The organism is Lysinibacillus sp. NPDC096418, assembly GCF_044762775.1.
GTDB lineage: Bacteria > Bacillota > Bacilli > Bacillales_A > Planococcaceae > Lysinibacillus.
In genome coordinates this window covers 1-57,671 of the sequence record NZ_JBIWEY010000023.1, presented here as the reverse complement: position 1 = coordinate 57,671, position 57,671 = coordinate 1, and the positions used below count along the sequence as shown (strand labels likewise).

General features: G+C 36.2%; 60 protein-coding genes (1 of these 60 running past the window's edge). 29 read left to right on the top strand and 31 right to left on the bottom strand.

The features are described 5' to 3' along the window. Both ACIQZG_RS16205 and ACIQZG_RS16200 read left to right on the top strand, forming a co-directional pair. A protein-coding gene (locus tag ACIQZG_RS16205) for an aryl-sulfate sulfotransferase (protein ID WP_402756524.1) crosses the window boundary here: on the top strand, positions 1-472 show its final stretch. The gene continues 1,010 nt to the left of window position 1, outside the view; only the last 472 of its 1,482 coding nucleotides appear in the window; its start codon lies off the left edge, out of view; the stop codon is at positions 470-472. 20 nt (positions 473-492) lie between these two features. Continuing rightward, complete coding sequence (locus ACIQZG_RS16200; RefSeq protein ID WP_402756523.1) at positions 493-615, top strand: hypothetical protein; 123 nt, start codon at positions 493-495, stop codon at positions 613-615. 238 nt (positions 616-853) lie between these two features. On the opposite strand, the gene ACIQZG_RS16195 is transcribed toward ACIQZG_RS16200, so the two are convergent. Together ACIQZG_RS16195 and ACIQZG_RS16190 are read right to left on the bottom strand one after the other, a co-directional pair. After that, positions 854-1,378 (bottom strand): GNAT family N-acetyltransferase, encoded by a 525-nt coding sequence (locus tag ACIQZG_RS16195; protein WP_402756522.1) that lies wholly within the window; start codon positions 1,376-1,378, stop codon positions 854-856. A gap of 345 nt (positions 1,379-1,723) precedes the next feature. After that, a complete protein-coding gene (locus tag ACIQZG_RS16190; RefSeq protein ID WP_402756521.1) occupies positions 1,724-2,272 on the bottom strand; it encodes a GNAT family N-acetyltransferase in 549 nt (182 codons plus the stop codon). A 487-nt stretch (positions 2,273-2,759) separates the two neighbouring features. Here ACIQZG_RS16190 and ACIQZG_RS16185 point away from each other — a divergent pair, with 487 nt between their 5' ends. The 5 genes from ACIQZG_RS16185 to ACIQZG_RS16165 all read left to right on the top strand — a co-directional run bounded on the left by ACIQZG_RS16185 (position 2,760) and on the right by ACIQZG_RS16165 (position 7,089). Then, on the top strand, positions 2,760-2,954 hold the full coding sequence (locus ACIQZG_RS16185) for a helix-turn-helix transcriptional regulator (protein WP_402756520.1): 195 nt from the start codon (positions 2,760-2,762) through the stop codon (positions 2,952-2,954). A 1-nt stretch (position 2,955) separates the two neighbouring features. Continuing rightward, the gene (locus ACIQZG_RS16180; protein ID WP_402756519.1) at positions 2,956-3,429 is read left to right on the top strand and encodes a hypothetical protein; all 474 of its coding nucleotides are present in this window, start codon (positions 2,956-2,958) and stop codon (positions 3,427-3,429) included. Between the two features lie 471 nt (positions 3,430-3,900). After that, on the top strand, positions 3,901-4,746 hold the full coding sequence (locus ACIQZG_RS16175; protein ID WP_402756518.1) for an HIRAN domain-containing protein: 846 nt from the start codon (positions 3,901-3,903) through the stop codon (positions 4,744-4,746). A gap of 838 nt (positions 4,747-5,584) precedes the next feature. Further along, complete coding sequence (locus ACIQZG_RS16170; RefSeq protein WP_402756517.1) at positions 5,585-6,094, top strand: sigma-70 family RNA polymerase sigma factor; 510 nt, start codon at positions 5,585-5,587, stop codon at positions 6,092-6,094. A gap of 2 nt (positions 6,095-6,096) precedes the next feature. After that, positions 6,097-7,089 carry a DUF4179 domain-containing protein gene (locus ACIQZG_RS16165; protein WP_402756516.1) on the top strand — a complete coding sequence of 331 codons (993 nt, stop codon included), beginning with the start codon at positions 6,097-6,099 and terminating at the stop codon, positions 7,087-7,089. Positions 7,090-7,202: 113 nt separating this feature from the next. Here ACIQZG_RS16165 and ACIQZG_RS16160 read toward each other — a convergent pair whose 3' ends face one another. The 3 genes from ACIQZG_RS16160 to ACIQZG_RS16150 all read right to left on the bottom strand — a co-directional run bounded on the left by ACIQZG_RS16160 (position 7,203) and on the right by ACIQZG_RS16150 (position 10,572). Continuing rightward, positions 7,203-8,117: a DNA primase gene (locus ACIQZG_RS16160; RefSeq protein WP_402756515.1), complete on the bottom strand. Its 915-nt coding sequence runs from the start codon at positions 8,115-8,117 to the stop codon at positions 7,203-7,205. 199 nt (positions 8,118-8,316) lie between these two features. Beyond that, positions 8,317-9,597 (bottom strand): RNA-binding domain-containing protein, encoded by a 1,281-nt coding sequence (locus tag ACIQZG_RS16155; RefSeq protein WP_402756514.1) that lies wholly within the window; start codon positions 9,595-9,597, stop codon positions 8,317-8,319. 459 nt (positions 9,598-10,056) lie between these two features. Next, positions 10,057-10,572 (bottom strand): gamma carbonic anhydrase family protein, encoded by a 516-nt coding sequence (locus tag ACIQZG_RS16150; protein WP_402756513.1) that lies wholly within the window; start codon positions 10,570-10,572, stop codon positions 10,057-10,059. A gap of 75 nt (positions 10,573-10,647) precedes the next feature. Between ACIQZG_RS16150 and ACIQZG_RS16145 the strand changes: the two genes are divergently transcribed. Both ACIQZG_RS16145 and ACIQZG_RS16140 read left to right on the top strand, forming a co-directional pair. Continuing rightward, positions 10,648-11,607 (top strand): NAD(P)H-dependent flavin oxidoreductase, encoded by a 960-nt coding sequence (locus ACIQZG_RS16145; RefSeq protein WP_402756512.1) that lies wholly within the window; start codon positions 10,648-10,650, stop codon positions 11,605-11,607. 14 nt (positions 11,608-11,621) lie between these two features. After that, the gene (locus ACIQZG_RS16140; protein WP_402756511.1) at positions 11,622-12,026 is read left to right on the top strand and encodes a PaaI family thioesterase; all 405 of its coding nucleotides are present in this window, start codon (positions 11,622-11,624) and stop codon (positions 12,024-12,026) included. Between the two features lie 46 nt (positions 12,027-12,072). Here the strand turns inward: ACIQZG_RS16140 and paaX are convergent, their stop codons facing one another. From paaX to ACIQZG_RS16065, 15 genes are all read right to left on the bottom strand, one after another. Further along, complete coding sequence (gene paaX, locus ACIQZG_RS16135; RefSeq protein ID WP_402756510.1) at positions 12,073-12,900, bottom strand: phenylacetic acid degradation operon negative regulatory protein PaaX; 828 nt, start codon at positions 12,898-12,900, stop codon at positions 12,073-12,075. A gap of 21 nt (positions 12,901-12,921) precedes the next feature. Then, positions 12,922-13,698 carry an enoyl-CoA hydratase-related protein gene (locus ACIQZG_RS16130; RefSeq protein WP_402756509.1) on the bottom strand — a complete coding sequence of 259 codons (777 nt, stop codon included), beginning with the start codon at positions 13,696-13,698 and terminating at the stop codon, positions 12,922-12,924. A gap of 66 nt (positions 13,699-13,764) precedes the next feature. After that, positions 13,765-14,970 carry an acetyl-CoA C-acyltransferase gene (locus tag ACIQZG_RS16125; protein WP_402756508.1) on the bottom strand — a complete coding sequence of 402 codons (1,206 nt, stop codon included), beginning with the start codon at positions 14,968-14,970 and terminating at the stop codon, positions 13,765-13,767. Further along, positions 14,967-15,836: a 3-hydroxyacyl-CoA dehydrogenase gene (locus ACIQZG_RS16120; RefSeq protein ID WP_402756507.1), complete on the bottom strand. Its 870-nt coding sequence runs from the start codon at positions 15,834-15,836 to the stop codon at positions 14,967-14,969. The genes ACIQZG_RS16125 and ACIQZG_RS16120 overlap by 4 nt, the downstream gene beginning before the upstream one ends. A 75-nt stretch (positions 15,837-15,911) precedes the next feature. Further along, positions 15,912-17,420, bottom strand: a complete 1,509-nt coding sequence (locus ACIQZG_RS16115) for an aldehyde dehydrogenase family protein (RefSeq protein WP_402756506.1) — start codon at positions 17,418-17,420, stop codon at positions 15,912-15,914. Positions 17,421-17,436: 16 nt separating this feature from the next. Further along, on the bottom strand, positions 17,437-18,210 hold the full coding sequence (locus ACIQZG_RS16110; protein ID WP_402756505.1) for an enoyl-CoA hydratase-related protein: 774 nt from the start codon (positions 18,208-18,210) through the stop codon (positions 17,437-17,439). Positions 18,211-18,212: 2 nt separating this feature from the next. After that, positions 18,213-18,989, bottom strand: a complete 777-nt coding sequence (locus ACIQZG_RS16105) for an enoyl-CoA hydratase/isomerase family protein (protein WP_402756504.1) — start codon at positions 18,987-18,989, stop codon at positions 18,213-18,215. Continuing rightward, the gene (locus tag ACIQZG_RS16100) at positions 18,989-19,291 is read right to left on the bottom strand and encodes an EthD family reductase (RefSeq protein WP_402756503.1); all 303 of its coding nucleotides are present in this window, start codon (positions 19,289-19,291) and stop codon (positions 18,989-18,991) included. The genes ACIQZG_RS16105 and ACIQZG_RS16100 overlap by 1 nt, the downstream gene beginning before the upstream one ends. Positions 19,292-19,311: 20 nt before the next feature. Beyond that, positions 19,312-19,809 carry a 1,2-phenylacetyl-CoA epoxidase subunit PaaD gene (gene paaD, locus ACIQZG_RS16095; RefSeq protein WP_402756502.1) on the bottom strand — a complete coding sequence of 166 codons (498 nt, stop codon included), beginning with the start codon at positions 19,807-19,809 and terminating at the stop codon, positions 19,312-19,314. A 25-nt stretch (positions 19,810-19,834) separates the two neighbouring features. After that, positions 19,835-20,635 carry a 1,2-phenylacetyl-CoA epoxidase subunit PaaC gene (gene paaC, locus ACIQZG_RS16090; protein WP_402756501.1) on the bottom strand — a complete coding sequence of 267 codons (801 nt, stop codon included), beginning with the start codon at positions 20,633-20,635 and terminating at the stop codon, positions 19,835-19,837. Continuing rightward, the gene (paaB, locus tag ACIQZG_RS16085) at positions 20,628-20,981 is read right to left on the bottom strand and encodes a 1,2-phenylacetyl-CoA epoxidase subunit PaaB (protein ID WP_402756500.1); all 354 of its coding nucleotides are present in this window, start codon (positions 20,979-20,981) and stop codon (positions 20,628-20,630) included. Before paaB ends, paaC begins: the two co-directional genes overlap by 8 nt. Before the next feature lie 24 nt (positions 20,982-21,005). Beyond that, positions 21,006-21,959 (bottom strand): 1,2-phenylacetyl-CoA epoxidase subunit PaaA, encoded by a 954-nt coding sequence (paaA, locus tag ACIQZG_RS16080; protein WP_402756499.1) that lies wholly within the window; start codon positions 21,957-21,959, stop codon positions 21,006-21,008. A 71-nt stretch (positions 21,960-22,030) separates the two neighbouring features. After that, a complete protein-coding gene (locus ACIQZG_RS16075) occupies positions 22,031-22,270 on the bottom strand; it encodes a ferredoxin (protein WP_402756498.1) in 240 nt (79 codons plus the stop codon). Positions 22,271-22,302: 32 nt separating this feature from the next. Continuing rightward, entirely contained in the window at positions 22,303-23,319 is a 1,017-nt protein-coding gene (locus tag ACIQZG_RS16070) for an NAD(P)/FAD-dependent oxidoreductase (protein WP_402756497.1), read from the bottom strand. Beyond that, a complete protein-coding gene (locus ACIQZG_RS16065) occupies positions 23,316-24,647 on the bottom strand; it encodes a phenylacetate--CoA ligase family protein (RefSeq protein ID WP_402756496.1) in 1,332 nt (443 codons plus the stop codon). Before ACIQZG_RS16065 ends, ACIQZG_RS16070 begins: the two co-directional genes overlap by 4 nt. A 470-nt stretch (positions 24,648-25,117) precedes the next feature. On the opposite strand from ACIQZG_RS16065, the gene ACIQZG_RS16060 reads away from it, so the two are divergent. Continuing rightward, positions 25,118-25,558 carry a PaaI family thioesterase gene (locus tag ACIQZG_RS16060; RefSeq protein WP_402756495.1) on the top strand — a complete coding sequence of 147 codons (441 nt, stop codon included), beginning with the start codon at positions 25,118-25,120 and terminating at the stop codon, positions 25,556-25,558. Between the two features lie 194 nt (positions 25,559-25,752). Here the strand turns inward: ACIQZG_RS16060 and ACIQZG_RS16055 are convergent, their stop codons facing one another. From ACIQZG_RS16055 to ACIQZG_RS16035, 5 genes are all read right to left on the bottom strand, one after another. After that, the gene (locus ACIQZG_RS16055) at positions 25,753-26,499 is read right to left on the bottom strand and encodes an ABC transporter ATP-binding protein (RefSeq protein ID WP_402756494.1); all 747 of its coding nucleotides are present in this window, start codon (positions 26,497-26,499) and stop codon (positions 25,753-25,755) included. Next, entirely contained in the window at positions 26,492-27,286 is a 795-nt protein-coding gene (locus tag ACIQZG_RS16050; protein WP_402756493.1) for an ABC transporter ATP-binding protein, read from the bottom strand. Before ACIQZG_RS16050 ends, ACIQZG_RS16055 begins: the two co-directional genes overlap by 8 nt. Next, positions 27,279-28,331, bottom strand: coding sequence for a branched-chain amino acid ABC transporter permease (locus ACIQZG_RS16045; RefSeq protein ID WP_402756492.1), 1,053 nt, complete (start codon positions 28,329-28,331; stop codon positions 27,279-27,281). Before ACIQZG_RS16045 ends, ACIQZG_RS16050 begins: the two co-directional genes overlap by 8 nt. A gap of 14 nt (positions 28,332-28,345) precedes the next feature. Next, positions 28,346-29,227 (bottom strand): branched-chain amino acid ABC transporter permease, encoded by an 882-nt coding sequence (locus tag ACIQZG_RS16040; protein ID WP_402756491.1) that lies wholly within the window; start codon positions 29,225-29,227, stop codon positions 28,346-28,348. 99 nt (positions 29,228-29,326) lie between these two features. Further along, positions 29,327-30,547 (bottom strand): ABC transporter substrate-binding protein, encoded by a 1,221-nt coding sequence (locus ACIQZG_RS16035; protein ID WP_402756490.1) that lies wholly within the window; start codon positions 30,545-30,547, stop codon positions 29,327-29,329. Positions 30,548-31,080: 533 nt separating this feature from the next. Here ACIQZG_RS16035 and ACIQZG_RS16030 point away from each other — a divergent pair. Then, positions 31,081-31,947: a LysR family transcriptional regulator gene (locus ACIQZG_RS16030; RefSeq protein ID WP_402756489.1), complete on the top strand. Its 867-nt coding sequence runs from the start codon at positions 31,081-31,083 to the stop codon at positions 31,945-31,947. A gap of 222 nt (positions 31,948-32,169) precedes the next feature. On the opposite strand, the gene ACIQZG_RS16025 is transcribed toward ACIQZG_RS16030, so the two are convergent. The 4 genes from ACIQZG_RS16025 to ACIQZG_RS16010 form a co-directional block, all read right to left on the bottom strand. After that, entirely contained in the window at positions 32,170-32,571 is a 402-nt protein-coding gene (locus ACIQZG_RS16025; RefSeq protein WP_402756488.1) for a hypothetical protein, read from the bottom strand. After that, positions 32,564-33,370, bottom strand: a complete 807-nt coding sequence (locus tag ACIQZG_RS16020) for a HipA domain-containing protein (protein WP_402756487.1) — start codon at positions 33,368-33,370, stop codon at positions 32,564-32,566. The genes ACIQZG_RS16025 and ACIQZG_RS16020 overlap by 8 nt, the downstream gene beginning before the upstream one ends. 82 nt (positions 33,371-33,452) lie before the next feature. Continuing rightward, a complete protein-coding gene (locus ACIQZG_RS16015) occupies positions 33,453-34,196 on the bottom strand; it encodes a Fic family protein (protein ID WP_402756486.1) in 744 nt (247 codons plus the stop codon). A gap of 77 nt (positions 34,197-34,273) precedes the next feature. Further along, on the bottom strand, positions 34,274-34,522 hold the full coding sequence (locus tag ACIQZG_RS16010) for an AbrB/MazE/SpoVT family DNA-binding domain-containing protein (RefSeq protein ID WP_402756485.1): 249 nt from the start codon (positions 34,520-34,522) through the stop codon (positions 34,274-34,276). A gap of 252 nt (positions 34,523-34,774) precedes the next feature. Between ACIQZG_RS16010 and ACIQZG_RS16005 the strand changes: the two genes are divergently transcribed. The 4 genes from ACIQZG_RS16005 to ACIQZG_RS15990 all read left to right on the top strand — a co-directional run bounded on the left by ACIQZG_RS16005 (position 34,775) and on the right by ACIQZG_RS15990 (position 38,065). Then, positions 34,775-35,680 (top strand): tyrosine-type recombinase/integrase, encoded by a 906-nt coding sequence (locus ACIQZG_RS16005; RefSeq protein ID WP_402756484.1) that lies wholly within the window; start codon positions 34,775-34,777, stop codon positions 35,678-35,680. Between the two features lie 249 nt (positions 35,681-35,929). Beyond that, a complete protein-coding gene (locus ACIQZG_RS16000) occupies positions 35,930-36,052 on the top strand; it encodes a hypothetical protein (RefSeq protein ID WP_402756483.1) in 123 nt (40 codons plus the stop codon). An 878-nt stretch (positions 36,053-36,930) separates the two neighbouring features. Further along, positions 36,931-37,422 (top strand): RNA polymerase sigma factor, encoded by a 492-nt coding sequence (locus ACIQZG_RS15995; RefSeq protein ID WP_402756482.1) that lies wholly within the window; start codon positions 36,931-36,933, stop codon positions 37,420-37,422. Beyond that, on the top strand, positions 37,409-38,065 hold the full coding sequence (locus tag ACIQZG_RS15990; protein WP_402756481.1) for a zf-HC2 domain-containing protein: 657 nt from the start codon (positions 37,409-37,411) through the stop codon (positions 38,063-38,065). The genes ACIQZG_RS15995 and ACIQZG_RS15990 overlap by 14 nt, the downstream gene beginning before the upstream one ends. Positions 38,066-38,692: 627 nt before the next feature. On the opposite strand, the gene ACIQZG_RS15985 is transcribed toward ACIQZG_RS15990, so the two are convergent. Then, positions 38,693-40,405 carry a helix-turn-helix domain-containing protein gene (locus ACIQZG_RS15985; protein ID WP_402756480.1) on the bottom strand — a complete coding sequence of 571 codons (1,713 nt, stop codon included), beginning with the start codon at positions 40,403-40,405 and terminating at the stop codon, positions 38,693-38,695. A gap of 850 nt (positions 40,406-41,255) precedes the next feature. Here ACIQZG_RS15985 and ACIQZG_RS15980 point away from each other — a divergent pair. The 12 genes from ACIQZG_RS15980 to ACIQZG_RS15925 all read left to right on the top strand — a co-directional run bounded on the left by ACIQZG_RS15980 (position 41,256) and on the right by ACIQZG_RS15925 (position 55,548). Then, positions 41,256-42,809, top strand: a complete 1,554-nt coding sequence (locus ACIQZG_RS15980; protein ID WP_402756479.1) for a primase C-terminal domain-containing protein — start codon at positions 41,256-41,258, stop codon at positions 42,807-42,809. Positions 42,810-43,979: 1,170 nt separating this feature from the next. After that, positions 43,980-44,123: a hypothetical protein gene (locus ACIQZG_RS15975; protein ID WP_402756478.1), complete on the top strand. Its 144-nt coding sequence runs from the start codon at positions 43,980-43,982 to the stop codon at positions 44,121-44,123. 87 nt (positions 44,124-44,210) lie between these two features. Continuing rightward, positions 44,211-44,855, top strand: coding sequence for a CPBP family intramembrane glutamic endopeptidase (locus ACIQZG_RS15970; RefSeq protein ID WP_402756477.1), 645 nt, complete (start codon positions 44,211-44,213; stop codon positions 44,853-44,855). A gap of 377 nt (positions 44,856-45,232) precedes the next feature. Then, positions 45,233-46,066: a hypothetical protein gene (locus ACIQZG_RS15965; protein ID WP_402756476.1), complete on the top strand. Its 834-nt coding sequence runs from the start codon at positions 45,233-45,235 to the stop codon at positions 46,064-46,066. Further along, entirely contained in the window at positions 46,059-46,772 is a 714-nt protein-coding gene (locus ACIQZG_RS15960; protein WP_402756475.1) for a nucleotidyltransferase domain-containing protein, read from the top strand. Before ACIQZG_RS15965 ends, ACIQZG_RS15960 begins: the two co-directional genes overlap by 8 nt. Continuing rightward, a complete protein-coding gene (locus ACIQZG_RS15955; protein WP_402756474.1) occupies positions 46,741-47,739 on the top strand; it encodes a phosphoenolpyruvate carboxykinase (ATP) in 999 nt (332 codons plus the stop codon). Before ACIQZG_RS15960 ends, ACIQZG_RS15955 begins: the two co-directional genes overlap by 32 nt. Before the next feature lie 14 nt (positions 47,740-47,753). After that, positions 47,754-48,914, top strand: coding sequence for a M16 family metallopeptidase (locus ACIQZG_RS15950; protein ID WP_402756473.1), 1,161 nt, complete (start codon positions 47,754-47,756; stop codon positions 48,912-48,914). Continuing rightward, on the top strand, positions 48,898-49,944 hold the full coding sequence (locus ACIQZG_RS15945) for a hypothetical protein (RefSeq protein ID WP_402756472.1): 1,047 nt from the start codon (positions 48,898-48,900) through the stop codon (positions 49,942-49,944). Before ACIQZG_RS15950 ends, ACIQZG_RS15945 begins: the two co-directional genes overlap by 17 nt. A gap of 335 nt (positions 49,945-50,279) precedes the next feature. Continuing rightward, positions 50,280-51,107 (top strand): ParA family protein, encoded by an 828-nt coding sequence (locus ACIQZG_RS15940; protein WP_402756471.1) that lies wholly within the window; start codon positions 50,280-50,282, stop codon positions 51,105-51,107. A gap of 3 nt (positions 51,108-51,110) precedes the next feature. After that, positions 51,111-51,500: a DUF5388 domain-containing protein gene (locus tag ACIQZG_RS15935; protein ID WP_402756470.1), complete on the top strand. Its 390-nt coding sequence runs from the start codon at positions 51,111-51,113 to the stop codon at positions 51,498-51,500. Positions 51,501-51,711: 211 nt separating this feature from the next. Beyond that, positions 51,712-53,238 carry a hypothetical protein gene (locus ACIQZG_RS15930; RefSeq protein WP_402756469.1) on the top strand — a complete coding sequence of 509 codons (1,527 nt, stop codon included), beginning with the start codon at positions 51,712-51,714 and terminating at the stop codon, positions 53,236-53,238. A 642-nt stretch (positions 53,239-53,880) separates the two neighbouring features. Then, complete coding sequence (locus ACIQZG_RS15925) at positions 53,881-55,548, top strand: primase C-terminal domain-containing protein (protein WP_402756468.1); 1,668 nt, start codon at positions 53,881-53,883, stop codon at positions 55,546-55,548. 285 nt (positions 55,549-55,833) lie between these two features. Here ACIQZG_RS15925 and ACIQZG_RS15920 read toward each other — a convergent pair whose 3' ends face one another. Next, on the bottom strand, positions 55,834-56,388 hold the full coding sequence (locus ACIQZG_RS15920; RefSeq protein WP_402756467.1) for a hypothetical protein: 555 nt from the start codon (positions 56,386-56,388) through the stop codon (positions 55,834-55,836). Positions 56,389-56,569: 181 nt separating this feature from the next. Here ACIQZG_RS15920 and ACIQZG_RS15915 point away from each other — a divergent pair, with 181 nt between their 5' ends. Together ACIQZG_RS15915 and ACIQZG_RS15910 are read left to right on the top strand one after the other, a co-directional pair. Next, a complete protein-coding gene (locus ACIQZG_RS15915) occupies positions 56,570-57,067 on the top strand; it encodes a DUF6241 domain-containing protein (RefSeq protein ID WP_402756466.1) in 498 nt (165 codons plus the stop codon). A 430-nt stretch (positions 57,068-57,497) separates the two neighbouring features. Next, positions 57,498-57,671, top strand: a 174-nt coding sequence (locus tag ACIQZG_RS15910; protein WP_402756548.1) for a helix-turn-helix transcriptional regulator, incomplete at its 3' end; no start/stop codon positions are given.

The window sequence follows — 57,671 nt, the reverse complement described above, 5'->3', positions numbered from 1 at the left end:
ATGGCAATATACACCCGATGAGGCAGGTCATAACTTATTTACAGACGGCTCAAAGTTTTATAGTCCCTATATTAGTTCTGCGCAACGTCTGCCGAATGGTAATACATTAATTACACAAGGTTCTGATGGTCGTATTTTTGAAGTGACAGCCGAGCATGAAGTTGTGTGGGAATTTATCAATCCGTACTTCAATCAAATTTCTCCGCGTCACGCCACAAACATGGTATACCGGGCTTATCGCGTACCATATGAGTGGGTGCCACAAGTAGGCCCACAACAAGAAGTATCGATTGAAAAAGTGGATGTCACAAAATTCCGAGTACCGGGTGCTTTTGTCGCGGAAGGAACAGGAAAGGTGACAATAATTGATGGAGTAGACCCACAAAAAAAATTAGTAACAGGTACGGCACTTGATAAGAATGCGGAAGAAGGACCTGTTAACTTCTGCGTTGTGTCCCACGATGATAAATAATTAATTAGGGGGCATCAAAGTTGGTGAAAATACTATTATTAGGAACGGCTTCGCCAATTCTAGAGCCAGAAAAAAAGGAATTTACAACGCTAAAAAATATACATGATTTTATGCAAACTAGACAGCAAGCCCTAATCGTATAAATGTTGATGTATCAAGTGTTTGCGCCCCCTGCATAAAAAGCTGTATAAATAATGTTCATAGGAAAAAGCCACGAAACTGAACTGCACCCCAATTGTTAAACACAATCTAACAAATTGGAGGTGCAGTTCAAACGTTGATATCACAACATTTCGTGGCTTTTTGATGTATGTCCAAACTTTAATTTGGGAACATTATTTTGTATTGAAATGAATAATATTTTTAGTGAAATACAAGTTGTTATTTTACTTTTGAAAAAATGTTAACATCGTAAGCTACATTATTTTGATACATATATTTCTTTAAAATACCCTCTTTTTCAAATCCATTTTTCAATAATAATTGATTAGAAGCACTATTTTCTAGGAATACCACAGCACCAATTCTTGTTAATTCTAATTCATTAAAGCCATATTCAACTATCCTATTTAAAGCTTCTGAAGTGTACCCTGCTCTCCAAAAGTCGGGATGAATTTCATAGCCAATTTCGGCACGTTTATGCGCAGGTGACCATAAGTTAAACCCTATTGTTCCTATTAAACCTTTTGTGTCTTTTCTTTCGATTGCCCAACGAATCCCTCTTCTTTGGGAAAAGTTTGAAGAAAATGAGTGAATCAAATTTTTAGCTTCTTCTATGCTTTTAAACGTATTCATTCCATAATACTTTGTTACGCGTTCATTTGAAAAGTAAGAATAAATATCTTGGGCATCTTGCTGTAAAATTTCTCTTAAAACTAATCTATCTGTTGTTAGTATTGGAAACATTTTATTAACACCCCACTTAGCAAGTATAAAAATCAATAATGCATATGTAATTTTTTTACACAAAACAATAGTACCAAAAATTAAATATAGTTACCAAAGCGTCCTTTGGTAAACTTTCATTGAGATTCAATTTATATGTTACCGCCATTCAGAACAAGTGGATCGAACAGTCTTCTTTAAAATTATTTTTCGCAGCGTCTCAGAGTGTTATTTTCTATAAAAAACAGCGACAAACGCCGATTTAACTGTGTTTGTCGCTGTTTGAAATGTTACCAAGCTTGCGTTTGGGAACGTTATTCAATTTATGTATGTATACGTTATAAATCCTAGTTGCACTAAAGCACCCTAGTGATATTCTGCATGATTCATGTCAAATTCTTGTCTTGTCATTCCATAGCAAATACCATCATAATAAGCACCTTTAGTAAAAATGATTTTTCTTAGTTGCCCCTCTTTCATAAAACCTAACTTTTCATGTAAGCGCATGGATGGTTCATTGAAAGAATAAACGGTTGTATTTACTTTTTGATAAGCACGCTCTGAAAAGAAGAAGCGAAGAACCATAAGAATCATTTCTTTTGCGTATCCTTTACCTCTGTACGGCTCAAATACAGCTAAATAATAATCAAAGATACCATTTTTTAAATCACAATCAAATGTTTCAATCATACCAACAATATTATTATCTCTATCTACTGCAACAAAACGGAATACATCATCTTCTTCAGATAATTGTTCTTCTACCCATTCTGTCATTTTATCAGCTGAGCGAGGAAAATGAATCGAATCCATATTTCGTAGAATTTCATCATCTAATAATTCGAATATTATGATATCTTTAGGTTGAATAGCTCGTAGTGTAAGATTTTTTCCTGTCCAATAAGTAACTGCCATTATAACATTCCTTCCGTTATTTTCTAGATAAGTAAAGGTAGCAAGTTTAAAATCCCCCTTTTCTTAATAGCATCTTTATACTATTCTATCAGTTTAATAATAACTCCTTCTTAAATTGAACTGTGCCGTTAGTTAAATTTCGAAAACGCCCCCGAAGCATTCTTTGGTAACATTTCATTGGGAGTCTATTTATATGTTACAGCCATTCAGAACAAGTGGATCGAACAGTCCTCTTTAAAATAATTTCTCACAGCGTCTCAGAGCGTTATTTTCTAATATAAACAGCGACAAATACTGATTTAACAGTACTTGTCGCTGTTTGAAATGTTACCAAGCTTTGATTTGGGGATTTTTTGTTTTCAGTATACATTCGTAATTAGGTCGTTACCTCTTTCTCAAAAATTTTATAAGTTTATTGCAAATTTATAAAACAGAATGTAATATATAGTTAACATTTGCAATGTATATATTGCATCGGAGGCGTAATATGAAAAATAACGTGAAATTTGTGCGTATGAAAAAAGGGGTGACACAGGAGCAACTCGCTAAAAAAGTCGGGGTCACAAGACAAACAATTGGTTTAATTGAAAAAGGCGATTATAATCCAACATTAAGTCTGTGTATAGCAATTGCAAAAGAACTAGGGCAAACATTAGATGGTTTATTTTGGGAGGTTGAATAAAATGAAAACTTGGTTAAAAATTCTCTTACCTGATGACGAATATAAAGAGCGTCAAATGTTGATTTTTTTAGCAGAAGCTGCTGTTGTACAAGTTGTGCTTGTTTTAGCTTTAATGATGATTAGTCAATTATTTTTCCCGATGACATCTAAATTAATGCTAGTTATTTGCGTATTCAGTATCATTCTTTATGTAGGGGTACGTTACATTTTTTCTGGTATTGAGTACACAGAGATTAGTACAGAAAAAGAATATAAAAAAGAAGTAAAGTTGTTACGAAAAAAAAGTATAGGTTTTGTTGTAATTTATTTTGTTTTATCCATCTTTTTTTATTTAATCGGAAGTGTCTCGTTTTTTGATAGTAGAGAAAGTCAGTTAGATTTTTTTATATTTTTAGCAATAGCGGGCGTATTTTTATTTGGAATTCAATATATATCATTGCGTAAATCATATATGAAAAATAAAGACTTAATTTAGAGAGCTTCTGTTGAAGAGAAAGCTAAATTTAACACACAAAATATTATTAGTAGTATTCTGTACTTCTGGATATATTCAAACAATACCTGATAGTTAAATTATTTAATTATAGTTCCCAAACCATCGTATGAGGATATTTTTTTGCTACGGTTGTAAATCCGCATAAATCTGACGGGCCCTGTAATAGAAGGAATACTGTGAGAGATAGGAAAGCTCGCCATGATGAATTTCATGATGGCGAGCTTCTTTACGAATGGGGTTACGATAGTTTTGGGTTAGTAGGTTAAGTGTTTAGGAGCTATGTAGTTATGTATAAAGGTCTTGTTATCAATTTCACCATTATAGTTTATTTTTAGAAAAAAACGAGGGTTTTCAACGGTAAGCTATGATATATTTTTATTAAAATAAGAGATTTTGGGATTGGGATTTATTTTCTTTATTTCAATTTCTACTAAGGAATGGAGCGTTACCATGTTTTTTTTAAAATCCAAGAAGGTAATGGAAGAAAATGAGAGACTTAGTAAGCAGTTATGTGAAGTACAGCAGACAAATAAGCGTCTAGCAAAGCAATTGAATGACCTGTCTTTGAAGGAAGATGAATATAAAAACAGTTATGAAAAGCTAAAATCGGAAAATGAAGTGCTAAGAAAACGGGTTGAACAAGATCAAACTCTAGAGCTGTCCTTGAAATTAAAAGAAATAACTGCTCAAATTGCATCCCTCCAAAAAGAGAATAAAAATCTTCAAGAACTACTTGTTCAAAAAAATGAGCAAACATCCTTGAAGAGTGATAGTAAGACGAAGCTAGTGTCACAGGGAACATTTACATATACATATAAGGCAGCAGGAGTCACAAAGGATAACCGACAAAATCTAGTTCGTGCGCTTCAAAAAGGCGCAAAAATCCGTATAGTACGTGAAAAAAACAACCCACATGATCCATACGCTGTTGCATTAATGAATCAATATGGCTCTAAGGTAGGCTATATTCCCAAAAGTGAATCTGAAAAAATTGCAACTATATTAGATAGTGGTGTAAAGCTATTTGGTTATGTTGCACAAGTACATGGTGGACAAAAAAGCGCACCTTATCATGGATTCTCGGTGGATGTTACCAATAAGTGGAGGAGTGATGCCGTTGTATCCCATGGGAATGCAACCCCTTATCCAGTGGGAGATACATCTGGTATCTTAATGGAGAGTATGAAAAGGGACTTGGAGGCGGAGGTATATGATTTTCATGATGATTATCATGAAATAGAGCCTGATGTAGAATATGGACTCCGCTATGATCCAGATGAAGATGAATGGAAGTAATGTAGTATGGTAGATACAGCTACATTATTTAAATAACCAGTTTCCACGATAATCTTTATAGAAGAATGGGCTTGGTGCTATCCAGTTAGCATCAAGTCCTTTTTATGTAGTTCGAGCTCCGTTAAATCCTTCGTGTACTTCATCGGTTACTTTGAATCCTAGTGTACGATCTGCTATTATTATCACTCCTTATTAGTTAACTTAAAAACCCTTCTTGTAATTTGAATATTTCATAAATTATATAGAAAAAACGCTTTCTCTCAACTGGAAGCGTTTTGTGATTCAGGATATGAGATGATTTACTCGACCAATCGCTCGTGGTAATTGTGAAGTTCTTACTTTTGTTTTTCAGGGAAGTGTTCTTCTATATAGGTAGCGATATACTGTTTCTTCTCAATTTCGATTTGAGTAGAACGGAAAAGTTTTCCGAAGAGTTGCCATCCTTTTGTTGCTGCGTATTGCGTTAGGGCTTTGTTTTCAAGGCGTTTAGGACGCTTTTAATGCACCAACCTTAGCACTGATTTTCAGGGAACAACTTCTGTCTTAATGTTCAAGGTGAATATTCGCATAAATTTTTTATGCAATATCGAAACATGTACTTGATTTAAAAACGAAGTAAGCGCATGGAACGGAAAACGACGAGGAAGCCCACGGTTTGTCTCCGCAGAAAGAGTCCGCCTGTAGTGGAATGTGCTATCAAGTACAGATTTTGGTGAAGTGCCTTTATTTTTTTGAATAAAAAATCAAAACGGTATGATAGGTTTTAAGATATGCAACGAATATAACAGTGAACGGAATTTTCGCGAAATAACGTTTAGTACGAAATATGAGGTGTACGATGGATGACAAAATAATACAAGCGATAAAGCAGCAGCAAGAGCAAGGTATAACGATGCTACTCGAACAATATGGCGGGCTACTACAAGCGATTGTTCGTAAATATATCGCTGGCAGACCTCAAGAGATTGAAGAATGTATGGCGGATATCGTCGTGTCCATTTGGTACCACATTGACGATTTTGACTACACAAAAAATACATTTAAAAACTGGATCGCTGTCATTGCGAAGTTTAAAGCGATTGATGCTCTGCGAAAAATACAGCGTCAGCAAGAAATGGTCGAGCTATCAGAGCAGTTGTCCCACCAGCAGAAACTATCACTCGACTGGGGAACCTTACTCGCCCAACTACCACTGCAGGAGCAGCACATTTTCAAGCAGTATTACTTTGAAGGTGTCGAAACGAAAACAATCGCCGAGCAATATGAGGCAAAAGAATCGTGGGTGCACAATAAATTATCACGTAGCCGTAAAAAATTACGCACATTATTTTTAAAAGATGAGGTGTAGAAATGAGCATGTATAAAGATTTTAATGATATCGAAATGGATTTAACTGAATTTGAAGATCAGTGGTTAACAAAAGTCGAGCGCAAGCAAATCAAGCGCCGTGCTTTAAAGAAACTACCGCAAAAAAAGCGCCGATACCTAGGTAGCTCAGTTGCTGCGGCAGCCGTATTAGCGATTAGTCTTGTCGCTTTCAATCAGCAATCAATCGCGAATATCCCTTTCGTCGCTGGTCTTTTAGAAAACTGGAATCAGTCAAATGAAGTAGACTGGACACCATATAAAAATACGATTGGGCAAACGATGTCAACTGGGTTCGGAGATTTAACATTAAACGAAATCATTGTGGATTACGATAAAGTATTAGTTAGCGCAACTTTGGAGCTTGCAGAGGACTCGACTTTCTCATATCGTCATCAATTAGTGCCTTCTATTAAAATAAATGGGCAAATAGTTGAAAAAGTAAGCAATAGTGCACAGTCGATTGAGCAAAACAATAATATGTATCTCGTTTATAACGAAATCCAACTCGAGGGTCCAATTAAAGATGAGCTCGTGTCGATCCAACTTTCCTACGACCGTATGCTAACACCTAGCGGCGAGCCTCCTTTTGGTGAAAGTGTTGCTGAGCCTTGGATTTTTGAAGTTAAGGCTGCACAATTAGCTGTTCAGGAGCAGACGATCGTGAAGAAACTGAATCAACAAGTGGCTTTACCAAACGGGCAAAGTATTGTGATTGACAGCATTGTCACAACGCCCATTTCTACTACTGTATATTTTAGTGGTTATACGCTAGATGAGAATTCAAGGATGGCACTCGTCAACGAAGCTGGCACAGTTTATCATTGGCAAACACAAACGACAGAAGATAATAGAACAGGTGTGATGAATTTCTCTGGTGCAACATTTGTCGATCAGCCGATTTATGTAGAACTATATGATTCCAATCAGCTTACTGGTGACCGAATTTTCATTACGGATATGCAAAAACAAAATTAAATTAAAAACCAACTTGTAAAATACTCCCTACTAGGTAGACAAAGCTGTTTATCTATTGAGGGAGTATTTTCATATTCATAAGAGGCCAGCGATGTTACGTCAGAGTTTCCCCATCACTCCACCAATCGCTCATGGTACTGATGAAGTTCTTCTTTTAATCGCTCAGAAAAATGTTCTTCTATATAAGCTGCGATATACTGCTTTTTCTCGATTTCGATGTGAGAAGAACGGAAAAGTTTTCCGAAGAGTTGCCATCCTTTTGTGGCTACATATTGCTTTAGGGCCTCGTTTTCAAGGCTATTTAGGACGCTTTGTTCAATATGTTTTTCTCGGATTCTGATGGCGATGTCTTCTTTGTTTGATGTGAGAATCTCCTCTACTTTTTCGGCTAGTTCCTGATTTTTTTGCTCGAGCTGTTCCGTTTTCGATTGAAGCTTTTCAATTTCTTGCGAAGATTCGGAAGGAAGTGCTTTGATTTTCTGATGGAGAAAATCCTCGTTTAACGTGAGCTTCATTTCTTCAGTCTCTTCATCTTGTTCCATTTGGAATAATCCGGTGTGCATGATTTGTGCGAATGCTTGGCTTAGGGTATCTAAGCGTTTGTCGTGAGTTGTGTCGGGTAAGTTTTCTTGAGTCGGTACTTGTTTGATAATATGGCCATCTTCATTGATGCGTAAAAGTTGTTTTAAGCCTTTTACACGGTACTCATCTTTTAATAGTAGGATCATGCGCAGCTTCAAAATGGCTTTGAAGTCTAAGCGAATGACAGTCGCTGTTGTTGGATTTGTGGCTTGTCCATCGAAGAGATATTCTTCAAATGGTTTAATGTAGTAACGGAGCTGTGCATCGGTTACGTCAAACCAGCCTGCAACTTCGGGCGTGGAGTAGTATTTTTTTTCAATTAGTTCGAGTAAATATGGCTCGGATAAAAAATGTTGCTCAGCTGGTGTTTCTTGGATTACTTGAAATAATGGATCATTTGTGAGCACCTCTTGTATACGCTTTTCTATTGAAATCGTCTGTTCCATATGCTATGCTCTCCTATTCTTCGCAAAATTTTTCAATTCTTTTCTGCGCTATTGCATGTACTATTTTGCTTCTCTATTTTTCTCTATTCTATGGCGCTCTGTTTTATGCTAGATTTCTTAAAAAAAGCTCAGATAAATCGAGATGGGGGTGGATGCCCCGGTAACTCGATTTGTCTGAGCTCTTAAGTGTTGAGATAAATTATTTTTTTACGACATATTTTGTAGATGGACCATTGCCAACTCGAATAATACGATGCTCTTTAATAAGCGATTCAATTATTTTACGGACAGTGCCTTTGCTACGGTTCAAATATTCTTCCAGTTCTCTTGCAGTAAACGTTTCCTGATCACTCAACCAGTTTTCAATTTGGTCATCCTGTTGTAAGGGTGGAACGACTTGCAGTTTGGGTAACGTCACGGCAAAGGCATTTGGACTTACTTTCCAATATGGCTCTTCTACTGAATGTTTATAACTTTCTTTTATTCGTTGTAAGCCAGTTCCATAACTTTCAATCCATTTCATCCGGTAAAATACATTGGCGAGCTTTGGATTACGGCTCTGAGAAATACCGAGCTCAATATCTTCAAGTGTTAAGCCTTTGACTAAACCACCAACAGAAACGATTTCGATACGGTCTGTGAAAAGGTGAATGAGGATGCTGCCACTAAAGCTATAATCTCGGTGTACGACCGCATTTATTAGCGCTTCACGTATCGCAAAAGAGGGATATTCTTCTTGCTCTACACGTTGTAATCCCTCAAATGTAGAAGATTTGGCATTATATAAGTTTAGGTACTCATATACAGCCTCTACTTGTTCCAAAATAGAGCCATCAAACTCTTTACGATCTTGGAATTCCAGTTTATCCGTTCCTTTGTAACGTGCACATTTAATTGTATGTTCACACTGATCGGAGAATAGGTAACCTAAGTTTGTATAATAGCTATCATCGGTTAATAGACCTAGTGTACGCTGCTGTTCAGGACCAAATTTTAATTGAATCCTTTCAAAGAAAGTTTGAGCGGTATTGAATGTAAGGGATTGGTTGAGACTACGCATTGTTTCAAAATTGGAGCCGTCTGATTCCATAAGCATTTGACGAATTGCTTCGTCAGAGGCGTTACTGACAGAAGTACCATAACGAACAAAGACACCAGAGGGCTTCATGCCTTTACTCGCAAGGTGGTATGGTTTACGACTTCCTTGTGAAACCTGAATTTTAATGATATCTTTTTGATCGCGCTGTAGGACCTCTAAACGTGTATGGGCTAAGATATCAGGCTTAATACTATCTTTAATCATGCTCGATACAGCTTCTAGGCATTTGTGTGCATTCTCAAGACCAATTGTCTGTCCATCATCATCGATTCCGATATAGAGGTCGCCCCCCATGGTATTCGCAAAAGCAATGACTTCTTTTTTGATGGCCTCGGTTACTTCGCGTTTCCACTCTAATGTAAGTGATTCTTTCCATTCCATCGAATCAACCCCTCAATCGATTATTTGTATAGATCAATAATAATCGATTATAATTGATTAATCAATTTTCTATCATTAGCGAGTAGCTCTTGTGTACGCTACGCTCTCCTATTCTTTGCAAAATTTTTCAATTCTTTTCTATGCTATGGCATGAAGTATTTTTGCTTCTCTATTTTTCTCTATTCTATTGCGTGTTGTTTTATGCTAGTTTTCTTAAAAAAGAGCACAATAAAAGAGCTCTTAGACGAATCGAGACGAGGATTCACTTGTCAACTCGATTTAAAAAGTGTCTGAGAGCTCTTTGGATTTTTAAGTAGGGAAGAGAATAGGAAAGTCTATAATAGGATGGAAAAAATGAAAAAATAATAGAAATGAATAGAATATAGTGAGCGTTGCGGTCATGGCATACAAAAACACTCAGATGAACCGAGTGTTCTCATGGATTTTTACGAGTTGAATTTAATCGGCTAATATTTCTTTAAATTCTTTTCCTTTTTGGACGTACGTGTCGATTGATAATTGGATTAACTCAAGGTCTTTGTCTTGTAGCTGACGCACGACTTTTCCAGGCGAGCCGACGACTAATGAACGGGGTGGAATTTTTGCGCCTTGGGTAATGAGTGTATTAGCACCGATAATGCATTCCTCCCCAATGTCAGCATGATCTAAAATGACTGAACCCATGCCAACAATTGAACGGCGACCGATTTTACAACCGTGCAAGACCACTTGATGGCCAACTGTTACGTCATCTTCAACAACGACTGGTGCGCCTTCATATAGATGAATGGTTGCGTTATCTTGAATACTACAGCGTTTTCCGATGGTAATCGTATCTTCATCTCCACGTAATACCGCATTAAACCAAATAGATGATTGTTCGCCAATTGTTACATCTCCAATAATATACGTACCAGGCGCTTGAAATACAGATGTATGTACTGCTGGTTTTTTTGTACCGTATGTGATCTCCATAAAATCCACCCTTTCATTTATCTGATTATTTTGTTAAAATTTAGTATAACACATTTTAAACGGGAGGTGTATTTTTTGAATCATTTATGTTCTGTTTTAGAGATTCAATATCCAATTATTCAAGGTGGTATGGGGAATATTAGCAGTCCTATACTCGTAGCTGCTGTGTCGAATGCAGGTGGATTGGGGACGATTGGCTGTGGGACAATGACACCAGCGGAAGTAGAGGAACGCATCGTGGCGACAAAACAACTCACGCGGAAACCATTTGCTATTAATGTTCCGATTAATGTGAACCCATATACGAAAGAGTTATTGCAACTAGCTATAGCACATAAAGTACCGGTCGTTTCTTTATCTGCAGGGAATCCGGCACCATTTATTGAGAAGCTACATGCCCATCATATTTGTGTGATTGCGGTTGTAGCATCCGTCAAACATGCTAGCAAGGCGGAACAAGGCGGAGCTGATGTACTTGTTGTGGAAGGATATGAGGCTGCAGGCATTAATTCAAGTTTAGAACTGACAACATTTACGCTGATTCCACAAGTAGTGGATGCTGTTTCTATTCCGGTTGTGGCAGCAGGGGGTATTGGTGATGGACGGGGATTGGCAGCAGCGCTTATGCTTGGGGCATCGGGTGTACAAATGGGGACGCGTTTTATTGCGACGCAGGAAATGCCTGTACATAAGACATATAAACAACGATTACTTGATGCGACCGATGTAGAGACAGTTATTCTTGGTCGCTCGGTTGGACAAGTACGCCGTGTATTACAATCACCGTATGCATCAGCGCTTTTGGCAGACGAAGCAAACGGAATAACGCTAGCGGATTATCAAGAACGTACATCCGAAACGTATCATATTAAAGGCGCTCTTGAGGGCAATGAACAAGGTGGTTTTATGAATAGTGGGCAAATTGCAGGAGTGATTCAAGACTTACCGACTGTTGCCACACTTATTGAAAAGATGATGACGGATGCACAGCAATGTCTAAATCGTACATTACTTAATACTTTTCAGTCTCAATAAGGGGGAGGCCCATCATGACTAGGATTGATTTAAATGATGTTATTAATGGGATAGTGGAACCACCTGCGTGTGATCAAACACTATGTATTAAAGTGATCTCAGCTGTTGAAGGAGAGGCTATTTGTTCATGGGAGATTGATGAACGATTTTTAAATGGGCATCAAGTGGTAATGGGTGGATATATTACTTCCGCAGCAGATATTACAATGGCCTATTCAATGGCCTCTATATTAGAGAATAAACAAGGTTTTGCAACGATTAATTTGCAGACAACATTTTTGAGACCACTTTACATTGGGACTGCTGTGATTAAATCAACGATTGTGAAAAAAGGGCGGAAAACATGTTATGTGGAGGCGACAGTGTCTCAAAATGAGCAGTGTATCGCGAAAATAACGTCTTCTGTAATGGTACTTTAACATTAAAAGAGCCTATCCATTTTTACGGATAAGCTCTTTTAATGTTTTATTTATTATCAGCATGGAAAATTTCTTCAAAGAATTGATAGGCGGGAGCTTCTAGTAAGTTATAATATTCTTGGAATAACAACGCAGCACTATTTCCACTCCACATAGACGGTAATAATTCTTGCGGAAGCCCTGGATCGATAAATAAGAATTTACGATATTCATGGACGAGATTTGTACGCTCTACAAAACACTCCGCATCTGACATTTCATTTCTAGAGATGGCACTTTGATGTACAATATATTGCTTGCTATATTGATTCATAAACTCCTCATAACGAGCTTCAATTTCACCCAAAGACCAGCTTTTTTTAATAAGTGTTTCATGGTCATGTGGACCGATATATTCGGCAGTGAAAAAATCTACATGATCAGCGATGTTATATTTTTGAATAAGGAGTTTAACTTCTTCTTCTAAATTATTGGGAGAGATCCAACATCCATTAGAAAAAGAGCCAAATCCACTCCATAGAAGCTCTTTACGAAGTTCATCTCGAACTTGGCGTTTGTCTTCTGGAATCGTGTACATCAGTAGACGCCATTTTTGATCCCAATTCGTTGGCTTTAGTTTGAAAATTCGGTTGGCAGCTTCTCGCATTCGCTTTTCGCCGCGTTTTGTTAAAAAATAATAACTACGATTTCCTTTTTTTTCGGATTGTAGCCAGCCTTGCTTCACCATTCTTGATACGGAAACACGTACATTTTGCTCAGTGTGACCGAATTCCTTCAATAGTCGAATTAAGCTACCAATCCAAATTTTCGAACCATAGCGCATAATATAATCACCATAGAGCGTAAAAATCATCGATTGTGTATTTGCGCCCATTTTATCCCTCGACTTTCTTGCTTATTTTCCTTGGAATGCAGGTTGACGTTTTTCACTGAATGCTTGTAAGGCTTCGAGGCGATCTTCTGTCGGAATGACTAACTCATATGCCTTCGATTCAATTGCAAGACCCGTTTGTAAATCGGTATTCATGCCTTGTGTAATAGCATATTTTGCTTGACGGACGGCTACAGGTCCATTTTGCATAATACGTGTTGCGAGTGCTTCACATTCTGTTAGTAATGTTTCACGTGGCACCGTTTTTAAAATGATACCTAGTGCCATCGCTTCTGTAGCTGTGATTTTTGCTGCAGTTAAAATCATTTCCTTAGCCTTCATTTCACCGATTAGACGTGGCAGTCTTTGAGTACCGCCCGCACCAGGAATAATTGCCCAACTCGTTTCCGTTAATCCAAGTATTGCCTCATCAACAGCAATTGCAAAATCACAGGCTAATAGCCATTCAAAGCCACCCCCTAATGCATGTCCATTGACTCCGGCAATGGTCGGTTGTGGTAAGTTTGCAATACTATTAAATACATCACGGATTGCTCGTACGTTCCGACGTACTTCTTGTGTTGTTAATGTTTTTCGTTCTTTTAAATCTGCACCTGCACTAAATGCTTTTTCGCCTGCACCTGTAAAAATAACAGCGCGGACCTTTTCATTTATATATAATTCATCTACAACTTGTTGCAACTGTGCTAGTGTTTCATAGTTGAAACAATTTAACACCTCTGGACGATTTACTGTTACATAAGCAATATAATTTTCTATTCTAAATGATATACTTTCCATTTGCAAACTCTCCCTTTTTAGTAGTCTATTAAAAAAAAACGGCACAATCATTGTGCCGTTTTTTATTTATGCTTCGATATTTTCGATAATTGTCGCGATACCCTGACCAACACCGATACACATAGAAGCCAGTCCGTAATGGACGTTTTGCTTTTTCATTTCGTACAATAATGTTGTGATAATGCGGGCTCCGCTCGCACCAAGTGGGTGGCCAAATGCTATAGCGCCGCCATTTACGTTTACTGTTGTTGGGTCTAGTTCAAGTTGTTTTATCGATTCTAATGCTTGTGAAGCAAATGCCTCATTTAGTTCATAAAGACCGATATCTTTTGTAGTTAACCCCGCACGCTGTAGTGCTTTTCGTGAAGAATAAATGGGCCCTAATCCCATAACAGATGGTGCTAATCCTGCAACAGCACCTGTTACATAACGAGCTAAAGGTTTAATACCAAGTTCTTTTGCCTTTTCAGCGCTCATAAGTAATAGTGCAGATGCGCCGTCGTTCACACCAGAAGCATTACCAGCTGTAACCGTACCGTTTTCAAAAATAGGTTTTAGTTTAGCGAGTGCCTCTAATGTTGTATCTGGACGTGGATGTTCATCTGTTTCAACGATAATTTCATTTCCTTTTTTATCTTTGATACGTACGGGTACGATTTCTTCGGCAAAACGATTTGCTTCAATTGCCTTTTTCGCACGTTGCTGGCTCTCTAACGCAAATGCATCTTGTTCCTCACGACTAATGTTAAAGCGCTGTGCTACGTTTTCAGCAGTCTGAGGCATAGTATCAGCGCCGTACATCGCTTGTAATTTGGGGTTTGTAAAACGCCAGCCGATGGTCGTATCAAACATCTTTAGATCGCCGCGTGGATAATCCACTTCAGGTTTCCCCATGACAAATGGTGCACGCGTCATGCTTTCTGTACCACCTGCAATAAAAATATCGCCTTCGCCACTTTTAATGGCACGGGCTGCGAAATGAATCGCATCCATACCGGAACCGCATAGACGGTTAATTGTTGTTCCGCCAACTTCAATAGGTAGTTCTGCGAGTAATGCTGCCATACGTGCGACATTTCGATTGTCTTCGCCGGCTTGGTTGGCATTTCCAAAAATAACATCTTCAATTTGATCGGTTGGTACGTGTGGGTTCCGTTCTACCAGCGCTTTAATAACAATGGCAGCTAGATCGTCAGGACGCACGGATTTTAATGCACCTTTATAGCGACCAATAGGTGTACGCACTGCATCTACAATTACGACTTCACTCATTTTTTTACCACCTCTTTTTGCTCTGTATAGTCATAAACGCCTTTTCCACTCTTCCGACCTAAACGCCCAGCTTGTACATATTGTTCGAGTAGTGGAGCTGGTCGGTATTTTTCACCGAGCTTTTCATGTAAATAACGTAAATTATTAAGGCGAGCATCAAGACCAACCAAATCGACAAGTTCGAATGGACCCATTGGGTAATTCAAGCCAAGTTTAATCGCTTTATCAATATCTTCGGGTGTGCCTAAACCTTCTTGTAACATGTAAAATGCTTCGTTGCCAACAAGTGCACTAATGCGACTTGTAACGAAACCTGGAAATTCGTTAATGACAACGGTTTGTTTACCCATTTGTTCCGCAATTTCGCGAATTGTTTGTGCTGTCTCATCGTTAGTTTCAAGACCTCTGATAATTTCAACCAGTTCCATTTTATGTACAGGGTTGAAAAAGTGCATTGCGATTGTTTTTTCAGGTCGCTTCGCATAGGAAGCAATTTCTGTTGGGCTCATTGTTGAAGTATTTGTCGCAAATAAACAGTGTGGGGATGCAAACTGTTCCATCTGCTCAAATACGGCTCTTTTAATGTCCTTTTTCTCTGGTACAGCTTCAATGATTAAGTCCGCATTTTTTGCGACAGTCGCTAAGTCTGTCACATAAGCTAAACGTAACGTCGCGTCTTCCGCATCTTGCGCTGTTAATTTTCCACGTAGAACGGATTTTTCAAAAATAGACGTAATTTCTTTTTGAGCATTTTGTAACGCCTGCTCGTTAATATCGATAATCGCTGTTTCAAAACCGCCGATAGCGCTCACATAAGCAATTCCGCGACCCATAACACCTGATCCGATGACAATGACTTTTTTCATGAAAGCTACCTCCTTGTTGTGAAAACCATATACGAAGAGTGGGGATGTCTCATCGCATATGGTTTGTAATAATGGTTAGACGCCTAGGGGATTTAGTGGACGGCTACCATAATATGAAATGATACTCTTTGTTTCTGTATATAAATCTAATGTTTCGATACATAGTTCACGACCGAAACCAGATTGCTTATAGCCACCAAATGGTGTACCTGGCATTGCAGAGAATGGGCAGTTAACCATTACGATTCCAGCTTGGATTTGATTTGCAATACGTGTAGCACGTGCACCGTCTTTTGACCAAACCGCTGAGCCTAAGCCGAATTCTGAATCATTTGCTAAACGAATCGCTTCTTTTTCATCACTAAATGGCATTACAACTACCACTGGACCAAAGATTTCTTCACGTACAACTTTCATAGAGTGGTTCACATCTGCAATAATAGTTGGTTCGTACCAGAAACCATTTTCAAAGCCTTCAACTGTCGCAACTTTTCCACCTGCTAAAATTGTCGCGCCTTCTTCAATGGCAGATTGTACATAGCCGTCGATGACATTTAGTTGATCTAAGTCGATAATTGCGCCCATATGTGTGCCCTTATCGAAGGGATCGCCTAGTTTAATCGCTTTTGTTTTTGCGACAAACTTTTCTAAAAACTCATCGTAAATGTCTTTGTGCACGTATAAGCGTGAACGTGCTTCACATGATTGACCTGAGTTATAGAAAATACCGTATAGTGAACCATCTACTGCAGCATCAATATCTGCATCTTCGAACACTAAATTTGGTGACTTTCCACCAAGCTCTAATGTGACACGTTTTAACGTTTGAGAGGCTTTTTCCATAATGCCTTTGCCGACAGGTGTAGAACCTGTGAAGGCTACTTTGTCGACTTGTTTATGTTCCACTAAGTAATTCCCTACATCTTTACCTGAGCCTGGAATGATGTTCACAACACCCGCCGGAACGCCTGCTTCTATGCATATTTCGCCTAAAATAATGGCAGTTAAAGGTGTTAAAGAAGCTGGTTTGACAATAACGGAACAGCCAACAGCGATAGCTGGGGCAATTTTCCATGCGGTCATCATTAGTGGATAGTTCCAAGGAACAATCTGAGCACATACACCGACAGGCTCTTTCTCTGTGTAGTTATGGAATTGACCTGGTAAGTTGTTCACTGTGCCACGGTGACCGACGATTGCACCTGCATAAAACTCGAAGTCTTCGATTGCTTGGTGTACTTGACCTTGTGCAGTGCCAAGTGATTTTCCTGTATCAAGCATTTCAAGTTCTACAATTTCATTGAAGCGTGAACGCATGATGGCAGCAATCTTGTTGAGTACTTGTGCACGGCGATTAATAGGGTATTGTTTCCATTTACCGTGATCAAAAGCCTCGCGCGCCGCTTGTACTGCGCGCGAGGCATCTTCTTGTGATGCTTTTGCGACGGTTGCAACGACTTCACCTGTTGCAGGGTTAATCGTTTGGAATGTCCCACCATTACTGCTTTCAACTTTTTCACCATTAATAATTAAATGGTAAAAATCACGCTTCACTGATACTTGCTCTTGTACTTGTTGTGTCATTGTCATTCACTCCTTCTTATTGTCCACTAAATTGAGGCTGTCTTTTTTCTGTAAATGCTTTCATACCTTCTTGATGATCCTCTGTAGCACCGGCAATACTTTGGCTTTGTGCTTCATACGTAAGGAAGTCTTCAAACTTGAGGTGTTCTGCGGCCTTGATATTACGTTTAATAAGGCCAATTGCCTTTGTTGGCAGTTGTACAATTTGTTGGGCAAATGCATGGACGTCATCTTCAAAAGTGTCATTGTTGTAGACAGCATTTGCTAAGCCTAATTGTTTGGCTTCGTCTGGTTTAATACGTTGCCCAAGTATAGAAATTTCAAGTGCTTTGGCGTTTCCTACTAACTGTTTTAAGTAGTATAAGTTCCCAGAATCAGGGATTAATCCTACATGAATGAAAGCATTCATAAAGAAAGAGCTCTCCGCCATAATACGAAAATCTGCGGCAAGGGCTAAGCTAAAGCCAGCACCAGCTGCGGCACCTTTCACAGCTGCGATAATTGGTTTTTCGCAGCTATGTATTTGTTGCACCATTGGGCCATAATGGTCTGTTAAAATATCACCGAGTTTCATATTTTCGTCGATTACAGACAGGTCTTGACCGGAACAAAATGCACGTCCTTCACCACGTAACACAATGCAACGTACTGTATGATCTGCAGTCGCTTGCTTCACAGCAGTACGAATTTCGTGATTCATTTGTGATGTAAATGCATTTAATGTGTCAGGACGATTTAACGAAATATATGCCACAGATTCTTTTAGTTCATATTGAATAGTTTCAAACATAATTATCTCCCCTTAAAGTTCGGTTGACGTTTTTCAACGAATGCTTGCATGCCTTCTTTTTGATCTTCTGAAGAGAATAATAGATAGAAATTTTTACGTTCAAACTGCATGCCTTCATAAAGTGAGTAGTCCACAGCTTTGTTGACGGACTCTTTAATAAGGCGTACAGCGAGTGCTGGTTTTTTTGTGAGCATTTCCGCAACTTTCTGTGTTTCTTCTACTAATATTTCTGGTTGGACAATTTTGTTGATAATGCCATGTGTGAGTGCTTCTTCGGCCGTAATGCGGGCGGCACTCCAAATCCATTCTAATGCCTTTGTACGTCCGACTAATTTAGTGAGACGTTGTGTACCACCTGCGCCAGGCATAACACCGAGGTTAATTTCAGGGAAACTAAATTCAGTGCCTTCCGCTGCAATTAATAAATCACAACAAAGTGCTAATTCAAAGCCACCACCGAACACGAACCCCTTGACACTACCGATAATAGGCTTTTTAACTTGCGCGATACGATCCCAGTCAGCGAATTGATTTAGTAACTCTAAATGGACAGTATTGTCTGTAGCCATTTCGTCGATATCTGCACCCGATGAAAAAGCTTTTCCATGCCCTGCTACGACAATCACTTGTACGTAGTCGTCACGGTCAAATTGTTCCATCGCATACATAATTTCGCGTACCATTGCACGATTTAATGAGTTATATTGGCGAGGACGGTTCAAATAGATATACCCAACCCCGTTGTCAATCGTTACTTCAATAAATGTGAATGCTGTCATTACGCTTCTTCACCGATAATAAGTGTGACAATGTCGCTCGCAAAGCTCATTAAATCTTTTCCTGATGCTTTGCCCTCTGGGGAACGTAGTCCATTTTTTAAATCTTCCGCGCTATCATATGTCATCTCGCACATTAAATAATAAGGTGAATCTGTGCCCATCGGTGTTGAACTGAACTTTGTAATTTTCATTTCACGTAAGCCTGGAATTTTTGCTGTAATTGGTGTGTGTACCTTTTCATAGTGCTCGTCAAATGCTGCCTTATCTGCAGGGTGTTTATATAATGCGACTAATTTAGCCATAGTTGAATACGCTCCTTTGTCTACATTGAAGTAGAAATTAATTTCATTGCCTCAAACGGGTTTTTACAGCTCTTGCAATATAAAATACTGCGGCATGCTGTGGGACCAAATATATTTTCAATCGTGACATACGTAGAACCACAGTAGGGGCAATCTACATGCCAAGAACCGTCTTCTTTTAAAAATCGAGGTGGAGGGGCTATGCCGAATTGCTTTAAGCCCTCTCGCCCTTTTACTGTTACACGATCGGAAGTCCAAGTAGGATTATTAATAAAAACGACAGCTACTTCACGAACGTTTTCTAATTGAGAAATCGCTCTTTCGATATTTTGTTGAATGATTGTCAGTGCAGGACATCCTGAAAATGTTGGTAGCACTTCAATACGTACAGAGCCATCATTAATTTGAACACGCTCAATCATGCCAAGATCAATAATGCTTACCGTATCGATTTCAGGATCTTTCACTGTATCAAGTACTTCATAGATGAGCGCCTCGTGCAATTCAGTAGTTGTCATAGTCACCCTCCTTTGTAAATTGACATTACCAACTTGCTGCTAAATCAGAACGATAGACTTCTGACATGGTCTCAATCGCTGATGTTAAATCATCTGTATGTTGACCATTACGGCCATTGATTGTAGGTGTTGGTAGTACTGGTAAAGCGATTTTTATGGATTCAAATGTTGGTTTAATAATCGCAAACCAGCGTTCTTTTAAGGCTTCTTCGGATTCGATTAAATCAAATGTTGCCAGGCGCGGTGCTACTTCGCCGAATGAGAATACATCACCTGCATCTTTGATTACCTCTTCAAATGCTGCAATCATACGTGTTCGTGAATCTTCTGTTGCTGTAAATAATTGAGTAAACCAAGCTGTCCAGTGCATTTGGTGGTAATATAGCTCGGCACTAATCTTTGTAGCTATTTCTTGGATTGGACCATAGCTGCTAGCTTTTAAAGCTTCAATTTTTGCTTTTTTTGCTGTTGAATAGATGAAGTTACGTGCAACCGCATAACCCCAGTCATAATTGGGTGCTTCTTTGTAGTAGCCTTCACCGTTTGGACGTTCAACAAGTAGGCTATTTCTACGTTCTTCTTTTGGTCGAAGCTGCGCTAAAGAATCTGTATTGCCTTCACCAAGTTCTTCTAACAGTGTGTAGTATAGTTTTGCGTGCCCCATTGTATCTTGTGTAATGGATGAGAAAGCTACATCTTCTTCGATGTGAGGTGCTAACCCAAGCCATTCTGAGCCACGATAAGAGAATAGATAATCATCATCTGCTAATTGATATAGCAGGATCGTTACAGCTTTTTTAAATTCAGGCGTTACTTCGTTAGTCATCTTTTTTACCTCCTCCAGCCCAAGAGAGAATTTCTTTTTCATCTAGCATTACTTGCTCATAGTGACGCCATTTTTTCTTTAAGTAACCGTAGCCTTTTGTTGTACGATAATCTTTATTGTCTAGGCGTTGTAGAGCTTGTTTGCTGTCTTGTGTTAAGCCATGTAAATGTTTTCGATTTACTACCCAAATGTCTACGACTGGTTCACGGCGCATAAAGTTTTCCTGTGCCATAATCAATGCGATTTCCTCGTTTGGTGCTAGTAGACTAAATTGGTGTTGGAAATGTGATGTTTGTGTTCGTTTACTGAATACTTCGAATTCTTGGTAGAAAGATTGTTTTTCCACGGTAATACCCCTCTCTTAAAAGAGTTAATTTGCTAGTGCAGTTAGCGCTTCACGTACCCAAGCATTATTTTCATAAGATGAACGACGAAGTGTTAATCGTTCTTGTGAGCAAGGTCCTTCATTGCGTTGGATTTTTTTGAAATATTCCCAGTTTGGTTGTGCGTAAATCCATTTTTTTTGTGCTTCATCAAAGTGTAATGTTGGATCTGGCACTGATAATCCTAACGATTGAATACGCGGGACATATTTCGTTAAGAAGCTTTGACGTAATTCTTCATTTGATAACACGCGAATTTTGTATTTAATCGTCACGTCTTGTTTACTTGAACCCGTTGTTTCTTTTGATTCTGGACCGAAGAAGAACATTAATGATTCCCACCAGCGATTGAGTGCGTCTTGGACAAGCTCACGTTGTTCAGCTGTGCCTTCTGCTAGTGCCATGATAATTGCTTCACCGTGTTGTGCGTGGAATACTTCTTCCGCACAAATACGTTGTAATGCACGTGCGTAAGGGCCGTAAGAGGCGCCTAGCATATTTGTTTGTGAAATAATGGCAGAACCATCGACAAGCCATCCGATTAAGCCTGCATCTGCCCATGATTTTGTTGCCATATGAAATACGTTATGGAACTTTAAACGACCTTCGAATAAATCAATCATTATATCACCGCGGTTTTTGCCGTATGGTTTTAATAAGTCTTCGGCTACGCGCAGTAATAATTGCCCATGTCCCATCTCATCTTGCACTTTCGCCATAATGCCGAGTTTCCGGTATAAAGTTGGTGCTTTTGGAACCCATTCTTTTTCAGGTAATGCACCCATGATTTCACTAATACCATGCATAGAAATTAATTTAATTAGTGCTAGACGGTATTCTTCTGGCATCCAGTCATCTACTTCGATTTTCTCTCCAGCGGCAATACGTGCCTCAAACTGCTCTTGTAATTCTTGTTCAGACAATTGTGTTGCTACACTCATCATAAAAGCCTCCTTGTATAACCTATTTTCAATAACCGTTTGGTTTTTGTTATGTTGAAAAGCAAAAAAAATCATTCATTCAGTAAGTCTTCTGAGTTAGTTGCTACTTTAATAGATTCTGTTGGGCAGCCTTCCATTGCATCCTCTAAATCATCGTATAAATCTTCAGGTATTTCTTGGCATCCTGCGTTATCGTCTAAAATAACATATGCGATACCTTCATCGTTATAATCAAAAATCTCTGGAGCTGATGCGCCACATGCACCGCATGCAATACACGTACTTTGATCTACTCTTGTGAATTTCGCCATAGTTGTTTATTCCTTTCAAAAATCTGTTTGCATCATGTATGCTGTTTCTTTTTTTCTTCCATTAAACTCGTACTATGCAACGGTTGTACTTTAGATGTTGGATCAATGTAGACTTTCGCGTTACTAATTGCTGTTGGTGCTTCTCCGAAACCACTAACAATTAACTTCACTTTCCCCTCATACGTACAAATGTCACCAGCAGCGTATATACCTGGGATATTCGTTTCCATTCGAGAATTGACTACAATGGAGTTTTTGCTAATTTCTAAGCCCCAGTCTTTAATTGCGCCTAATGACGAGACAAAGCCGAAGTTTACGATAACATCATCTACTCCATAAATTGGCTCGATTGTTTCGTCTTTCGCATGTTTTAATTTGACATGTGTAATGTTATCTTCCCCTATTAATTCCTCTGGTACATAAGGTGTAATCACCTCGACAGAAGACTGCATTAAATTGTCTACGCTATGTTCATGTGCGCGGAATTTATCGCGTCTGTGTACAAGTGATACCTTTTTAGCAATAGGTTCTAACATCATAGCCCAGTCTACAGCTGAGTCGCCGCCTCCGAAAACCATGACATTACGATCTTTAAATGCATTGAGGTCATTAATGAAGTAATGTAAGTTACGTTCTGCATACTTTTCTTCCCCATTGAATTCGAGTGTACGGACTTTGAAAGCACCGTTCCCAGCAGTGATAAGAATTGTACGAGAGTAATGAGTGCCAGCTGTCGTGACAAGTTTGAAAATACCATGTTCATCTTTGTCAATGGTTTGTACAGACTCATTCGTACAGACATCTACTGGAAATGTATTCATTTGTTCTTTTAAGTTATGGATAAGATCTTGCGCGCGTATTTTAGGAAAACCCGCAATATCGTAAATGTACTTCTCTGGATAAAGCGCAGCTAGTTGGCCACCTAGTTGAGGTAGGCTTTCGATAATTTTCACACTCATGCCACGCATACCACCATAAAAGGCAGCGAACATGCCAACAGGACCTCCGCCAATAATCGTTACGTCTTTAATCTGTTCATGATCAATCATTGAAGCACCTCCATTTGCTCGTTTCTTCTATCGATAATACGAGTCGCCTTTCCTTCAGAGCGTGGAACAGCACCTACTTTTTCGATGACAAGGTTAACAGAAATTAAGCATGCATTTTTTAAATCATGTTTAATTTTTTTTGTCAGTTTTTGAATCAGTGGATGGCTTAGATCGCCCTCTACTTGTTCATATAACCTAGGTGTTAACTCAACGTGTATCTCAATCTCATCCATATTACGATTTTTTAATAAATGGATTTGATAGTGTGGTGCTAAGCCTTCAATTTGTAATAACTCACGTTCAATCTCTGATGGGAAAACATTTACCCCGCGAATAATCAACATATCATCTGTACGTCCTTTAACACGTGCCATACGCATTGTTGTTCGTCCACATATACATTTTTCACGCGTTAGCGATGTAATATCACCAGTACGGTACCGAATTATTGGTAGCGCTTCCTTCGTTAAACTTGTAATGACTAGTTCACCGTCCTCACCATCGGCAACCGGCTCTAATGTTTCTGGATCAATAATCTCAACAAAGAAATGATCTTCGGCAATATGTAAACCGTCCTGTGCTTCGTAACATTCGATTGATACACCAGGACCCATAACTTCGCTTAAACCGTAAATATCCATGGCTTTGATTTTTAACTTATCTTCTAGTGCACGGCGCATTTCCTCTGACCAAGGTTCAGCACCAAATATTCCATATTCAATCCCATTTGTTTCGGGATCAATACCCATCTCTTCCATTTTTTCAGCGATGGTTAAAATATATGAAGGTGTACCAACAAGACCTCGAGGTTTAAAGTCTTCAATTAATGTAATTTGGCGTTCGGTATTACCACCTGAAATGGGAACCACTGCTGCGCCTAATTTTTCAGCTCCGTAGTGTAGACCAATTCCTCCTGTGAAAAGGCCATATCCATAAGCGTTATGGAAAATATCTGATTTGCGTCCCCCTGCGGCAACAATAGCGCGAGCTAAAAGTCCCGACCACATTTCGATATCATTTTTTGTATAGCCGACAATTGTCGGTTTCCCACTAGTTCCCGAAGAACCATGTATACGCACTACATCATCCATCGGTACTGCAAATAGCCCAAATGGATAGTTTTCACGTAAATTTGTTTTTTTAGTAAATGGTAATTTATGAATATCTTCTAAACTTTGAATATCAGCTGGCGTAATGCCTAACTGATCAAATTGTTCTTTGTAAAAAGGCGTGTTGTTGTAAACTTTTTCGATTGTTTCTTTTAAACGTGCCAGTTGAATCTTTTCCATTTCTCCTCTTGCTGCTGTTTCCACTTCTGGATGATACATCCTCTAGCCCCCCTTAAGCTATAACAGATGGTCATTAGACAACCTGTTATTTATATAACAAATAAATAACGAAAGAATATAAACTGTAACTTTATCTTAAGATAACCAGATTTAACTGAATTGTCAATATATTTCGTTTTATCTTCTTCGAGGTATTTATTCGTTGTTTATAACGGATTATTTCTTATTTATGCTTTTGTTTAATAAATACCTACTAAAATAGCATTCTAAACGCTATTTTCTTTTAAAAATATGATTCAATCAATTAATATCTGTTAAATACACGGTATTTCTCTTTTGGGTGCAATTTAAATACTGTTGATTTATTTACTTTTAGGGAAGTGGGTGTTAAAGTGATTTTGTATTTCACTTTTGTTTCTTTCGTATTTTTTTAGTATTGAAAATTTCTGTTGAAAAAGATGCTCGCTCATAGTCTTTATAAGATTGAGCGGATTAAAGGGGGAGTTGTATTGTCGTTAACAGAAGCGCAGCAACATGAACAATATTATGACGCTATTTTTGAAGTTTTAAAAAATGAACCATACGCAAATTATTTAGGGATGGAATTAGTAGAATTAAAAGCAGGATATGCAAAAGCAACACTCTCTCCAACAACTCATATGCTCAACACGCATGGTACGGTACACGGGGGTATTATTTTTTCATTAGCCGACTATGTTTTTGCGGTGGCGAGTAATTCTTATGGGAAGACAGCTGTTGGTGTGACGAATACGATAAATTACCTGAGTGCGGGTTTAGCGGATCACGTACTAACAGCTGAAGCTCGTGAAGTAAAAAAGACACGTCGGTTAGCTTGGTATCGTATTGATGTTTGGAGTAACGATGAATTATGCGCGACAATGGAAGCGATGGTTTATCGAAAAAATGAAAATTTTATCGGTCAAGAGTAATGAGGTAAACAAAAGTGGAATGGCATTGTTGGTGTGTAAGAAGAAGCACGCTACAAAATACTTGTCGATTGAATAGATAGAAGATGTGTACGAGACCTAAATAGGTTCCATACACATTTTTTTTGAGTGCTAAAACCCTCCCTAGTTACGTAAAAGGTTATACGTGACTAGGGAGGGTTTTAAGATTGTCTGTCTTATACGTTTGCTACTGTTAATGATTTAGCTTGAGGTTTGCCAAAGTACGCTTCTTGTACCTTTGGATCATTTAATAATTCTTTAGCTGTACCTGTGATGGTCATTTGGCCATGTGCTAATACACAGGCACGGTCAGCAACTTTTAACGCAGCTTTTACGTTCTGTTCCACCAAAATAATCGTTGCACCGCGTTCATCACATAGTCTACGTAAAATATTCATAATATCTTTCACGATTAATGGAGCAAGTCCTAACGACGGCTCGTCTAGCATTAATACTTTAGGATTAGCCATCAACCCTCTTCCGATAGCTACCATTTGCTGTTCGCCGCCAGACAGTAAACCACCAGGACGATTGAGCATTTGCTTTAAGCGGGGGAATAGTTCTACGATTTCCTCATAGTCACGATGAACGGTTTTCTTATCTTTTCTATAACGATGATAAGAACCAAGCATCAGATTATCTTTTACAGATAAAGAAGAAAAGATTTGTCTTCGTTCAGGTACTAAACAAATCCCTTTAGAGACTGTCTTTTGTACACCGTCTCTAGTGATATTAAATCCCTTGTATTCGATTTTCCCTTCACTTGGTGTATAAACACCAGCTAAAGTCCCGAGTAGGGTGCTTTTACCGGCACCGTTTGAACCGACAATTGATAGTAATTCACCCTCTAATAATTCGAAATTAATGCCGTTAAGGACGTGTAAATACCCATGGTGGGTATGTAAGTTTTCGACTTTAAGCATATGCTACACCTTCTTCCTCATCATCACCCAAGTATGCAGCCACAACTAGTGGATTTTGGTAAATCTCTTCAGGCGTACCTTCTCCGATTTTCACACCATTGTCCACAACGACTAAACGATCTGAAATAGACATAACGGTTTCCATGTCATGTTCCACAAATAAAAATGTCATGCCATTTGCACGCATTTTCAAAATAACGTCCACTAATTGTCTTGATTCTTCAGCGTTGAGACCCGCCATTGGCTCATCTAATAAAATAAGTTGAGGCTTTGAAATGGCTGCACGTGCAATTTCAAGAAGCCGCTGACTGCCGTAGGGCAATTTATCGGACATTTCATAGGCGAATTCAGCAATCCCCACGTCTTTTAAACACTGTAATGCCCTTTCCATTGTGTTTACTTCTTCGTTGACAACGCTTGGTAAGCGTATACCGGCCGTTAAGATGTTTGTTTTCATGGTAATATGTGCGCCGGTCATTACATTTTCAATAACTGTCATATTGTCAAACACTTCTAAGTTTTGAAATGTTCTTGTCACGCCAGCCTGTGCAATTTGATAAGGCTTTTTACGTGTTAAGCGTTTACCTTGGAAATACACGTTTCCCGATGAACTCGGTAATACGCCTGTAATCATATTGAAGAGCGTTGTTTTCCCAGCACCGTTTGGGCCAATTACAGCGAATATTTCCCCTTTGTTGATAGTAAAGGAAACATTGTCTACAGCGACTACACCCCCAAATACTTTCGTTAAGTTTTCTACACTTAAGATGAGTTCTTTGTTAGCCATTTGTTTTCCCTCCTGTAGCTCGGGTTTCGATGGTTAAAGCCACTGGTGTAGCATTATCCTTCTTTTTAAATTTCGCGAGTATTTTCTCAAATTGTGGCACTAAACCATTCGGCATATAAATTAACGTTAAGACGAGTAATAAACCGAAGAAGACGATTTCAAACTCCCCTCCGACATTAGGTAAAAGTAATGGTATATAGTGTTTTAATAGTTCCCCTAGTAAAACATACGTAGCTGCGCCAATAATAGCACCCCAAATATTGCTTAAACCTCCGATGATAACCATGATTAATAGATAGATTGACGTATTTGCTGTAAATAAATCTGGATTAATAAATGATACGTAGTGTGCTAATAACGATCCAGAAATTGATGTGAAAATAGCACTTATCACAAAGATTTGTAGTTTATATTTCATTAAGTTCACACCCACAGCATCTGCTGCAATCTCACTACCTTCGATTGAGCGTAAACCACGTCCGATTCGCGAGTGAATAATATTACGCGCGAAAATGAGTGCTATAAAAACAAATATCCAAATGAGATAGAAATAACTTCGTTCTGTGATGAATTCAAAGCCGAATAAGCTAATAGGCGGGATGCCAAAGAATCCATTAGAGCCCCCTGTGATGGAAGTTAACTCTTTAAATGCTGTATAGACAATAATACCGAATCCTAATGTAGCTAATGCTAAATAGTAACCTTTTAACTTAAATGTTGGAATACCGATGAGTAGTGCAACAAGTGCTGAAATCAGCGCACCTACTATAATCGCTAACCAAGGCGATAAACTGTGTGTTGCTGTCATATACGCTGATGTGTAAGCGCCGATGCCATAAAAGGCTGCGTGTCCTAATGAAATTTGACCAGCGTAGCCTGTTAGCATTGTTAAACCGATACATACTAATGCATAAAATCCAATCATCGTAAGAATGGCAAGTATATACGTAGATCCCACAAATGGGATACAAAATAACAATGCAAAGAAAATGCCAGGTCCGACTAGGCTGTTGTTATAAATGAGCTTTAGATGTTTTTTGTTCATAGCTTTAGTCTCCCTTATACACGTTTTCCTGAGGCTTTAGCAAATAGACCTTCTGGTTTCACAAACAAAATTAATAATAGTAACGAGAAGCTCACTACATCTTTTAAACCAGATGACCATAATCCTTCTGTAAACGCTTCAATAATGCCGATTAAAAAAGCACCGGCAATCGCAGCTGGAGCATTTGTTAATCCACCAACAACTGCTGCGACGAACGCTTTAATACCGAGCATCATGCCCATATCATAGGAAGCGCCTGAAATTGGAGCGATTACCGTGCCTGCTAAAGCACCTACGGCAGCACTTACAACAACAGCTAGTAGTGACATTTTGTTTGGGTTGATGCCCATTAAACGAGCGGCAAAAGGATTGACCACACAAGCTGTTAAAGATTTTCCTGTAAATGTATAGTTGAAGAAATACATCATGATTATTAAAATAACGATTGAAAGGCCTATTGCCCATAAGTTTTGTGGAAGTAAAACAGCATCTAAAAATTGGATAGGTGTATTATCCGTAAATGGTGGTAATGTTTGAGCTTGCGTTCCCCAAATTAAAATAGCAATTCCACGGAAGGCAATCGATACGCCGATTGTAATAATAATTAAGGTTGTCATAGAAGATTTGCGAGCAGTATGAATCGCTGTTCGTTCAAATACACCACCGATTGCTGCCACGATGACAATACTTAAAATAATGGCTAACCATAAAGGTACATTTGCTTTTACAAGCGAGATACTGATTAAAGCACCAAACATGGCAAATTCACCTTGTGCAAAGTTAAGAATGCCTGTTACGTTATAAATTACAACGAATCCTACCGCAATTAATGCATAAATAGCTCCTATTGTTAAACCAGAAAATAGTAATTGCAACATTTGAGAAAATGTTTCCATGATGTTGTTCACTCCATTTCGTCCCAAGGTTATCAAACTGATAATGAATGAACAGTGATGGGAAGACATCACTGTTCATAGAACTTTTATTGTTTTCTATTAGTCTTCTAACGTCCATTTCCCATCTACAATACGAACCATTGCGAAACTATCTGGGCTTAATCCCATATGGTTGTCAGCGGTAATGGTAAAGGTACCTGTAAGACCTACAAATTCACCTAGGTCCTTCTCGATATAATCACGAATAGCCACGCTATCACTACCTTTTGCTTCAATTGCTTTTGATGCAATTGTGAAAGCATCTGCTGCATATGCACCGAATGTACTTGCTGGCTTATTGTATTTAGCTGTGTAAGCTTCGTTATATGCCACTAATAATTCCTTCTGTGGATTTGAATCTTCTAAACTATCAGTAACTAATAATTTACCTGTTGGCAACACCACATCATTTGCTGCAGCACCAGCTACTTCGATAAATTGGTTTGTTGCAATACCATGACTAGCAAGGACTGGCATATCTAACGCTAATTCACGAATATTTTTTATAACAACTGCTGATTCTTGTACAGTCCCCCATACGATAATCGCATCTGGATTTGCTTTTTTCACACGTGTTAATAGTGGTTTTGCGTCTGTGACTTTCGCTTCGAATTCATCTTCAAGCACTGATTCTACCCCGTATTTTGGTGCGTTTTTCACAAACTCATCATGTCCACCTGTTCCATAAGAGTTCGCAACGTTTAACCATGCAACTTTTGTTAAATCTTTATCTTTTAAGTATTGTAAAATACGTTCTACAGCTTGTTGATCGTCTTGAGGCATTTTGAATACCCATTCACGTGCTTTGCCGTCTTCACCTACATGAATTTGTTTACTTGCAGCAACTGAAATGTAAGGTACTTTATTTTGTTCTGCTAGAGGTAACATCGCTAATGAGTTACCGCTAATAGTACCACCGATAACAATTGAAACTTTATCTTGTGTTAATGCTTTTTTCATGGCAAGAATTGCTTCATTTTGGTCAGACTTATCATCATAAGTTACTAATTCGATCTGTTGACCGTTAATGCCACCTTCTGCATTTTTTTGTTCAACTACCATTTTAAGCGTTTGCATTTCTGATTCTCCAAGAGCAGCTGCTCCACCAGATGCTGAGAAGATTCCTGCGATTTTAATCGGATCACTAGAAGTTTCAGTGCTTGAATTAGAGCTCGATGATTTTGATGATGAACCGTTTGTTTCTGAATTAGATGATGAACTACACGCTACTAAAAATAACGCACTCATCAATAGGAAAAGAGAGAATAAAGTCTTTTTCATAAATACTGCACCCCTTAAATTTAAATTTTATCTCTATATAAACCGCATTCCCCTTTTAAATGACGGTGTGTATAGCCCTTTGTAAAGTAACAAAAAAAAATCAGTAGTTGAATTTATGTAATGATATTGTTTTTTTATATAATGATTTTAAAAACTTTTAGAGATAAAAAACGAAAATTTCAGTTCTTATATCACTTAAAGTAGAAAATTTACGATTTTATTATTCAAAAGAATATCATGTAATGCTATAAATGGTAAATACTAAAAATATACACATTAAATAATTATATATACAATTTTGATATATCCGTTTGTTTCTTGTTATATATTTTCAAGTGAAAAAGTGTGTGATCTGACTCCCAAAACCCTTGGCACGCCTAGAAATGTTAGGTTTTCTCTCTCTAAAATCAGAAAATCATACTACATTCAAGAGATTCTGTATATTCATAAAAATCAGAAAAAATGTTATTATACATATTAAATATGTTAATGGAATAAAATGATCGATTTTAAGTATGGAGGTGAGGGGAGTTATGGATTTAAGACAATTGAATTACTTCATTACAATTGTAGAAGAGGGGCAAATTACGAAGGCTGCAAAGAAATTACATATGGCTCAGCCCCCACTTAGTCATCAATTAAAGATGATGGAAGAAGAATTGAACTGTAAATTGTTTGACCGTAATGGGAAATCGCTTGAACTGACTGAATCCGGGAAGATTTTATATAAGAAAGGAAAAGTATTGTTATCAAATTTCGAAGATACCATTACTGAAATAAAAGAAGTAGGAGGGGGCTTAAAAGGTGTTTTATCGATAGGTGCAGATCAAACTTGTTTATCCTATTTACCCGAGAAAATCTCGATTATGCGCGAGAAATATCCGAATTTATGCTTTAAAATTATTGAAGGTGATACACTTTTTTTAACAGAAAGTCTGTTGCACAAAGAAATTGATATAGCGATTTTACAACAACCGATTGAAGATGAAAACTTTCTATCATTAGGACTAGCAACAGAAGAATTTGTGCTTGCCACACCAGAACAATGGGGTTTGGAGAGTCCGATTTTGATGGAGGATTTAAAAGATATACCATTTCTTTCTTTTTATCGTCATCGTAATTGTAGTACGTTCCGTTTTATTACGGATGAATTTAAACGTCACGGCTTTGAGCCCAATATAATTTGTGAATGTATTGATATTGCGATGGTTTCTTCGTTAATTAGTGAGGGAATAGGTGTGACCATTTTGCCAAAAACGAGTCTCGATAAATTTTCAAGTAAAGGTATTAAAATTATTGAATTTTCCAACTGTAGCATTCAATCAAAGGCCACCATTATTTGGCCGAAAGAACGTTATCTAGCAAAGCATGCAATGAATTTTTTGGAACTATTTACTTAATGTGCGCATGTTTAACGTGAAGGCTATGTCTCATCAATCAATGTCCTTTAAACTCTTTTTTTCTATTCTATTGTGCGCTGTTTTATGCTAGTTTTCTTAAAAAAGAGCACAATAAAAGAGCTCTCAGACGAATCGAGACGGAGAATTACTCGTCAGTTCGATATTGAGAGCCCATTTAATTTTCATGGGTTAACTTTAAAATATGTTTATATAGTGGTTAACTCATTGATATTCTAGATAATCCGGTTCCTCAGGATAGTATAGATCTTTACGCAAGCAGACATCCCGATGTGTGAGGGTTTCGCCTTTAAAACGAAGCCAAATTTCATCATCAGCCATGACACCATGTGTTTTTCGCACGATGCCCCAACGATTATAGGCTTGCATATCTAGTGAGGCCAGTAATTCTTTTGCGTTGACCCGAGTAGGGGGGAATGTTCGCCATTTTAGCCAACGTTCCAGTTCTTCTAAGGTAATATGCCCCTCCATCGTCGGTGAAAACTGCTTGTTAAAATCATCATTATAGTTAATGACATAGGGTGTCCCACCATTCGCCGGTTTTAACTCAACATGCGCAATAATATCATCCATCCACATTACGTCAAACGTCATATAATCAATCATCCATTTCACTTCCTTCTATGAATAAATGTTTCAAAGCTGAATCACGTAACTGCGAAAGTAATACGTCTTTAGCTCGTCCGAAATCATAAGGTGAGTGTTCAATTGCTTTTACTAATTTCTCTCTATCGATAAATGGTGGTCCTTCATAGAGGGCAAGTTGCTTTGTAAAAGCTGAATTCAGTGGTTTTGCCTTCACTTTCCGCTTTAAAATCGTTAAGGGTTTGCCAGGTGCATAGTCTTTTTCATCAGATAGCAGACTAAGCCCGTTATCGAAAATCGGTGCTAGTTCCCATGTTTTTTCTTTTGGATCGTATAAGAATAAAATGTTATTCGTATGCCGATCTTCATTGAGAATGAGGGCATCGAAAGCGAATAGCTGTGCAATCTGTCGGCGTACATTAAGACCTGTAAACTGCTCAACTTGCGCCATTAATTGCTCGAACTTTTCTGTAGTAGAAAGTGTTTTATTACTTGTAATTGGGTCAGTAGAGCTGAAATTTGCTTCAAACAAGCGCTCAAGTGTCACTTCCTGTTTTGTACCACGAAAGTCGAGGGAATAGCAGCCATCAAATTGTTCACCGTCAGCCAATTGAATGATACATGGTTGATAGACGACATAGTTTGAGCAATCCAGCGTTGAGCATTCAAGCACAAGTGAAGCGAGTACTTCTGCTTGTCCCTCATAACCTCGTGCATTTTGTTTGACCCACTTGTTGCCGATACGCCATTTCGATTGATCGCCTTTACTAGAGGTACTAATAATACGTTCAGCATCGCGAGGAATTCGAATTGTTTCCATATCATCACGTCCCATTTAGTATGAGTTTCTTCTATAGAATATGAGCTTTTGATGTAGACTCACTTCCATTTCTAAGCGAATATTATTTATCTTTTACTATACTCAAGTATAGATCTAACGAATTTTCAACTTCGATTGCGACAAGTTTGATAAAATCTTGATAGTCCTTTTGTGTATGTGTTTTATCTAACGCATCATAATAGGCTAAACGATTGCCAACCTTAATGACAACAGGGGGGAATCCATCCTTCATCAATTCTAAGTTTAGTAAAAGGCGTGCTGTACGGCCACTGCCATCAATAAATGGATGAATACCTACAAAAATGGCGTGTAACCTTGCACCACGCTCAACTGGATGCAAGGTTTGTCCTTCTGTTTCATACCACTGCATCATTTTCTCCATCTCTTCTTGAATGAGGTAGGGAGCAGGAGGCACATGGGATGCCCCGGAAATAAAGATTTGTTGATCGCGATAGACGCCAGCATATTGATCATCTATGCCTTTCAGAATAAGACGATGTAGGTTTTTAATTTGCCATTCAGATAGGGCTTCTTCTTTGTGCACAATTTCCTCAACATATGAAATCGCATCACGGTGGTTAATGACTTCTAAATGCTCTCGCATTGTTTTCCCACCCACTGTAATGCCTTCTAAAACGACTTTTGTTTCGTTCATCGTTAGTGTATTGCCTTCAATCGCATTGGAGTTATAAGTCCATTCCACTAGTAGTTTTTCACGTAAGCTCTTCAGTGTATAGGTTGGCAAAGGACGCTTATTGTTTAATAAAGCTTTTTTCTCTTGTACGACACGAAGTACATCATGCATTGAAATCGCCCCTTCACGTTTAATTGGAGTTTCTTCTATTATATAGTGGCATCATCGTTTACCGCACGAACAGTTGTCTATCCAACATTGTTTGTCGCTTCTTTAAACTTCTCTAATAATTCCTGTCCGCTGAATCCTTTTTCAATCAGACTCTCCAACAATTGCTCTGCAAAATCATCGGGTACTTTATGAACAGGTTTAATGAGAATTCCACCATCGACTAATTCCACCGTTACTTCATCTTGTAGTTGTAATGCATCAAAATATATTTTAGGAATCGTCATCTGACGTTGCTTCGATATTTTTACTTTTTTTGGTTCCTTCAAAGTAAAGGCCTCGTTTCTATATAATGGTATTCTTTATTATAAATAAAATTATTTAAAGAATAAAGAAATTAGATTAAAATGTTTTAACTTTATTTATTTGAATTTTAATTGAAATGAATCACTATTCAAAGACAAAAAAGATTCCTTTTTAGACGTGTAGAAATGGTATTATTACTTTGAAGGAAAATGATATAATTTCAGAAAAAAAGATAAATTAAAACTATTCTAAAAATAAGAAAGTGAGGGGAGACAATGGAACAAGAAAATTTTGTGCGCATAGCCAATTTGAATACAATGCAAACGAATAGAAAAGTACAGGCTACGATTGAAAAAGTATTTGAGCGGAAAATAGAAATGTACCAGTCAGATTATAATCGTTTTTTACGATTCTGCGATATTGAAGAAAGGGAACCAGATTTCGATGCACTTGAAAAGTATCTTAACAATTCGGTCGTGGATCAGCGTGTGAAGCTTTCTACATTTAATCGTCGTGCAGCTGGTGTGCAGTTCTTTTTGAAAGACTTTTATAATCTTTCGCAAACTGCGGAGCAAAAGAAAAGAATTCAATTGATTCGAAAATTATACAATACAGAAGATTATCTTCGCTTGAAGCCGATGCGAGGGGTGCGTGCTGAGAGACAAGAAGAGGTATTGCAGCTCATTAATAAATACGATACGACCCAAAAAGCTGATATTCGAAAACGTGCTATTTGTTTCGTCAATCTCATCACGGCCAATCGACCATCCGAAATGGTGCGATTAAAGGTATCTGATTTCGATTTAGAAAATCGTACAGTATGGGTCATGTTAAAGAAGCAAGGGGAGATGAAGGAAAAGCGTTTAACGATTGAAAGCGTGAATGCGATTAAAAAGTATATTCTAGTCTGTGGCTTACAAGGTGATGATTACTTTGTTGGTGCAGCTGATCGCTGGGGGAATTATCGTAGTCGAATGATTACGGAACGTAGCTATAATCGATTAATTCATGAATGGCTTGGCTTTGCACCGTATACTTTGCGTAAAACACAAATTACACATATGCATAAGAAAAAAGCTGACTTAGCTACAATTGCGAAACAATCAGGCCATAAGTCGCTTCAAACAATAACACAACACTATTTAGAAGTGAATAATAATGATGTGGATGAGTATTTATAAGTTATTTAAGGAGTTTTTCGACTGAATCCCCCCATTCTATACCTCTAAATCATGCACTTTCACAATTTGTTCAATGAAAGCGTTTTGAATTTGAACAGTTTGTGAAGTGTCTCACATAGTGCTGTTCTTTTGAAAAAATTGGCGTAGAATAGAAATCAAGTAAGAAGTTGTTATAAAACAGTTTGGCATAAGTAGCACAGTTATTGTGATTGTTATATTACAAAAAACAAAATGATGGGGGATTTTACAATGTGGGTTATTACAGTATTTGAACAAAAGGACGTTCGTATTTTTGAATATACAAACAAAAGTGAAGCCACACAAGCGCTTCAACGTTTAAAGAAAAACGCCGTATTAACGTATACAAAATAATGAGTAGCCCGTAACCAAGATTGATGGTTGCGGGTATTTTTTTGTAGTATTAAGTGTAAATTGCGTATATAAGGTGAGCAAAATTGAAGTTACGAGATGAACTAGTGGATGCGTTTTTAAATAGCAGTCATAATTGATGTCGATTACTTTCCGATATATGGCTTCTTCCATATCAATGCTTTAATAATAATGGCGGTTAGTATCTAGGACTAGATACGTGTAGATTGAGGCTATGAAACTACTCCCATTTAATGAATATATGCATATATTAGTATATAAATATATACATATATTAATATATACGTATATGATTAACGCTCGCTTAAAATCGTAAGAACTTGCCATTTGAAAATCGGGTAGAGCAAATGCTTATTTCAGCTTGATAAAAATCTAACTATTTCACAGTTGAAGCATTAAGAAAAGATAAAAAGCAGCATTTATCAGATGTTTTTTAGGCAGATTCAACGGTTTATTGTTATTTAACTAACGAAGCAGTTTAGTGCAACAAGGAGTACCTTCAAAATTATGGGGATTTACAACGCTAAGTTAAGAAATGTGACCAAACGACGCTTTGGGGGCTTTTTGACGAACGAATGATAACCATAGTGATATAGATGCGCCTTATTTTACATGGCAAAAATCCGGGTTACTTTTAAGCTCAATAATAGGCATACTTGTTATTTTTATTGGTGCTTAGTTACTAGGGTATATGGAATATGTTCAATAACCTATATTCGAAAAAAATCGCATTATTTAGCACATAAATATTTAATTAATACTTAGGCATATTCAGATAAAATGAATATGTCTACTTATTTTTTGAAAATCTTGTAACGTTTTATTATTTCGTTAGTTATTTAAGTGAAGGAGGGGAGAAAGTGAACTTTGAGGAAATTTATCAAGCGTATTTTCATGATGTTTACTTATATACAAAGTCTTTAGTAGCTGACAAGGATATAGCAGAAGAAATTACACAAGAAACATTTTTTAAGGCGCTGAAATCGGTTCATCAGTTTGATGGCAAAAAAGATGTGAGAGCGTGGCTTTTTACAATCGCTAAAAATACATACTTTACGCATTATAAAAAGCAAAAACGAGTGATAAACATGGAAGGAAATTCAGCGCAAAAGGATGTCCAACTTGTAGATTATTTGATGGACGAAGAACGAGCGTTGGTGATTCATCGATTTTTACACGCAATGGAAGAGCCATATAAAGAAGTTTTCTCCCTTCGAACATTTGGTGAGCTTTCTTTTGAGGCAATTGGGCATTTATTTGGAAAAAGTGATGGCTGGGCTAGAGTAACGTATTTCCGTGCAAAAAAGAAAATAACAGCGTATATGGAGGCGAAACAAGATGAAAGATATTAAATGTACAGTCATTCAAGATTTGCTGCCACTTTATGTAGATGAGGTAGTAAGTGATGATACGAAATCGTTAGTTAATGAGCATTTACTTACATGTGAGGATTGTAGAAATGAATATGAGCAAATGAAAGGAACGCTTTATGTACCAATTGAAAATAAAGCCACTTTGTTCAGTCAGCTTAAGAAACGATGGAATCGCAAAAAATGGCTTCTTATTTTTGGTTCTGTTTTAACGACCACATTAATAGGATTTGCACTATTTTCATTCATATTTCATTACGAAAAGCCCATTCCTTATACAGCAGATTTATTTGAACTTGAAGAAACGGCAGATGGAACGCTTGTTTTAAATTATTTTGGAGAAAGTCATGCAGGATCGCATACGACACACCCTTTAGAAGTTGAAATAGATGGGGAAGTAAAAAAAATTAGCTTAATTTATTATGTTAAAACAATCGCCCATTCGCCTACTAATAACTTTTTACGAGAGGAAAAAAGAATTGGACCTGAACGATTATTGTTAGGAGATAGTGAAACTGTTGATGCAGTTTACTATGGGGACTTTGAACTTGATAAAGTAACCAAAGAAAAAGAGCAAACATGGGAAGAACTTTTACAACAAATGACGTTGATTTGGGAGAGGTAAATAGGAAGTAAATAAAACCGCATTTAAGCATGTTACGGAGAACCGTATCATAAGTGAAATTTTATTAATTCATTATACAAAAAACGTTCCCAAATGGAAGTTTTGGGACGAAATAAAACACTTAAAACGTTATCATACCAATGTATTAAGTGTTTTTCTGTATTTCATTCATATACACCTTTTTATGCACTATCGTTTGAACTTAGATACAACAAAGCTTTCAATGCTGTTCAAAAGAAATTGCACTGAATCATATTTTGAATAAAAACTTGCATATACAGCGGATTCCTTAACGTTATAAATCAACCTTTTCTTTTAACATAGCCTTTTTCTTTATTCAACTCCCATGAAAGAACGTAATAATCTTTCATTTTCTGTGGTGAATTGTTGATTCTGATGCTTCATGGATGGCTAACGGAGTGCTTTAGTTAAATTTTCGATTCACGAAATATCAAACCAAAAAGACAGAATTTAATCTACACTTTTTGTAGATTAAATCTGTCTTTTAGTCTTCAGCAACAATCTTTGAGGAAACGACCTTTCCATAAATATCTTTTTTTTTGGGGATTCTCTTGTTTTTCTCTAAATAGAAAAAGGGCTAGCAAACTATTTGATAGCCCTCTATTTTCATCTTTTCGTTTGTTGTTTTTGCGCAGCCCATTGTTCTAATTTTGCAATATTTGCCTTGTTGTAGCGTTTGTTTTGCTTATTCAAATAGCGAAGGAGGGTACTATGGGAAAGTCCCATTTCCGTAGCAGCTTTACGGATACTTAATTTCTCCTGTTCTATTAAGTCGGCTATATACGCTGGAGAGATTTCAACCGGCTTGTGTTCATCTAGACTCATTGAAATTTGTTCGGATGTACCTGATAGCTGTTCTGTGATAGGTGAGGCCATGACAGTAGCAGCAATTTCATTTACAACAGGTGAAGACAAAGCTGCGATATTAATCTTCTTCAAATTCTCCGCAATAATTTCATCTGGTGGAACGATGACCAACGTAAGTGGACTCCAATATTTTTGGATCCAAAAACGCTTCCCGATACGTCCTTCATCAATTGGTTCTGTGTAATACCAGCTCTTGATGACTTGATCGTGCTGAAGATCGTCTAGTACAGACTCAAGACGATCACGTATTTGTACACCGTTATAGCTTTTAGGGAAAGCCACAACATCCAATAGTGTCTTAATCTTAAACGGCTGATGTAAGGTGCGTTTTAGCGCGCGTATTTTCCATTGGTAATTTAGATAGCGTGTTAAACGCTTATGTTCGCGTTGTGTATAGTGGCTATATTGAAAGACCTTTAAATCAAGTGCCCCAAACGATTGCTGCTCATTGTTTAGATAATACGAAAGAATAGGGGCAGGACGAATTTGTAAGGAGTAAATCCCTTTTGCCTTCCCAGTCTTTTTATCGTAAGCCATATCCAAACTCCCAATGTCAAACATGCGATTGAATGTCGTAAAATCATATTGCTGTTCATCTGAAATTTTTTCCGTATCAATAACAGTGATATTGTCACCACGCATTGATACCCAAATACTTGAAAGAGCAGCGACACGCTTCATAATGCTAAAGCGTTCTTTTTCACGTATATAGAAATCTTCCTTCATGGCATCAGCAAATCGAAGCTTTAAGGCTTCATCACTATGGAATTTAATGTAGCCATCAGCATCTTTAGGCTGCACAATCCACAAATAAGAAATTAAGTCGAATAGGTCGGCCGTCCATTCATCTAGTGAATTAAGCGTAGATTCCATGAGGGATAACCACATTTGTTGCTTTTCAGAACTGGCAATCCCCATGTCAATTGGACGTACTTCAGCTTTCCCACGTACAATCCCCTTATTATCCTGAATCTCAGCTCCGTACAACCCCTCTTCGTTTTCAACAAATTGCTTCTTCTTTGTGACTAAATCACGCATCAATTGATAATCAGAGTGCATAGTACCGTACATATAATCGTTATCTAGTACTTGCTCTATTACGTCACCATGATGTGGTTCATTTTCGTGAGAAGACATTTCATTTTGTAGATAAGGATCTACTTCAGCAAGGATGGAATCTGTATAGTTGTGAATCGCATTACGAATCATCAATTTCGTTAAAGGTTGATTGGGGTATAAAGAATCCTTAAAGAAATTACAAAGTATTTGAAAGCTCTGGGAAGGCGTATGTGTGACATTAGTGCTCATTAATGAAGCATCGTGTACCCAGCGTTCAAAAGATTCTATATAGCGTACATCTGATTGGAATATAGGTAATGCCTCTTCCAATATGACTAGAGGTAGCCATTCGTTTTTAATAATCATACGTTCAGGTAAATCTTTATAAGACATTCTGGTTCACCTCGTGCATTCTATCATTACTCTTAGTATAACAAAGATAAACGAATAGCCAATTCTTTATGAACCATTTTCGTAGTTAGAACGATAAAATGAACCACTTTTGGTTCATAATTCGATAAAAATCGACTTTTTTCGGGAACTAGGTATGGTTAGGAATCAAAATTGGTTCAAAAACTGCGAAAGTGGTTCATGTTTCGAGAACTAAGTGTACTAAAGAATGAACTTGGTAGTATGGTATCATGAGATACGGATTTTTAGCGAAATGAATTCATGTTGTAGTAAACCTAGTAGGATTTTAAATTGAAATGAACCTTATGATGATGATGATGTATAAAATGAACCAATTTTCGGGGACTAGGTGTACTAAAGTGGTTCATTTTTAGTCGTTTTTCGGGAACTAGGTATACTTACCGTATTTTCGGGAACTAGGTGTACTTAGAAATGCAGTTATATCAACAAAGTGATTTAGAAGTGGTTCATATTTAGAACAACTTCGGGAACTAGGTGTACTAAAAAATGAACCAGCGCCTCTTTTTTTCGGGAACTAGGTGTACTTAGAGAAGTTACTAGAAGTGCTATAAATACTGTTATATCAATGTTTATAGGATATTACGGTTCATTTTAAATGGTGGTTCATATTCGAAATTATGGTTCATTTTTTCGGGAACTCGTCATAGAAACTTTTTTTTTCAAAATCCCGCAATCCCTTGTGGCTCTAAGAAAAAAAGTGGTTTGAAAAAGTGGTTCAAAAACGCTTAGAGGGGGCCATTTTGTAGATGGTTCATTTATTATACTTGTCCTTAGTGAAATAGAACGTTTTAAGGACAAGAGGTGAACCACAATGGCACAGGCAGCAGTACAAAATGAACCAGTATCCGTTAATCTTAGACAGGTCTATGACGTACTTTTACACGAGGGGCTGACTACATATAAAACTAAATATTCTAAAGCGCCACTTCCGAAACGAGTAGAAGCCGCGAAACTCGATGCTCGCTCGAAGAAGGGGGCTGTCTTTGTCGTGCGTTCGAAAGCAGACTTCCAAACAACTGGTGTTAAGGGCTACATTGTGACGTCAAAAGAAACATTACTTGAAGATGCACCAGGCTTAACGCATTTTACACCCAACGTGTACCGTCAGTATGGTTATACGGATGAGGCAAGACGCATGGTGCGTGGATTTGAAGAGCGTAATTTACTGCAAATAAACACGTTCGTGGTCGATATTGATACAAGAAAGCACACGGTACAGGATATTTTACTAACGTGTATGGACCATTCTATTGGGCTACCAACGTTAATTGTCGCTTCAGACCGTGGGTACCAGGTGTACTTTGCATTAGAACAACCACTATTTATCTCCAATAAAAATGATTTTCGTGGATTAGCTGTAGCAAAACGCATCTCTGATAATCTAAAAAGAAGTTTGAAAGACGTAGATGCAGATATGTTTTGTAATGACTTTGGCTTCTTCCGTTTGCCAAAAGCCTCTAATATCGTCTTTGCCCAGTTAGATCATACATATAGCATGGCAGAATTCATCAATTGGTCCACTCGTTGCGATGACAGCATCGAGCGACCTTTATTTGTCGTACCTACAAAGCTATCAAAAGCCTCAGTGATAGATTCAGAGTGGTTTCAAGCATTAGTTCAAGCAGTTGATGTAAAAGGACAGAAAGGGAAAATCGGGCGTAATAATACAATTTTTACGCTTGCACTAGTGTGCTTTAGTGAAGGATGGGATAAAGCACGCACATTCGATTTTATGGATGAGTACAATTCTCGTCTTCGGTTCCCATTACAAGGAGCAGTACTACAAAGTATCCTGCACTCGGCTTACTCTGGTAAGTACAAAGGGGCAAGTAAAGAATATATTGAGGCATTATTAGAACTGCATGTATATAACGGCCAGTCCATTTCAGTGAATGTAGGGAGACATGTTTGGTATAAGTTTAAAAAAGACAGAGAAGACCGTACACGCAGTCATTACGACGAATGGGAACAAGACATCATCACCTACATCACGGCAGAAAATAACCCTTCTGAACCGTTTATTTGGCGTACACAAAAAGACATGTGTGAAGCCATTGGCATTCCACAAAGTACATTGAACGAGGTACTCAAATCTTCTAAAAAACTACTAAAAACAGTGACAGGTAAGGGCCGTTACGCCAAAACAGGCTGGACAACTGTTCACCTGTTTATTCAGCATGTCATGCAATTATTACGAGCTACGAAAGCGAAATATCGTAGTCAGCTTATCCAAATGATTCATGAATGGACAGAAGAGCTTGAACAGCTAGGTGGTTACGAAAAATTAATGACATACTTAGATCAGCTTATCTTTAATCCGATTGACCGAATACGCATCGAGAAATCCTTTGAGGAGTCAGGTTGATTGAATACTCCAGTCTGCCTTTACATATTTCTATTTACGTCTGGGTTGTTGGGGAGTGTAGTTTACTAGAGGTAGGAATATGGTGTCTATATTATGGAGCGTTCCCATAGCCGGGCAAAGCAGATTATGTGAATCACTTAATCTATATTCTCCTGGAAGACGAAAAGAAAACCCAAATAGCTGTGGTACTTGAAAACAAGTTACCAACAAATGCGAATAGATAGTGTTCTCGTATAAATACGTGGCAACAAAAGATTGAATTCAAAACTACTCTTCTGCTATTTTCCATCAGCTTTTTCAAGTAAATAAACAAATACATATACGTATATATTCATATATGTATTTGTTCATATATCATAATAAAAAGCGATCTAAACCTATACAGTAAACTATTCTCTCCCGTCACTATTAATTTCAAATCCCTTTTACATGCCCAATTTTTTAATATTACAATATGTACATATACGCTAGAAGAAAACATATAATTCCAACTGATTGTAAGAGAAGAACGTGGCAGAAAACAAAGAAGCAATTATCGTAACGTTTGGTAATTTTAAAGGTGGGACAAGTAAGACGACGAATAGCACTATGATCGCTGAAAGGTTACAAGGTACTTTTATGTGACAAGGATCCTTAAGCCAACGCAACATCACTATATCTAAAAACAAAAGCATTAGAATCAGATGAAATTGTTGCTTTTAACAAAACATTAATGGCTGCCATCCAAGAAAAGAATCTAGCGCAAATCGTGACAGAGTTAAAAGAAAAGCTATACTTATTATCAAGTTTCAGTGATTTCGCACTACAACCTTATTTCTGATATATAGAAGTAATTTCAAATAGATTAGCCAATTTATAAGTTAACTAAGTTGAACTTATATTTTAGTCTATATAGAAAATAATAAATGTTCACCCATCTCTATTTGCTTGTGTAAGATTTTAAGGAATTAATTTTCTTTCTGAATTTAAATAATTTATTAACTATTTTAAAAACAAATATTTACATGAAACTACATTAAGGGGCCCTTATTTGTTGAATCAGCTTGCCAATATACCAAATATAGGTTAATTTGTTGATATTTTGTTTATTAAAAAAATTGATTAATCTAAATATTTAAAATATTATGAACTTAGACGGCCGTCGAAAAAATAGAATTGGGGGAAAAAAACATGGAAAAGTATTTATTAGAGGAAAATGAAAATAAAGTTGAGCAAGTAGACTTTATGAATTTTGAGACTATTGAAGAATTTGATAGTTGTGAATCTGGGTTCCTTGCCAAAAAATATTTTTTATTAAACTGGATTCTTTCTTAAAAAATAAAAAAAGAAAAGATATTTTAATCTCCTATTGGAGATTAAAATATCTTTTCCTTATAGATTAGTATTTTAGGGGGGGATTTATTGAAATATAGTATTCTAATATCCAGTATAATGATATTTTTTGTTTATTTATTAATTGAAGTTGTGGTTAGATCATTGTTTTTAAACATGAAAAATAATTCATTTAATTTAACAACTGATACGGTGCTTTTAATGAGGAGTTTTATAATTATTATCGTATTTATTTTATATTTGCTTTTTACAAAGAATATAGGTTTTACGGATTTTATAATTAGCTATAAATACTTATTTTTTTTCTCTTTAATAGCAATATTAATCTTGATAGTAGAAAATTATATTTTAGGCAATATATCTTCTAGCTCTGAGGAAGCTTTAAATATAATTGGAATTAACCCTAAATATCGAATATTCAATATATTGATTTTTGCACCTATAATAGAGGAGATAATATGCAGGAAGTTTTTATTGGGTAAAGTCAGTGAAGTGAACATTTGGTTAGGACTTATTATAAGTACAATTATATTTGTAGTTTTACATTTTCAATTTAATGTATTTAATCTAATTTTTATATCAATTTATGGTCTTGTTTTAGGACTATGTTATATAAAAACAAATAGTGTTATCAATACTATTATATTACATATGATAATAAATACTATTCAATTATCATTATATTTATTGCCACCCTATATAAACTCCAAATAAAAAATCGTAATTATTATCAACAATGAAAATCTTATTAATTGATGACTTATAGTCATTTTACCATGTAAGTAAATACCATTAAAAATAGCCCCTATTTGTATAAAAATAAATCCTACTATTAAAAATATTAAAAACAAAGGGGGGGTTTTAATTAAAAATAATGTTACCAAAATACTTATACTTCCTAGAATAAATAATAAGGTATTTCTAATTGGTATCATTTGTTTAAAGATTTGAAGTATCCCTATAAATAAATTTAATACTGCATAAAAATAGATAATCATTAATAGTATAAGCAAAACTATCCCTCCTCTTTTTATCATTATCTGAACATTAACACAATTTAACTAAAAAATGTAAATAGGAGAGTATATATTATGAAAACTTTTGATACTATAATCGATTTATTAAAGGAAGAATCACCGTATTTTGGATATTTATTAGATAATAATTATATCCAATACAGTTTCGGTAATATAGTTATTCCAGAAGGTTTTGAATTTGCAGAAAGGAACCCAGATACAAAAATTGAAATATGGAAAAAGAAAAAAAAATTAATTATTAAATCGGAATTCGTATTAGTTTCAAGATGTGATAATGAAACATCGGTTATATTTTCAGTTAATTCAGAAAGTAATGCTATTTATGGTGTTCTTAGAAGTGAGCTCACGAATTTATTAAGGAATAACTTAACTAAAGATACTGCAGCCTCTGTTCATGCAGCTTGCGTAAAAATAAATAATAGGGTAGTTCTAATTATTGGAGATAAAGGTTCAGGTAAATCCTCCTCGTCTATTTATTTACATTCCAAAGGTGGAGAAATATATACAGATGAATTAGTTATTTTTCATAAAAACGGTCATGTATTCTGTTTGCCACGTTTATTGGGAATAGATCAAATAACGCTGTTTAAATATTTCCCTGATTATAAAAGAAAAGTTAAGTATGAAATCAAAAGTATGCATAATATCGATAAAAAATTTTTATTGGATATTATGACAAAACCTTCGGAGCTAACTCAGATAGACGATGTAATTCTATTGATTCAAGGAAATATTCATAATGTATCCAATCAAGATAAGATTTCTTTAATTAGTAGGCAATGGAGTACTTATGATAATGGGGTAAATTCAGGGGATATATTAAAGAATATTATTAGTAAATCAAAACCTATGACTCTAAATCAAATAAGAGAGAAAATATATGAATAAAAAGGACTATGAAGAATTCATCATAAAAAGTGTGAACAATTTGGGATATGAAGTTTTAGGAATAGTTCAACACGGCTCAACTGTAATGGGAGTAGCAGAGGAGAATTCTGATATTGATTTTATAACTTTAGTAAATAAAGTAGTTAATAAAAAATATAAAGAATTGCCTATAATTACTTCAGAGGGATTTAAAATCCATGTAACTCTTTTTGATAAGAATACCTATGAATTATTATTAAAAGATTTTTATACTGAAATAGCCATGAAATTATTAGATGTTAACCTTTTGGCAGGAAGGATAATACATGGTGATATTATATACGATCCTTTAAACCTAATAGAGGAATCTATAAAAATCTATAATTTAAATAAATGTCCTAAATATATAATAGAAAAATTTGTATGGCAATGTTTTAATTTTATTAATGATGCTAAGCATAGTAACAAATATATAAAGCAAAATTGTATTGAGAAGGCTATTGATTCTTGGGGAATAGCTATTTTATTATCAAATTCAATCTACACTTTAAATATAAAGTGGCAGCCCATTCTTTTAGAAAAATATTTACCTCCAAATATATATGATAGCTACATTAAATTAAGATTTAATTATAATGAAAAATATATAAATAAACATTTAAAAATATTAATGGATTTTATAAGGAGGGAATTAGATGCCTATCAATCCAGTAATACTTTTCACTGAGAGAATGGAAATATTAGAAAAAGATTTTCTTTCTAATTTTGACCCTAAAAAAATACTAGGAAAATATAACAAGTGTTTTAATGTAGGATTTCTAACTATTATTATAAGTTGTGAGAATAATGAAATTTTTAAAAAACTTAATGGATATTATAATTTGAATTCTAAAATACCAAAATTCTCATCAGTAATTCTTATCAAAATAGAAATAAGTGAAGAAACAGATTTAGAAAGAGATTTTACCTGGTTAAAGAATATTCAAGGTATTAAAAAAGGGAAGGATAATTATAATTCTACAATTTATAAATATGAAAATACAATTTTTATTAAAAGTGAAAGTAGTCACTTTTTACGAATAATTGCCCCATGTATAGAGGATATATTTACATCCTTATCTATAATAACGAAAATTATAGAGGGTATAATAATCGATCAATATATAGGTGCAGGGTATTTACCGGTTCATAGTTGCTTGGTGAAAAATAACAGTGAATACAAACTAATATTAGGGAATTCTCAAAGTGGTAAAACCACTTTTGCTCAAAATTTAATTGAAAAGAACTTTTCAATTATATCGGATGAAATTACATTTATTAGTAATAAGGATATTGTTGGCTTTGGTCAATACATTAAAGAATATTCTACAGAAAAAAATAAGAGTAATAGTAATATAGAGCAATATAATAACGTTTATAGAAAAGTTACAAAATTAGTGGAAAATGACTCTTCTTTTAAAGAAATTAATCAAATTTATTTAATGGGCCTCTCTAAAAATCCAACTTTTTCCCAAAAAGTTGATAAATTCAATGATAAAATGCAAATTATGATAAAGTATCTACATCTATTCCCGAATGAATATTTTATTGATAAAGATATTTCTTATACTTTAATAGTAGAAGTAGCAAAACGGTTAGCAAATATTGAAGTAATAATTGTTAAAAATCAATATGATTATAAAAAGCAATTATAGGGGTGGATTCATTTATGACTCAACTTATCATCGAAAACAACAAACTTTACAATACAACAGCTATTGGGTTATGGATAAAATCAGGATCCATAAACGATCCATTGGGGAAAGAGGGCTTACATCATTTCTTAGAGCATATTTATTTTAAAGATTCTAAAGTTCAACAAGCACAATCTAATTTAGATAGATCGGGTATATTATATAATGCATTTACTTCACATGAAGTAACCTGTTTTTTGGGTCAATCGACTACCGGAGACGTAAATAAATTAATGGAATTTTTATTAACAATAAATAGTAGTAATTTAAATATATCCGAAGAGGACTTAGAGAAGGAAAAAAAAGTAGTTGTAGAGGAGATAAACTATTACATTTCGCAACCTTTAGAACAATTAAAACATTTAACTATTAAGTCTATTTTAGGTATAAACAATCCATATACTAATAGTATTTACGGTACTAAAAAGACAGTTGAAAATATTATGATGGCGGATATTGAGGAAGGAATAAACAAATTTCACAGTAATAAATTAATTGTAGTTGCTGGTAAATCAGATTATTCAATGAGTAATGATGTTTTTCCAGCATTTAATAAAGTTGATACTCCAAAAATCACGGTTGGCTATAATCTTGAAAACAAGACTAGTCTATTATGGTCAAAAATTATTGGGAAAAGGGACCAGTGTTATTATGGAATTGGCATTTTAATTCCCGAAGCATACAAAGATATTAGTCCAGCTTTTCTTGATAGTTTCCATAGTACATTAAACAATGAAATCCGTGAAGAAAAAGGGTTAACGTATAGAATTCTTAAAAATTTAACCAATATAAGTGAGGGTACAGTCTTACTATTTTTATTTCAAACTTCTAAAAAAAATTTAGATGAATTAAAAATTAGTGTTAACAATTTATGGGAAACTTTTGTGAATAACGAAAATCTAGATGAATCTCTCGCAATATCGTTACGAATATTAAAAAAAATAAATTTTATCAAAGCTGATAATCCTATTGGCGAAATGAAAAAAATAGCTTACTCTCATATTTTCCCCCCAAAAAATAAAGATGTTGGCCAAATAACTTTCTCAAAGTGGATCTCCGCCCAAGAATTATCAGAGGCAATATTAGTTAACGAAGATACTAATATTAATGAGGGATATTATGTTAAATCGTACTGATAACTTATATCACTGGGTTGATAAGGGTAAGTGTATGCATCGAGAAGATGGAAAAGTACTTGTCGCTAGTTCTAATGGATATTTGGCATTAAATCAGAATCAATATGAATTGTTGAATTTATTTGATAATTCTCCTCGTGCTATAAATGAAGTGATTGATTCTTATCCCTTAAAAGTTAGAAATAGTATTTCTTTATTTATAGAGTTATTAATAAAAAAAAAAATATTAATTGAAAGTACTAAGAAATACAAGTTATCGGTTTTTGGATATATTAAAAAAGTTATTTTTATTCCATTACCTCATAGTTTACTTAATAACATAGTTAATTATCTTATTAAATATATAAATATTAAAATAGTTACAGTTATAGGGATTTTAATTAATGTTTTGGGTTTAATTACTATACTACCCTTAATAAGTTTAACAGAATTTAACCTAGCTAGTGTGCCACGTAACATAACAACCTTGTTAATAGGTTTTTTAGCAGCTATTTTTCATGAAATATGGTTAGCTATATATGTTCACAAAAGTGGTATGAGTATAAAAAAATGGTATATAAGAGTTATTTGGGGTGTCGTTATAACCCTCTCAATTAATTGGTCTGAAATGTTATTAGCATCAAGGCAAAAAAGAATTACTATGTTTTTCTTTGTAATAAATATGACTATTTGTACTGCAAGTATTGAATCCATTTTGGGACTGATATTTTGGTATTTAGACTTCCGGGTTATAGCTAGCTATTTTTGTATGTTCGCAGTAGGAACTTTAATTTTTCTAGTGCTATCTTTATGGCCATTTCTTTTTAAAGGAGATGGATATTATCTTTTCCAGGAAGTTACAAGTGTTTATAAAATTAGGCCCAGATTTGTCCAGCATGTTGTTTTATTTTATAAAAAAGAGCAAAGAAATATATGGAACGGTATGGAAAAAAAAGAAAAGTCAATTTTACTTTTGTGGGGTATAATTTTTACACTTACAATATTAACTCTGAATTATCTTATTTATTTAGGAGTACGTATAATTATATAATTCTTATATGAGAAAGGATAGCATATACAGTATTTTGCATGATTATATATGTGAGAAGATCTCAGAAAGCCTGACAAAGTCTTTAAACTTGTCAGGCCTTTCTATTTAGTTAAATTCGGTAAGATAGCAAGTATTCCATCTTAGTTTAATTAAAATAGAGGTATATACATATATGTATATACCTCTATTTTAAAAAACTGAAAATTCCACGACAAAGCCATTCTTCCCATTTTAAAAAGCAATAGTCCACTTGTGAATCCCAAATAGCTCGGCTATAATATATACATATACGCAAGAAGAAAACATATAATTCCAACTGATTGGGGGAAAAGAACGTGTCAGAAAACAAAGAAGCAATTATCGTAACGTTTGGTAATTTTAAAGGTGGGACAGGCAAGACGACGAACAGTACAATGATCGCGCACGCATTATCAATGAAAGGGTATAAGGTGCTTTTATGTGACCAGGACCCTCAAGCCAACGCAACATCACTATATTTAAAAACAAAAGCATTAGAGTCAGATGAAATTGTTGCATTCAATAAAACACTCATGGCTGCCATTCAAGAAGAGGATCTTGCACAAATCGTGACAGAGATAAAAGAAAATCTGTACCTACTACCAAGTTTCAGTGATTTCGCATTATATCCTCGCTTCCTAGAGAAAAAGTTTCCAAACGATTCGACAGCACGTGTTCAATATTTTTCTTCATTAATCGAACCATTAAAAAAAGATTACGACTTCATCTTTATTGATGTACCACCAACAATCTCAATCATCACAGACGCAGCGCTTTATGCATCAGATTTCGTTGTGGTCGTACTGCAAACACAAGAACGTAGTCTACAAGGGGCAGAAGTATTCACTGGCTACCTACAATCACTAATTGACGACTACGGTGCGGATTTAGATATCGTTGGTATCTTACCAGTGCTTTTGAAAAATGGTGCAGCTGTTGATTTAGCAACACTTGATAGTGCACGTGAAATATTTGGGGAAGAAAATCTATTTAAAAATATCGTAAATAACATGGAGCGACTAAAGCGCTTTGACATCACAGGTATCACAAATGACGATATGCACGATCGCAAAGTACACAAAAGCTACGATGCGATTGCAGAAGAATTCATCACGCGCGTTCAAGCAGAGCTAGTGGAGGTATAACGAATGAGTAATTTATTAAATAATGAGAAGCCAAAAAGAAAGTTGTTACAACGTGGCCCTAAAATCGTCCCAAATCAAGAGTTCAAGCTAGAGTCGACAGACGAAGCAACAGTTGAGGTCTCTGCTCAGGAACAACAACCAACGCCACCACAAGCTGAGCCCAAAGCTCCTGCTAAGGCACAAAAAAAACGTGAGGCAGCACAAATCACAAGTGTACGCGTAACGAAACCAACACGTAATAGACTAAATGCCCTCATTCAGCTGGGCAAAGCCGATAATGTAGACACCCTAATCGATATTCTTCTGGACGAGTATATCGAAACCAACCTAGTGAAAGACGAAAAGAAAACCTTTAATCTTGTTTTAGATATCATTCAAAAGCGAGATCGCTAATCGAATCAATTAAAAAACAGCTTACGTGTTTTTTAAAATACGTAAGCTGTTTTTTGTTTGGACTTTAGTGTGATATTAAGGAAATAATCCTACTGTATAGGTGATTTGGTTTATTTAATCTTCAATGCATGATTAGTTGATAGTAACAATGCGATTCGAATCTTTATATTTTTGATACTAAATAAATAGCTTACCTAAAGGAGTCAGTATTATGATTCAAGAAAAATATAGTGCAAAACAAAAGCATTTAGTACAACAGCTAGTTAATCAATTAAATAGAGTGACAATACAAAAAATATCTGATTTGCCAGAGCATGAAATTGAATCAACGTTTAAATCTTTAGACTTCCCAGGAATTATATACGGAAATGTAAGCAATGCCAGTACTACATATACAATGGATCGTTTTAATACACCACGAGGCCACGGTTTTGCCGCAGAGAATGCGAATCACTTAGTGGACAAGTTATTGCTACGCGAAGCGACTATTGAAGGAACCAATTTGAAAAAAAATGGAGCAGACCGTATTGTCAATGGTATTGAAATTCAAACTAAGTATTGTAATTCAGCTTCTAAAACAATCAGTGAATGCTTTGAAAACGGAAGGTTTAAATATATTGCAACTAATGGTGAACCGATGCAAGTTGAAGTTCCTTCTGATCAGTATGATGGTGCAGTGCAAGCAATGAAAGAGAGAATAAGTAGAGGAGAAGTTCCGGGTGTTACAGATCCTAGTGAAGCAGAAAAAATAGTTCGTAAAGGACATTTTACATATGAGCAAGTTCGAAATATTGCTAAATTTGGTACTGTCGAATCGTTAGTTTATGACGCCGCTAATGGAGCAATTGTTGCACTTTCTTCATTTGGTATTACTGCTACGATTAGTTTTGCGGTAGCTATGTGGAACGGTGAAGATATGGAAGTTGCACTTGAGGCAGCAGTAGTAGCAGGGATACGAGTTGGAGGTATTAGCTTTGTGTCTTCTATTTTAGCTAGCCAAATAGCTAGAACATCAGTTAACAGTGCGTTAGTTGGTACAACAGACTATATCATTAATGCTATAGGCCCTAAAGCATCAGCACATCTTGTGAACGCTTTCCGAAGTGGAAAAAACATACATGGAGCTGCAGCAATGAAAAGTGCTTCAAAACTTCTTAGAGGTAATATTATTACTGGTGCTATTACGATTGCAATTATGTCTTCATTTGATGTTGCAGATATTTTTAGAGGACGTATTTCAGGTGCACAATTATTTAAAAATTTAACAAATACGGTTAGTAGTGTAGCAGGAGGAACAGCTGGTTGGGTAGGAGGTGCCGCTGCAGGTGCTGCAATTGGCTCGGCAGTCCCGATAATCGGAAACGCTGTTGGAGGTGTTATAGGAGGATTAGCTGGTGCATTTTTAGGTGGTAGTAGTGCATCAAAAGTGTCAAATTCGATACTTAGTGGATTTATTGAAGATGATGCAAAACATATGGTAAATATCATTGAGCATGAATTTAAAGAACTTGCATTCAACTATATTCTTAATGAGATTGAAACAAAAGCTACTGTAGATGGTTTGAAAGAAAAGTTAAATGGCACCTTGATAAAAGAGATGTACGCCGCATCTAATAGAAAAGATTTTGCATCAGAATTATTGATACCTATTATCGAAAGTGTTGTAAGTAAACGGGAATATATCCGTATGCCATCTGATCAACAAATTAATAAATCATTACAAGTAGTACTTGGTTAACCAAATAAAATTAGTTCAGAAGGAAGTATAGAATACTTAGAGGAATATTTAAAGATTCCTCTAAGTTACTGATTTAATACAACCCACTGCCAAAGATTAAAAGCAGCGAACCATCCTCACATTCGGGATCATTCGCTGCTTTTTCTCGTGTTTCCCACTTAATCTACTACGTACCCCAAAAAAAATTTTAAATCTAAAAAATATATGAATATATACATATATGGATATATTCATATACATGTATACCTATATATTAATATGTGTATATATTCCTATTTCAGAAACCGCTTTGCACCAGGGTTTATTGTGGATATATGCATATATTAATATACACATATACTAACATATTCGCATATAGATATATTCGTATATTTATATATGGATATATGCATATATTCAAATGAGAAACCGCGAAAAAAGCTATTGCATCAGCGTTTTCAAGGCTTTATAATTCTATGTAAATAAGTGTCAAGGCAAAATAAAAGAAGCCATTCCTACAGTCTTTAGCGGGACTGGAATGACTTCAACACATTTTCGCCACTGACAGTAACTCAATCGTGAACGTCAGATAGGGCTGCATAACTTTGTGCTACCAACACATCAGTTATGTATTTCTTACAATAAGCTGTACTGATTATATCAATGCAAAACCGTATTTTCAATAAAAAAGTTGAAAATTCATTTTGTCATGCTTTTTTAGTGCACTCATTTTTAGCTGTCGGCGTTCACTCATATGAAATGGGGGAATTGCTGATGGCTATTTTTGCGTTTTCGGAGCATAAAAGAGACAAGCTTACACGAATTTTAGACATAGTTTTGCATGAAGGATTACTTACATATAACCCAAAATCATCAAAAGCACACATATTAGAACAACAACTAGCAAAAGAAAAAGACAAACGCCACAAAAAAGGGGCGATCTTTGCTGTGCGAGATAAAGCTGATTTTACTGCATCAGGCGTCAAAGGCTATATCATAACGTCTAAAGAAACCTTAATCGAACAAGCCGATAAAATTACACATTTTACGCCAAATGTCTTCAGACGTTTCCAGTATGTAGATCAGGAACGTCGCTATATAAAAGGTTTCGAAGAAGAAAACCTGCAGCAAATCAACACATTCGTCATAGACATCGATACAAAAAGCTACAGCGTAAATGAAATCCTGCTCGCATGCATCGATGACAGCATCGGCGAACCAACACTCATCCTAGCATCAGACAGAGGCTATCAGGTGTACTTTGCCCTCACAGAGCCAATGTTTCTCTCAAATAAAAACAAGTTTCAGAGCTTAAAAGTGGCCAAACGCATCTCAGAAAACTTAAAGCGTAGCCTAGCAAGCATCGAGGCCGATATGTACTGCAACGACTTTGGCTTTTTCCGCATGCCCAACCATCAAAACGTACAATGGTTCAACGAGCTCGCTACATATAACCCAACAACCCTGATCGCGTGGTCACAACGCCAAGACGCAGACCGAGGCCGCGGGCTATTTGTCGTGCCACAAAAAACAAAAAGTCCATCTCTCTTAAATGCAGACTGGTTTTATCAGCTGATTCAAACGACGGACGTAAAAGGACGAAAAGGACAAATCGGGCGAAATAACTTGTTATTTACGCTTGCTTTAGTGTGCTATCAAGACGGACGCGATCAAACCTATGCATTCGATCTACTCGACGAATATAACTCTCAATTAAGCTCACCACTAAAGCCACAGGACCTCAATAAAATCCTAGAATCAGCGTACTCAGGGCGCTACCACGGACCAAAAAAAGAATACGTCGAGCAGCTACTAGCATTATATGCGCCTAGCGAGATGGACATGCCTATCTCATTTGGCCAATCCGTTTGGTACAAGCATAAAAAAGCACGCGCAGACCGCGAGCGTAGCCATTTCGACGAATGGGAAGAAGATATTAGTAAATGGATTACGGCAGAAAAACAAGTTTCTGAACCGTTTATTTGGCGTACACAAAAAGAGCTGTGCAACGAAATCGGCATTGCCAGCAGCTCCCTAAACAAACTCTTAAAACAATCGAACAAACTACTAAAAACAACAACAGGCAAAGGACGCAATGCCAAAACAGGCTGGACAACAGTCGAACACTACATCGCCTACATCATTTGGCTAAAAAAAGATGCAGGCACACGCTTCGCTAGCTCAATTAGCACAATGATAGACGAACACCTGGCATTACTAGCACCAATTGCAGGCTACGCAAAACTCGTAAACTATGTACAAAAAATGAGGCAAATACAGTCATTCACCGAACAGCTAACTATGACCGAAACCATGATGCACACCGGCTAATTAAATACTCCACTCTGCCTATACATATTTCTTATTCCATGTTTCTTTAGGTTGTAAAGATTCTTAGATAGTGTGATGTTATTTGTGTTTTAGGGGCGTGAAGGGCTTTAGCCCAGCCCCCTTGGGGAAGCCTCTCGGCGAAGCCAAACGCCATTATATCTACTTGGGATCTATAGACTTGACCGACTATTTTATGTTGAAGTGTAAGACGTAAATACTCTGAGGGAATGAGTATTGAGTATGAGAAATGCCAATCCCTATTTAGGGACTGGCATTAGAATGTTTTTAGAATAACCCAGCAAAGAAATTTTTGGCTGTATTAGCAAATGTTTTGAAAGAAGAAGCAATAAAATCAATAGCTTGGCGAATTGCCTTCGTTACAGTTGCTATGACACTAACAAAAACATCCATGATTTTTGTCATAATGGCTTTCATAAAAGCTCCGACTTTATCAGCAAGTACTAGAATTAGTTCTTGTTGTTCAGGATGTTTGACTCCTATATCCTCTAATTTGTTGTAGTATTTATCAATCATTTCAGTTGCTTGTTTTTTAGCGTTTTCTCGGTTTTTATTCATTTTATCCATAAATGATGAATGATTCTTATCCTTTTCTAATGATTGAACATTGTTGAGTAACCCTGTTTCTTGTTGGATATGAAAATTAGTAAGATTTTGCTCGTGTTCTTTTGTTACTTTTTGTAAATCGGCAGGAGCGTCTGATAATGAAGAAGCTTGAAGTCCAATATGTTCTGCTAAAGAAAATTCTTTTGGTGATTCTCCTGTATAACTATCTCTCATTTGTTTTAAGATGTTACTAAAATTACTTACTGCAACTGACATAAAAAAACCTCCTAATAGTATGTTTTATTTTTGGAACAACTATGACTTTATCAAGCGAAGGTTAAAAATAGGTTAAAAAATCCAAAAAAAATATTTTTTTCTATTTAACTAAATAAAGTTGTTTACATAATGCATCCTATATGATAATTTGGTTGAAATTGGTAATTTTGGCGGTGGGAAAATGAAGTGGATACCTGTTTTAGGTGTATTTGTTTTAACAGCATTGTTTAGTATCGGCAGTACATTTTTGGTTATGGAAAAGAACTATGAAAATAAAGCTTCTAAAGTTGCTGAAAACGAATTAGATAGCAGTTCAAAAGAAGCTAAAAAAGAAAAGCCTGTATCAATCGAGGATATGGACTTATCTTGGGTAGATGCTGTTCATTCCAAGATGCTTGATGAATGGAAAAGTGGAGATAAAACGTTTGATGAGCGTCTAGTACAAAAAGTGATGCTAGATATGACGCACCAAATGGGTGATACACATGTAAAAAAAGGTTCAATCGTGATAACATCGGAACGAATTGACAATTTGATGCAGATAGTTGAAGAACATAAAGAAGTCTTTCATTATAATGAAACATATTTAGATATATTAAAACGTTGGGGAAAAAGTGATTTTTCAGCAGTTTATGATGACCATGAGCTACTCCACTCTTTCTATGATAGATGTAGATGATTTACGCTGTACTACTTTGTACTAGCTGATAAATTTCTTTTGGCAGGAGATTCTATAGTTTTTTATTTAGCAATAGGGTGTGGCGTCATTTTTAGCATCTATTTTTTATTATTTCTTTACTCAGTTGTTATGTAAAGTTGAAATGTATGGAATTATATATTTTCAAGGCTGTTTACCTAGTTATGTTGATTCCCTTTTCATCCATTAGTTGGATAGATTCTTTGTTATTAGATTGGTAGACTAAACAAGGTGCTTCTTTTCCCTTCTGCACAAAGGGGAGAGAGGCACTTTGTTTGATAAGAAAGTAAGTGTTAGTTATAAAATATAAATACAAACCATAATTTTATAAAACTTTTTTTATAAAATGTATAATTAAACTTTACTTTTTGCTAACTATGTTTTATTATGTTAAATATAGGGAGGCGGTCTTGTGAAAGAGAGCTTTGGTGATTCAATCGTAAACAAGGTATATGAGTTTAGAGTGCTAAAGAGAATGTCTCAAAAGGATTTGGCAGATGCAGTTGGCGTCTCCAAACAAACTATTTTTGTGATGGAAAAGAATAATTACTCACCATCTTTAGTGTTAGCTTATAGAATCGCAAAT

What these genes read in the sequence shown, in the direction of transcription:
- ACIQZG_RS16155 (WP_402756514.1), bottom strand. Translation starts at nt 9,597, where the DNA reads ATGGAATGGAAAGAATCACTTACATTAGAGTGGAAACGCGAAGTAACC.
- ACIQZG_RS16105 (WP_402756504.1), bottom strand. Translation starts at nt 18,989, where the DNA reads ATGACAGCATTCACATTTATTGAAGTAACGATTGACAACGGGGTTGGG.
- ACIQZG_RS16050 (WP_402756493.1), bottom strand. Translation starts at nt 27,286, where the DNA reads ATGGCTAACAAAGAACTCATCTTAAGTGTAGAAAACTTAACGAAAGTA.
- ACIQZG_RS16110 (WP_402756505.1), bottom strand. Translation starts at nt 18,210, where the DNA reads ATGTTTGAAACTATTCAATATGAACTAAAAGAATCTGTGGCATATATT.
- ACIQZG_RS16040 (WP_402756491.1), bottom strand. Translation starts at nt 29,227, where the DNA reads ATGGAAACATTTTCTCAAATGTTGCAATTACTATTTTCTGGTTTAACA.
- ACIQZG_RS16015 (WP_402756486.1), bottom strand. Translation starts at nt 34,196, where the DNA reads ATGCATGATGTACTTCGTGTCGTACAAGAGAAAAAAGCTTTATTAAAC.
- ACIQZG_RS16070 (WP_402756497.1), bottom strand. Translation starts at nt 23,319, where the DNA reads ATGATTGATCATGAACAGATTAAAGACGTAACGATTATTGGCGGAGGT.
- ACIQZG_RS15930 (WP_402756469.1), top strand. Translation starts at nt 51,712, where the DNA reads ATGATTCAAGAAAAATATAGTGCAAAACAAAAGCATTTAGTACAACAG.
- ACIQZG_RS16195 (WP_402756522.1), bottom strand. Translation starts at nt 1,378, where the DNA reads ATGTTTCCAATACTAACAACAGATAGATTAGTTTTAAGAGAAATTTTA.
- ACIQZG_RS16130 (WP_402756509.1), bottom strand. Translation starts at nt 13,698, where the DNA reads ATGGAAAGTATATCATTTAGAATAGAAAATTATATTGCTTATGTAACA.
- ACIQZG_RS16185 (WP_402756520.1), top strand. Translation starts at nt 2,760, where the DNA reads ATGAAAAATAACGTGAAATTTGTGCGTATGAAAAAAGGGGTGACACAG.
- ACIQZG_RS15980 (WP_402756479.1), top strand. Translation starts at nt 41,256, where the DNA reads ATGGCACAGGCAGCAGTACAAAATGAACCAGTATCCGTTAATCTTAGA.
- paaC (WP_402756501.1), bottom strand. Translation starts at nt 20,635, where the DNA reads ATGACTAACGAAGTAACGCCTGAATTTAAAAAAGCTGTAACGATCCTG.
- ACIQZG_RS15915 (WP_402756466.1), top strand. Translation starts at nt 56,570, where the DNA reads ATGAAGTGGATACCTGTTTTAGGTGTATTTGTTTTAACAGCATTGTTT.
- ACIQZG_RS16005 (WP_402756484.1), top strand. Translation starts at nt 34,775, where the DNA reads ATGGAACAAGAAAATTTTGTGCGCATAGCCAATTTGAATACAATGCAA.
- ACIQZG_RS16150 (WP_402756513.1), bottom strand. Translation starts at nt 10,572, where the DNA reads ATGGAGATCACATACGGTACAAAAAAACCAGCAGTACATACATCTGTA.
- ACIQZG_RS16035 (WP_402756490.1), bottom strand. Translation starts at nt 30,547, where the DNA reads ATGAAAAAGACTTTATTCTCTCTTTTCCTATTGATGAGTGCGTTATTT.
- ACIQZG_RS16160 (WP_402756515.1), bottom strand. Translation starts at nt 8,117, where the DNA reads ATGGAACAGACGATTTCAATAGAAAAGCGTATACAAGAGGTGCTCACA.
- ACIQZG_RS15950 (WP_402756473.1), top strand. Translation starts at nt 47,754, where the DNA reads ATGACTCAACTTATCATCGAAAACAACAAACTTTACAATACAACAGCT.
- paaX (WP_402756510.1), bottom strand. Translation starts at nt 12,900, where the DNA reads ATGGGCGCAAATACACAATCGATGATTTTTACGCTCTATGGTGATTAT.
- ACIQZG_RS16000 (WP_402756483.1), top strand. Translation starts at nt 35,930, where the DNA reads ATGTGGGTTATTACAGTATTTGAACAAAAGGACGTTCGTATTTTTGAA.
- ACIQZG_RS16020 (WP_402756487.1), bottom strand. Translation starts at nt 33,370, where the DNA reads ATGGAAACAATTCGAATTCCTCGCGATGCTGAACGTATTATTAGTACC.
- ACIQZG_RS16180 (WP_402756519.1), top strand. Translation starts at nt 2,956, where the DNA reads ATGAAAACTTGGTTAAAAATTCTCTTACCTGATGACGAATATAAAGAG.
- ACIQZG_RS16190 (WP_402756521.1), bottom strand. Translation starts at nt 2,272, where the DNA reads ATGGCAGTTACTTATTGGACAGGAAAAAATCTTACACTACGAGCTATT.
- ACIQZG_RS16140 (WP_402756511.1), top strand. Translation starts at nt 11,622, where the DNA reads ATGACTAGGATTGATTTAAATGATGTTATTAATGGGATAGTGGAACCA.
- ACIQZG_RS15975 (WP_402756478.1), top strand. Translation starts at nt 43,980, where the DNA reads ATGGAAAAGTATTTATTAGAGGAAAATGAAAATAAAGTTGAGCAAGTA.
- ACIQZG_RS15990 (WP_402756481.1), top strand. Translation starts at nt 37,409, where the DNA reads ATGAAAGATATTAAATGTACAGTCATTCAAGATTTGCTGCCACTTTAT.
- ACIQZG_RS15935 (WP_402756470.1), top strand. Translation starts at nt 51,111, where the DNA reads ATGAGTAATTTATTAAATAATGAGAAGCCAAAAAGAAAGTTGTTACAA.
- ACIQZG_RS16065 (WP_402756496.1), bottom strand. Translation starts at nt 24,647, where the DNA reads ATGTATCATCCAGAAGTGGAAACAGCAGCAAGAGGAGAAATGGAAAAG.
- ACIQZG_RS16170 (WP_402756517.1), top strand. Translation starts at nt 5,585, where the DNA reads ATGGATGACAAAATAATACAAGCGATAAAGCAGCAGCAAGAGCAAGGT.
- ACIQZG_RS15955 (WP_402756474.1), top strand. Translation starts at nt 46,741, where the DNA reads ATGCCTATCAATCCAGTAATACTTTTCACTGAGAGAATGGAAATATTA.
- paaA (WP_402756499.1), bottom strand. Translation starts at nt 21,959, where the DNA reads ATGAGTGTAGCAACACAATTGTCTGAACAAGAATTACAAGAGCAGTTT.
- ACIQZG_RS16175 (WP_402756518.1), top strand. Translation starts at nt 3,901, where the DNA reads ATGTTTTTTTTAAAATCCAAGAAGGTAATGGAAGAAAATGAGAGACTT.
- ACIQZG_RS16025 (WP_402756488.1), bottom strand. Translation starts at nt 32,571, where the DNA reads ATGATTGATTATATGACGTTTGACGTAATGTGGATGGATGATATTATT.
- ACIQZG_RS15960 (WP_402756475.1), top strand. Translation starts at nt 46,059, where the DNA reads ATGAATAAAAAGGACTATGAAGAATTCATCATAAAAAGTGTGAACAAT.
- ACIQZG_RS15985 (WP_402756480.1), bottom strand. Translation starts at nt 40,405, where the DNA reads ATGTCTTATAAAGATTTACCTGAACGTATGATTATTAAAAACGAATGG.
- ACIQZG_RS16055 (WP_402756494.1), bottom strand. Translation starts at nt 26,499, where the DNA reads ATGCTTAAAGTCGAAAACTTACATACCCACCATGGGTATTTACACGTC.
- ACIQZG_RS16045 (WP_402756492.1), bottom strand. Translation starts at nt 28,331, where the DNA reads ATGAACAAAAAACATCTAAAGCTCATTTATAACAACAGCCTAGTCGGA.
- ACIQZG_RS16165 (WP_402756516.1), top strand. Translation starts at nt 6,097, where the DNA reads ATGAGCATGTATAAAGATTTTAATGATATCGAAATGGATTTAACTGAA.
- ACIQZG_RS15945 (WP_402756472.1), top strand. Translation starts at nt 48,898, where the DNA reads ATGTTAAATCGTACTGATAACTTATATCACTGGGTTGATAAGGGTAAG.
- ACIQZG_RS16030 (WP_402756489.1), top strand. Translation starts at nt 31,081, where the DNA reads ATGGATTTAAGACAATTGAATTACTTCATTACAATTGTAGAAGAGGGG.
- ACIQZG_RS16120 (WP_402756507.1), bottom strand. Translation starts at nt 15,836, where the DNA reads ATGAAAAAAGTCATTGTCATCGGATCAGGTGTTATGGGTCGCGGAATT.
- ACIQZG_RS16115 (WP_402756506.1), bottom strand. Translation starts at nt 17,420, where the DNA reads ATGACACAACAAGTACAAGAGCAAGTATCAGTGAAGCGTGATTTTTAC.
- ACIQZG_RS16100 (WP_402756503.1), bottom strand. Translation starts at nt 19,291, where the DNA reads ATGGCTAAATTAGTCGCATTATATAAACACCCTGCAGATAAGGCAGCA.
- paaD (WP_402756502.1), bottom strand. Translation starts at nt 19,809, where the DNA reads ATGACAACTACTGAATTGCACGAGGCGCTCATCTATGAAGTACTTGAT.
- ACIQZG_RS15925 (WP_402756468.1), top strand. Translation starts at nt 53,881, where the DNA reads ATGCAAAACCGTATTTTCAATAAAAAAGTTGAAAATTCATTTTGTCAT.
- ACIQZG_RS16075 (WP_402756498.1), bottom strand. Translation starts at nt 22,270, where the DNA reads ATGGCGAAATTCACAAGAGTAGATCAAAGTACGTGTATTGCATGCGGT.
- ACIQZG_RS16125 (WP_402756508.1), bottom strand. Translation starts at nt 14,970, where the DNA reads ATGAGTGAAGTCGTAATTGTAGATGCAGTGCGTACACCTATTGGTCGC.
- ACIQZG_RS15920 (WP_402756467.1), bottom strand. Translation starts at nt 56,388, where the DNA reads ATGTCAGTTGCAGTAAGTAATTTTAGTAACATCTTAAAACAAATGAGA.
- ACIQZG_RS15965 (WP_402756476.1), top strand. Translation starts at nt 45,233, where the DNA reads ATGAAAACTTTTGATACTATAATCGATTTATTAAAGGAAGAATCACCG.